Here is a 57,671-nt window from a genome sequence, read left to right as displayed (position 1 = left end):
GGATGATGAACAGATACACCGGGAAGAGCTTGAGGAACGCCGCGAAGATGCTCCCCCGGCGGGCGATGGTCTCGTTCGGAGCGCCCAGGGCTCGCTGAACGATGTACTGATCCGTGCACCAGTACCACAAGCCGATGACCGGGGCACAGATCGCCATGCCCAACCAGGGGAAGTTGGTGTTGAAGTACCAGGCCTGCTTGACCACCTCGCCGGCCGCGTTCTTCTCCAGCACCGGGGCCCAGGTGCTTTCGACCCCCGGCGGCACCATCGGCTTCCATAGATTGAACATGTCCGAACCGCACAACTCGCGGAGATTGCCCCAACCACCCAGCTTGACCAGTCCGTAGATGGTCAGAATAGCCGAGCCGGTAATCAGCACAATCACCTGGACCGCATCGTTGTAGGCCACGGCCCTCATGCCGCCCAGCATGGTGTACAGACCGGTGAGGATGATCACCGCGATCGAGCCGATCCAGAAGCTGTCGATCACCAGCCCGCCGATGTTGATCCGAATCTCGGGCAACAGCGTGGCAAAAACGACCCCGCCGGCGAAGATGCCCACGGCGATCTTGGAGACGATGAAGGTCAGCAGCGACACGACCGACAGCACATAACGCGAACGGGTACAGAACCGCCGCTCCAGAAACTCCGGCATGGTGAACACTTGCGAGCGGGCATAGAACGGCACAAACACCCAGGCCAGCACCAGCAGACACCAGGCGTGGAGCTCGTAGTGGGCCATGGTCACACCGTTCTTCGCTCCCGACCCGGCCAGGCCGACAATGTGCTCCGAGCCAATGTTCGAGGCGAAGATCGAGGCTCCAATCACCCACCAACCGAGGTTGCGGCCGGCCAGGAAGTAATCCGCCGCAGTGTCCTTGTTGCGAAGGATGACCCACCAAGCCACACCCAGCAGAACCGAGAAATACAGACCGATGACGAGCCAATCGATGGGTTGCATTGAACCTACCTCGCTCCGAACTGACCAACGCCCTCAGCTGAAGGGCCCTTGAGCCCTCATCGGGCCAAAGCGTATCCGAAAACGGACGCGGACGAAAACCGACGCCTGAGTCCACACCGATCAGGCCTTCCCGCCAGCCGGGATCTCCAGGACGCCCAGACCGTCCCCGGGCCCGACACCCCGGGGCGAACCGCGCCCTCCGCAGGGAATCCCCAACCGCGGACCTCGAGCCCAGGCCGACCTGATGCCACGGTCTGCGATCCCGGAATCGTCACGATACTAAAACAAAATTCCTAAGTAAAGACTTGGGCGAGGCCGGCGCCCCCCCCACGCCCGACTCGCGTCCGGCCAATACCCAAGGAATCCTTGACTTCGGCGCCGAGGGGCGGTAAATTAATAAGGAACCTTCTTTAAGTAAGGGATACGGCGTGGCCACCACCAGCGATCTTCGGCGCTTGAATCAGAGAAGGCTGCTCAGCGCCCTGCTCGGCCACGGGGTGGCCACGCGGGCCGACCTCGCCCGGGCGGTGGGATTGAGCCAGCCGTCCGTCGGAACCATCGTCGACGAGCTCCTGGCCGCACAAATCCTCGAGATCGTCCCCAGCGCGGAGGGACAGGGACGCGGGCTCGGTGCTAGAACAAACAGTGCGGCCGACGCCTCACCCCGAATCGGACGGCCCGGACAACTGGTGCGTCTGGACCGCACCCGCCTGCGATTCCTGGCGGTGGAGCTCGGCGTGAGGCACACCCGGCTGGCACGGCTCCCGGTCGGGTGCGAGGATCTCGCCTGGGAAATCGTGGTCCCCACGACCCGGGCCCAGGACGAGTGGCTCAGACGACTGGCCCACGCGACCAGAGCATGGGCGGGGCAGCCGATGGAGGCCGTTCTGATCAGCGTGCCCGGGGTGGTGGATGAGGGCGGCGGGAAGGTGTTCCTCTGCCCCAACATGCGCTGGGTCGAGAAGGCCCACTTGCCCGATCTGCTGAGCGCCGTCTGCGACGCCCCAGCCCTGATCGTCCAGGAAATACGGGCCCTGGCCCTCGGCCACCTGGCCGCAAACCCCACCGGCGGCGATTTCCTCCTTGTCGATATCGGAGACGGTGTCGGCGGGGCAGCCGTCATCGGCGGGCGATTGTTCGAGAGCCCCCTGCCGCTCAGCGGCGAATTGGGACACGACCCCGTCTGGGGCAACAGACGCGCCTGCGGCTGCGGAGCGGTCGGCTGCGTTGAAACCCTGGTCTCACGACGGGGCCTGCTGGCCAGCTTCGCCGCCGCGAAACGGCCAGGACCGCATACCTGGCCCGCGCTCATCCGGCGTATCGCCGAACACGGCGTGCCGTCCTGGCTGATCGACTCTCTCGACGCCCTGGCCATGGCTATCGCCGGCGCACTCAACATACTCGGCCTCCGTCGAGTCGTCGTCACCGGCATCCTGGGCGAACTCCCCACCCCCGTGATGGCCCACTTGTCGGCGGCCGTTATCGCAGGAGCCATGTGGGCTCGCTTCGGGGAGGTTACCTGCGAAGCGGCACCCCGCCGACGGATGGCCGGACTGGTTTCCGCGGCCATCGATCGGATTCTGCTTCAAAACGTTGACGGAACCGCGGGTCAGCGGTTTCGGCTGGTGAGCGATTCGGCCTAGCCACCACCGAACCGAAGCGAATAGGGACGCAGTCGGAGTCCTCCCCTGCGTCCCTATTTCAACAACCACCACATCGCCCAAGGCGAGGGCCTTCGGCGAGGCCGGCGACCCCCCCCGCGCGGAGCGATCATCGCAAGGCCGCATCCAGGGCCAAGAGACAATAGGCGGTGACGAGACACGCGTTGTCCTCCTGCCATCGGTCGGCGGTGTTGATCCAGCTTCCGTCCTCGCGCTGGCGGCAAACGAGCTGCTCGACAAGGTCGGCACGCCAATCGTGCTTCTTGCCGGCCGTGTCGACCACCGCGGGCTCGCCCCAGGCGGCCAAGGCCTTGGCGAACATGTGGTAGTAGTAGAACAGGCCCTGGATGGACTTGTCACCGGGCATGTTCGGGTTGGCGTCGAGCGTGTAGTGGCCGCGGATCCAGTTCCAGGCGGCTGTTACCCGCGGATCGTCCCGGCTGACCTTGGCGTAGAGCATGCTCTTGAAACCTGCGTAGGTCATCGAACCATAAGAGCGAAGCATCGGCTGGCCGTTGACCATGTCCGTGCCGGCCTTGCTTTCACCGCCGTTGGCCGTCGTGTAGATGAAGCCGCCGTCGCTGGCCCCGCGGGCGAAGGCCTGGTCGTTGGAACTGCACATCTGGCAGCGGGTGATGAATCTGAGAGCCCGCCCGTAGGCCGGATCACTCGCCGGCAGCCCGCTCGCATGAAGAGCCTCGACCATCATTTGCGTATTGGAGAGATCAGGCCGCCGCTCCTTGCCGTAGCCCGCCCCGCCGTAAAACGGGTGGCTCACGTCCACGCTCTTGCCCGCCGAGTCCTGCTTGTCCTCCTTCCACTGCAACCCCTTGAGGTAGCTCTGGGCGGCCTTGATGACCGAATCGAGCGACTCGTCCTCCATACTCGACAGGCACATCAGGGCGATACTCGTGTGGTAGTTGGCATAGGCCTGCTGGGGATCATAGATGCCCCCATCAGGCTGGCGATACTTGAGCACGAACCGGACGCCGCGCCTGACGATCTCGTGCTTGGGCCCGAACTCGGAATGGCGAGCCAGGGCCTCGGCCACCAGGGCGGTAATGGCCGGGTCGGAAGTCCCGGTGAAGCCCTTCCATCCGCCGTCCTCACCTTGGGCCTTGACCAGAAACCGGAGGGCCTTGCCCACCGCCGGGGCAGCTTTCGCGCGCAGGGTTTTCAACTCGGAATCGGGCCGCGTGGCGGCAGCCTTCTCTTCCGCGGCGACGGCCGGCAATGGGCAAACCAGAGCAAGAACCGTAACCAAGGCTCGAACAAAGGACAGCATGCTGAGGCTCCACTCGGATGGGGCAGTCGTTGAAGCCCGGGCCGTCCGCGCACACGTGGCCCCAGGACCCTCGAGCCCCAGACCGGCACACAAAACAGGGAATGCGGCGGCCACCCAGGCCGATGGACTCAGTGGGCCGCCTTCTGCTCCTCGCGGGCCTTCTTGGCCGCTTCAATAATCTGCTGCTGAACGTTGCCCGGCACGACCTCGTAGTGGGAAAGCTCCATCGCATAGCTGCCCTGTCCGCCGGTGATGCTCGACAGCCGGGAGTGGTAATCGGACATCTCCGAAAGCGGCACGCGACCGGAAATCACGCTCAAACCGCCAGGAAGCATCTCCTGGCCCTCGGGCCGCCCGCGACGCGACGCCAGGTCGCCCTGAATGTCGCCCACCTTGTCATTGGGCACGGTCACTTCCAGATGCACGATCGGCTCCAGCAGCACCGGCTTGCAGAGCATGAACGCCTTCTTGAAGGACTCACGCCCGGCAATCTGGAAGGCAATGTCCTTACTGTCCACCGGGTGAGTCTTGCCGTCAGTCAGCCGCACCTTGACGTCGACCACCGGGTAACCGGCGAGCACGCCTTCTTTCATCTGGGCCTGCACACCCTTGTCGACGCTCGGCCGGAAGGACAGATCGATGGCCCCGCCAAAAATGTCATCGATGAACTCGTAGCCCTTGCCGCGCTCGTTCGGCTCCAACGCGATAACCACTTTGCCGAACTGGCCGGCCCCGCCGGTCTGCTTCTTGTGGGTGTAGTCGATGTCCTTGACCGAGCCGAGGATGGTCTCGCGGTAGGGAATCTTGGGAACCTTGGTGTCAACTTCCAGCTTGAAGTACTGAACCATCCGCGAGAGGATCGATCGCAGGTGCAGGTCCCCGTTTCCGCGAATGACCAGTTCCCCCGTGCCCGGATCGCGCTCGGCAATGAAGCACGGATCCTCATCGGTAAACCGGGCCAGGGCACCGCTCACCTTGTCGGCGTCGCCGCGGCTCTTGGGCTCAATGGCCAGGGAGTACATCGGGTGCGGGAAGCGGGGCATCTCGATCGTGCCACCCTCGCCGACGTGGAGCACGTCGCCCAGCCTGGCGTCAATCTTGGCGATGGCGATGATGTCGCCGGGAATACCCTCCGGAATCTCCGGGTGATCGACGCCCTGCAGCTTGTAGAGCTGGCCGGGGCGCTGAGCCTTCCGCTCGCCACCAACGTGTACGGACGAGTCCGAGCGGATGGTCCCGGCGTGAATGCGGCAGACCGAGTACTTGATGTTGCTCTTCGGGTCGGCGAAGACCTTGAACACATGGCCGACAAACTCACCGTCAGGCTCGGGTTTGACCGGAGTCTGCTTGTCGCCACTGGCCAAAACACGCTGCTTGCCGGTCAGGGGCGACGGGCAGTAGTCGGCCACAAAATCGAGCAACTCGCGCACGCCGACCTCACCCTTGGCGTTGGTGAACAGGATGGGCACGAGCGATCCGGCGGCAATGGCCTTGCCAACCACACCGGTCAGCTTGCTCATCTCGATCTCGCCCTTCTCGAGGTACTCCTCCATCACCGCTTCGTCGGCCTCGACGATCCGCTCGATCAAAGCCGTGTGAGCGCCCCCCACCTCGCCCGTGTCGGTCTTGCCCTCGGTATGGGCGAAGCAGTCCACCAGGGCCGAGCCCTTGTTGCTCGGCAAGTTGAATGGCTGGCACTCCTGGCCAAACATCTCCTGCATACCACTGATCAAATCAGCGAGGTCCAGGTTGGCATCAATCTTGTTGATGACGATGACCCGCCCGAGACCGTAACTCTTGGCTCGCTCCATCATGCGGCGGGTATTCACTTCCACGCCCGCCGTGGCCGAGACAACACAGATCGCCGTCTCAACGCCCGCCAGAGCGCCAATCGCCGGCCCGGCGAAATCGGGTGCGCCCGGGGTGTCCACCACGTTGATCTGCTTGCCCTTGACGGCCACATGCAGCAGGGAGGAATCGATGGAACATCCGCGGGTCTTCTCCTCGTCCATGTAGTCCAGGTGGCTGGATTTGGCGTTGACGTCGCCGAGGCGGTTGGTGACTCCGGTCACGTGGAGGATGGCGTCACCGAGTGACGTTTTCCCGGCTGATTGATGTCCCACAAGGGCGATATTCCGGATGTCCGCGGTACTGTAGCTAGCCATGCATTCCTCCACAATTGACGTTCTGATCCGATCAAGACGGCCTCTGGGGCCGGTATCGCCGCCGGGGCGTGGCTGCCACCTCGCGTCGACTGCTGAATCTCGTTATTGTATTGAGTTTCGCAGAAGCCACAAGGCTGGAGGAAGTCCCCGTCAGACGTCGAGGCCCCATGCATCTTCACTGCTATCCAGTGTCTCTCGTCACCTTGGCCATGCTCTTGGCGGCCACGGGCTGTGCGCCCCCGCCGCCACCCCGTTTCCGCGTACTCATGGTGACCGACAGCGCTCGCGAGAGGGCCCGCCCGGAACCCTGGCCTTGGCAGGAATGGCGCCACCTCAAGACGCCCGCCCGGACGCAACTCCTGAACACCTCGGCATTCCGACTGGCCGACCAGCTGATGGACCGTGGCGACATGGTCATCGACGTCACCGCACACCCAGAGAACTTCAAGCCCGATAAGATCGACGGCTACAATGCCGTACTCCTCGACCTCCGACCAGGACCCTCCCCGTGGCCCAGCGGTCCGCGAGTCTTGACCCGCGCCGTGCACCACGGGGCTGGCCTCGTCGCCCTGGGCGGCTCATCCGCCGCTTTCGGAAACGACCCCGACTGGCACGCGCTCATCGGAGCGACCACCAGCCCGCCCGGTCAGGCCGGACCGGCTCTGCTGGCTGTGCTCGACCCCAGGCACCCGGCAACCTTCAATCTCGGCACCTTCTGGGAAGTGGCGGAACCACGCTGTGTCGCGGCCGCCCTGACGCCCGACGCCCGGCTCCTGATCCGTACCGCGACGGCATTGCCCGGCCGGCAATCCTTCGAACCTGTGGCTTGGACGCGACAGGTCGGCCAAGGACGAGTGTTCGTGCTCACCTTCGGCCATGAACCCGTAGTCCGCGACCGCCAGGATTTCGTGACCGTGACTCACAATGCGATTCGATGGACGGGACGACTGGTCGAGGAACGACTCAATCAGTTGACTCTCGGTGAGCGCAAAGCAGGTTTCACCCTGCTATTCGATGGTGACCGTCCGAGGAATGCCGGTCACGGCTGGTCGCTGGGCAGCGGCGAGTTCGTGGGCCGGCTCCATGAAACCAGCGAAGAATCACGCCTGGTAGGCTTCACCTCGGCCAGCCCTTCCGAACTGCGGTTCGAATTCATGCCGGTCAAGGGGCGGGTATCGCTCCACCTCGGCCATCGCACTCGAGCGACGACCACCCCCGTCGTCAGCCTGCCCCTCAACGACGGCTTGCCGGCCGAGGCGGCCAAGACGCTGTGGCCCGACGGCTGGCACGTGGCCCAGGTACGCGTCAGTGACAAGACGACGCGCCTGTGGATTGATGGGCTGCCTGCTGGCCGGCTTCCCGTCGGCTCGAAGGACCTTGCCGGACCGGCATCCCTCAGCTGGTCGCTCTGCGATGGCCCGGGATCGGAATTGCGCCTTCGCAATGTCAGGTGCCGGGAGGCGATGGAGTCCCGCCCAGAGACGATGAACGCCAGAAGCTCCCCCTCGGTGGGCTCCTGTCATCAGGAAGGTTTCTCCAGAAACAACCACGAGGACAGTGACCACACGGCAGAAACCGCGGCCACCCCTCGGCTGGTGACGGGTGATTGACACCGCCGCGAACTGTCAGCGGAGCCCAGGCCAGGCCACGACCGCGGCGGAAACACTGTCCCCCGCTAGCCCGTGAACTGAATCACTTGCTCGTCGTGAGCCAGAGCCATGCCCCGCGGCAGATCCGCATTGGTCGACTCGTGCATGAGTTCGTGGGCAATATGGGTGAACCAGGTCTGCCTGGCCCCGATCAGCCGAGCGGCCTCGATCGCCTGCTCGAGATTGAAGTGCGTTGGATGGGGACGTCGGCGCAGGCCGTCGAGCACGAGGACGTCGAGACCATCCAACATCACCCGCGAGTCGTTCGGAATACAGCTCACGTCCGTGCAGTAGGCGAACCGGCCGAACCGAAAGCCGAGGACGGGCAACTGTCCGTGCAGGAGCAGCACCGGTGTCACCGGCACGCCAAGCACCTCGAACGGCCCTTCAATGACCTGCTGGTCGAGTTGCGGCTTTGCGCTCGGATAGTCAGGATTGTGGTGAAAGGCGTAAGGGAACATCCGCCGGAGCACGCTCAGCGTGTGCTCGTTGCCGTAGCAGGTCAATGAGCCGTTCTGCAGGGCATTGAACCTGCGGAGGTCGTCAAGACCGATCACGTGGTCGGCGTGATGATGCGTGTAGAGCACCGCATCCACCCGCCGCACGCTGTTCGCCAGACATTGCAGGCGAAGCTCGGGCGTTGTGTCGATGAGGATCGATCGGCCGCCGACTTCGACCAGGATACTCGAACGGGTGCGCCGGTCGCGCCGGTCGGGCGAACTGCAGACCGGGCAATGGCAGGCGATCATGGGGATGCCGTGCGACGTCCCGGTACCCAGCATGACAACGCGCTTAGGTGTCATTCAACCGACCAGTCTATCCCGCAGGACAGCGGATGTCATGGTCTGCCGCGACGATCGATCTCCCAGCCGACGCACGGGAACAGGTCAAGGGCTTCCGATCGTGAAAGACAACCGCTGCTGGTCAGTGGTGGCACCAAGCTTGTCCTCGATGGTGACCTTGACGACGTATCCACCGGGAGGCGTGTCCGGCGGAAGCTTGACCTCCAAGGGCACAAAGAAGTCGCGTCTTGGACTCAAGGCCCGGTCCTCGATTTGCGGGAAGCCGCGCTGCCAGATGATTTTGCCGAGGTGGTCGAACACCTCGATCTTGGCTCCAAGCAGGGTGCGAAGTCGACCATCGGCACTCGGTTGCGAACGGAAGTTGGCGACCTCCGCGTAGAGATAGACATGAACCGGGTGCCCGGCAGGAAACACGGGCGGGTTGACTGCCTGATAGTTGCCGAAGCTGTCCACCCGGGTCACCAGGGCGAGCTTGGGGATGACGATCGGGGACTGTTCGCCCACGAGCCGATTCAACTCGTTGGCGGCAGCCAACGCGGAGGCCGCGCCGGCGGTGGGGTCCTTCAGGACTTCCTGTGTGGCGGCAACGGCCTTGAACAGGGCAGTCAGAATCTCGCCCTGCATCGGGTCCACATTCTTGACCAAGGCGGTGGCCTTGTCGGTCTGCCCCGTGGCCACGTACAGCATGCGCAATCGAAGCTGATCATCGAGGTGCTGGGGACTCTTGCGAACGATCTCCTCCAGCCGGGTGATCAAGGAGGAAATGTCCGCTGTCCGTATCCCGCTGTCCGGAGCGGGCGTTGGTCGGTTGGCCGAGGGCTGGCCGTGTTCGGACACAGGCGGCGAGACCGCTCCCGGCCGAATGTCCATGATCTCGACGCGTAATCCGGAGGCCAGCGCGGTCGGCGGAGGGGCATCGACCTTCTGGGGTTTCGGGCTCGCGGTCGCTTCGGCGCTGGCCGGTCGATTGGGAACTATCGCGTCTGACGCCACCTCTGTCTCGACGGACGGCCGCGACGTGGGACTGGCCGCGGGACTGATCGCCGGCTTGGTGCCTTCGACCACCATAGGATCGGGTGCGGCCATCGGATCCGGAGGCGGCGCTGTGACCGTGCGAGCCCTGGCCTTGCCCGACGCCGCTCGATGAACCGGTGCCGGCCGGGTTGCCGGCAAAGCGGCGGCGGACGGAGCAGACGGTTGATTCTCCAGGTCTCCGGCTGACGAACGATCCAGATCCGTCACTGGGAAGCGAGCGCTGAACTTCTGGATCTTCTCCGTGAGCTTGGCCACCTGGGAATCCTGTTCGTCTGCTTGCGACTCGGACTCGGCATACCGAGCCGGTGACAGCCGCTTCTCGTTCGGCGAGGGCTCATCCTGGGGCGCGGAGATCGGCTCCGGAGTGGCATCTCGCTTGGACGGGGTGCCCAACAGGGCGCATCCCGTAACCAGCAGGCTCGCCAAGGACATGACTGCCAGAGAGAGAGTAGTCCGTTCCGTCATGATCGCACCTCCCGCGGTTTCCATTCCGCGAGTCATGGGCCGTGTGCCCGGTACGTGGAGTGTGCGGGCATCCTGCCCGCGTCCGCATCCCACAAGGAGGCCTAGCCCGTCGCTCGGCGTGAGCCTCGTCGGCCGCACATTTCGACGATCAAGGCCTCAATTGACGACTGCACGCTCGCCCCTCCGCTCTTCGCCGCGACATCGGCCTCCAGAAGACGACAGAGCATCAACTCGATCTGCTCGGTGGTGAATGCAGCCAGTTCAGCCCGCAGCCGCTGGTCGTCCTTCCAGATCATCATGGCCTTGCGCAGATCCTCCATGGACGCGCCGGCTTCCTGGGCCCGCTTGGCATTGAGCAGCCGACGGACACCATAGGCCAGCCCGCCAATCGCGCGATGAGGCGCCGCCTTGTCCGTTTGCCACACCTGCTCCCACAGCGTGATGGCCCGGGCCTGGTGGCCCGAGGAGATCGAGGAGAGAAGATCCCAGATCTCCTCCTCCCGCGAACGACCGGAGAGGGCCTCGACATCGACGTGGTTGATGACTTTGCGCTCGCCAGTGTACACCGCCAGTTTCTCGAGTTCGTTGTCCAGCAGCCCAAGCTCCGGACCAATCTGATCGAGCAGCAGAGCCGCCGCCCGCGGGTCAAGTTGCTTGCCGTGGATCTCGCGACAACGCTCGGGCAACCACTGGCGAACCTGCCAGACCTTCATCTCCTCGCACTTCACGACCTCGCCGACGGCCACAATCCGCTTGTATAAACGGGTATTTGCTGGCAAAGACTTGCACTCGAGCAGAAGCGAACCCGTCGCGCTCGGCTGGGCGGCGTATTCCTCCAGCTCGGCCCGGTAACGGGTGATGAAATCATCGGCGTCGCGGACCACGACCAGTCGCCGGTCGCTCAGGAACGGCAGCGTCCTCAGATCGTCGAGCACATCGGCCAACAACGCACAGCTGCCGTCATACTCGGTCAGGGCCAGGGCCCGGTCGGCATTGCCGAGAATCCTGTTGGCCAGATCCGCGATCGCCTGCCGCTTGAGAAATGGCTCGGGACCACAAACCGCACAGACGGGGCACGAGGGCTTGGGTGGACTGGATGATCGGACAGGCATGGTCGTCGGTACAATCCTTGGAAGTCTATCGCTCCTTCGAGGCCACCGCCGGCCGCTCCGTCGACGAGGCGGATCCGTACAACTGCAGTCTCTGCTTGGCTTTACGGATGATCTCAACCGCCTTGGCATCCGCCGTGGCCGCCCGATTCCAGTGCTGCCGGGCTTCGTCGCGATCGCCCATCATGAACATCACGTCCCCCAAATCCAGCAACGCCTCGGCGTCGCCACGGTTAGCGGACACTAACTGCCTCAGCATGTCCCGCGACTTAGGATACTGTCGCATGGCCACATAGGCCAGTGCCGCCCCGCGGAGCGCCTGAGGATCACGCCGCTCGACCTTCAAGGCCCCGTCGTACAGCTCGATCGCCTTGCCGTAGTCCTTCTGCAGGTAGTAAATGCCGGCCAGGTCGTTCATGGCCACCACCATGGCGGGGTCGGCCTCCAGGGCCTCGCGAAACCGCTCGGTGGCCAGGGCATACTGCCCACGAACCAAGTGCCAGCTGCCTTGCTTGTAGAGCGCCTCGGCCCGCCGCTTCTCCACCGAGCCCACACCCGCACCGGTCACGAGCTTCTTGTCGTCAAGGAATCCGACAGGCAGGGCCGGGCGGCTTGTCGGACCACCAGGCTGGGTACCGACCGACGCGACTGCGGGCTGCGTGCCTGGAAGGGACTGCCACTTCGACACCGGCATGGGACCGAGCAGCCTCTCGACCACGTGCCCCCCCCGATCGCGAACCGTCAACCGCAAGGCGATCTGCGCGGTCGCGGTGGCGGGCACGGTCCAATCATAACGCCCGTTGTTGGGCAGATCGCGCTCGATAACCTGCCATTGCTGATCCACAGAGCACTGATAATCGAGCGAAACGGGACGGTTGGCGAGATGGTTGTCGTGGGCGGTCCACCGGAGCTGCAGGCTTCGCCGGTTGGCGAAGTCATCGTTCGGCTCCACGCCAATCCACTGGACCAGAGGCGGTGTGTAGTCAACAAACGCCCACCGTTGGGGAACCTGACCGGGCAGCGGGGGCTCCGCAGATGCCCGCTCACCTTGCTTGAGGATCAGGAAGAAGCCGTACAGACCCTCGGCCGGAGCGGTGAACTCAAGAGGACTCTGCCGATCGTGATCCGTACCGTACCGCTGCCAAGTCAGGGCTCGATCGCGCGTGTACCAGAGCTCGACCTCCGTCGCCGGCCCGGCGCCGTTGGCACGATAGTCCAGATCGACCGTCTGGGATCGGATCAGGACCGGGGCTGCCGGGGCACAGGCCGCCCCCGCCGGCTGACTCGCTGCAACTTCTTCCTGGACAAGGGTTTGTGATTGTGCGTGCGTCCCGACTGCCGATGCCGCAGCGGTGAAGAGGAACACCCACGTCTCGGCAAAACGAAGCCAACACGACCGTCTCCGGACAACCTTGGATTGGAAACCGCAGCTCAGACGTGCGTTGGCATAACGACCCCACGGCCGGGCTGTCATCCTGTGGCATGACCCCAAAGGTGGCATCCTGCCTCCCTGGCCCCGCGGGCCTGATACGAGCCATCGCCGGTCATCCTCCGACGTCGGAGCCTCTTTATCGGAAGTAAACCTGCCAAGCCTGAAGAGGAGTCACCATCCGCGACGGAGTTCCGTCCCAGCGTTAACCTTCGTTAGTACCAGTAGATAGCACTGGAGAGGCTCGCATACAAGCCCAGAAAGGTGAGTTCCCCGACCAGACCAATAGTCGTCACCGTGCTCTCGGTCTGTCCGTTCTCCTTCCGCGAGAGGGCGAAGCTGGCCAAGTACGCGATCATGAGCAGGTTCAAGGCAATGATGATGCTTCGAGCGACGTGCTCGCCACTCCCGCTGCAGTAGACGACGGTCAGCAGGGCGCAGAGCAGCCATTGACCGAAGATCACCGGGAGCGAGGAACGGTTGGCCATGTTCTTGAGCCGCCCGGAAGCGTTCGGCGCGGGCCGGCCGATCGACAAGGCAAGACTCATCGCCCAACGACCCCAGAGAGGCATGAGCACAAGCGGACGATAGATGGGTTGGGGGTAGAGGAAGCCCAGGTGACCGAAGATGCTGTCCCACTGCCAAGCTCCGGCCGGTGCACTCTGCCAGTGCCCGCGCCGCAGGGAAACCAGCAGGGCGAACTTGAGGATCGCCACCAGCACAACCGGCAGGACGGCCGGCAGGGTCAGGGCCAGCGAGCGATGATCCTCATCGGTCTGCCCGGTCACCAATCGAACCGAACCGGACAGGAGCCGGTAACCCAGCAAGCCCAGGTCGACGGCCAACACTGCGGCGGCCGGAATCCAGCGAATCCCATGGTATTCGCCGAAGTAGCGCCACGTGATGCCGAACACGCCGACGTACAGGATCCCGGTCACCAGCCCCCACAGGGGCAGCCATCGACCGGCGCGGGCCCAATTGTCATCGCCTTCGTGGAGCCGCGGACTGACGGGCAGGAGGAAGAGCGCCGCCAGACTGATCGCCGGTCTGCCGCCTGTCTTGCTTGGTGATGCCTGGTCGGCCATGACGACAAGCAGAATAGACGCAGCAGGGCGGGTATGGCAACTGAGAGCCAGACGGCGGCAGTTGCTGGAACGACCCCGCACGCTGAAGGCAACCGTCACTCAAGGTAGTTCGCGGCACCACGCGTCAGCCTGGGCGGCTCGGTAAGGACCTCGCGGAGATGGCCGGCGTCCAGGGCCAGGAGCGGACTGATTTCGAACAGACCATCGGGCTCGCCGCCGTTCCTGAAAGGAACCTCGAAACCGGCGGCGTGCAGCCACGCGGCGGCCCGGCGGTTCATGTCTCGTCTGGCTGTTGCCTCGCTGTCCACGCCGGTCGCGTTCTTGACCGGGCTGAACTCCTCGGCCCGCGAGGTCTGGAGAATCAGCGGCTTGGCCGCGTGTGGAATTGCGTCGAAGATGAACGCCTCCAGTTTGATCGCGTTCGGTTCGCGCGGCTCGATCCGCCGGCCGGTGTCATCGACATGCGCGACCTTCTTGAACGCCCGGTGCCACGGCAAGGCGAAATGAGCTTCGTCCGTGGTGAGCTGCTCGACGAATCCCCGGTCGAGGGCATGGATGGCGATGCTGCCGGCATCAAACAGCCGATGGCCCTTGTCGTCGCGAGCTCGAGCCAGCTTCTCGGGAAGGTCGGAGTACTCGATCACCATGGTCCGCCCGTCGCCGAGCACGAAGTTGCCGACCCGCTCGAGGTCATCCACCTTGGGAATGGTCTTGCTGGACATCTGCGAACCCGTCAGCGCGTGCAAGCCGATGAACAACGGGTCGATCAGCCGAACCAGCGGGTTGTCGACCTGGATGTAGCTGATCGCCTCGACGCCGGCGGCGGCCATCTCGGCGAGGGCCCCCGACCGCCGCATCGCCAGGAGGCACCCACCATGCCCATCGGCCGAGAACGCGATCCGGTGCCTCTGGTCGAGCAGAATCCGTCCGTCGCGTGCGAACGCGGGCATCACTCCCTGCTGAAAGAACCGCACCCGTTCGCTCTTGAGACCGAAGTAGCCGTTCTCGGCGAAGAAGGCCCGGGTCGCCGCATCATTCTGGGGACTGGTCATGATGTACCAGGACAGATCGGCCCCATAGCGGAGATTGGTCCCCCGGATGTGCTCGGCAAAGAGCTGAAACAGGGGCTTGTCCTTGACAGGCGAGATCTTGAAGGCCCCCTTGGGACCGTCGAAACCCAGGCGGGTCCCCTGTCCGCCGGCCACGGTGAAGGCCGCGACCTTGTTCTTGCGAATCAGGCCAATGCCCTTCTTGACCGCGTCGGCATACTTGGCCACCCGATCGATCCCCGGCTCATAGGGATAGAAGGGGGCCGGCTGGATATCCCTCGGGATCGGAAACGGGTGACCTTGCCGGACCTGGGTCTCGATCAGCTCGTCGAGGGCCCGGAAGTTGATCTGCTCAATGTCGTCGAGCAGGGTGGTCCGCTGGTCGTCGCTGAGGGTTTCCCAGTGGGCGAGCAGGTGGTCCTGCCGGTGTTGCCGCAGGATGGCACGCAAGCGGGCAAGCCGGTCGGTATTCGATTCTGACATCCCCCAATACTAGCGGAAGGGCTTGAGCTCGACAACGCCGCAGGGGATCTCATCGTCCCCCGGCCTGAGAGCCGATAAAGCGTAATGATGATGCCCAGCCCTCCTCTCGATCAGCCCGCCCGCGGCAGATCCACTCGCCGACTATTCCTCCGCCGAGCGGGGGGCGCAAGCCTGGCCCTGTTGGCGGTTCAGACGAGGGTGATCGGCCAGTCACGGCCGGCCTCACAGCCGACCGGCACCTCACCCGCTCCGGTGGTCGATCCGCCCGCCACAACCCGGGCAACCGCCAAGCCCTCCGGACCGGTCAGCAAGTCAATCGTCGCCGACCTGATCAACCCGATGATCATCTCCCAGCACAAGATCCACGAGCCCGCCCTGGCCGACATGATCCGGATAGGCGTCTGCCTGGCCACCGGCCAGGACTCCTCCGCCAGCGCATGGCGGAGCCTGCTCCGCCCGGAAGACGTGGTCGGCATCAAGTTCGATGAGGTTGGCCAGGAGGAACTGGGAACAACCGAGCTGTTTGCCGGACAGTTGATCCAGTCTCTCGAAACCGCGGGCGTTGAGCGGAAGCGCATCGTCCTGATCGACGTGCCCAACCTGCTGGTGAAGAAGTTCGGCACCCAACCGCGTCGCTTCGGCTGGCGGACCACCGAGACGCCGCTGGGCAACGACAGGGAACGACTGGCGGCGGTTCTCGACCAGGTCACCGCGATCATCAACGTGCCCTTCCTGAAGAGCCACAATCTCTGCGGAATCAGCGGTTGTCTGCTCAACGCCTCCATCCCGTTTGTTCGCAGGCAGACCCTCTACCTCCGCGACGGCGGGGCACCCCACATCGCGGACATCATCTCCCTTGCCGAGATCCTGCCCAAACTCCGCCTGCACATCGTCAACGGCTTGCGAGGTGTGTTCGACAAGGGCCCGGAAGCTCGCCCGGAAGGAATGTGGCCGCACACGGGAGTCCTCGTCAGCAAGGACCCCGTGGCAGCGGACCAGATGAGCGTCGACATCATCAACGAGCGCCGGCTCCAGGCCAGACTCCGACCCATCGGCGACTTCCTGGGTCGCGTCGCCCACATACGAGCCGCGGCCGAACGCGGCCTGGGCACCGATGACCAGGACTACATCACTCGCATTCGGCCGTCCTGATCGTGCCCCCATGGGCCGGTGATATCCCCCCCGTGCGGCGAAGTCGAACACGAGCGGCGGCACCGCTCCCATACGTTGCGGACCGAACCGGCGGCGCCCCGCCCCTCGCTCCGCCCGATAAGCGACCGGAGCGTCCGATAGGACGCTGCGAAGACCAGACCCAGGCCAACCACCACCCTGAACCTAAAGGCCCCCGCCCAGGGATTCGATACACTCGTAGAGGCTGTAGGTCTTCCGCTCAGAGGAGCGGACAGCCTGGCTTGGAGGGTCCGGGTCACGGCGAGCCCGGATCCTCACTTGAACATGAGAAGGCCGACGCAAGCACACGGGGTGGGCGTCGGCCTTCTTCTTTGGCCTCGTGCCTCCGCTCTCCTTCCCCGGGGTGATCGGCCTGGAGCCGACAGACGGTCCACCCGCTGCCGGATAGCAGCACAACGCGACGGGCCGGCCACGTCATTGGTCGACGACCGGGCCGGCCCGTTCGAATCGTGTCCCAGAAACTCCTTAGAGAAGCTATAGCTTCTGAGGCCCCTTGGATTCGCCCGGCAGGGCCTTGGGAGTCGGGCCGGCGAGATGCTCCGCCGCCGGCTGGTACTCATAGTAGCTGCGGATCTGCTCGCGGAAGTAGCCCCCCCGGAACCCGCTGGCTCCGTTCAGCACTCCGCCGAAGATGCGGATGCCGGCGCGCTCGAACTGCTCCCTGGCCCGCAGGAGCACCCCGCGGGAGGTACTGTTCGCCCGGCACACGAGGATGACGCCGTCCAGCGAACCGGCCAGGACCATCGCGTCACTGACCAGCAGGGCGGGCGGGCCGTCGAAAACCACCTGGTCGTACGTGTCGGTGGCCTGGGACAGCAACTGCCGCATGTACGTGCTGGTCATCAGCTCGGACGGATTGGGCGGGATGGGGCCACTCCCCACCACGTCCAGGTTCGGCAGGTTCGTCTTGACGACCACATCGGCCAGCTTCGATTGGCCAATGAGCACGTTGCTCAAACCCTCGGTGGGAATATTGGCGAAAAACTGCCGCAGCGCCGGGCGGTGGAAATTGGCATCAATGAGCAGCACCCGGCGATTGTTCTGGGCAATGGCAATGGCCAGATTCACGGCCACCGTGGTCTTCCCCTCCCCCGGCTGAGCACTGGTAACCAGGATGGACCTCTGGCGCTCCGCGGGCGCAGTGAGGGTGAGATTGGCCCGGACCGTCCGGAACGCCTCCGCGATCATCGAACGCGGGGCGGCATGGACGGCGAGCTCGATGGTCTCGATGGGGATCTCCTCGAAGTCCAGATCGGGGATCGTCCCGAGGATGGGGATGTGGGCATGCCGGGAGACGTCACGGCTGGTCCGCACCGAGGTGTCCATGAGCTCGAGCAGCATGGCCACGCCGAAACTCAGCAGGATGCCAAGCAGGACCCCCACCGGTACGTTGACCAGGTACTTCGGCGAACTGGGCTTCTTGGCTTCCCTCGGCCTCTGAAGGATGTTCACCTTCGCTCGCTGGTCCTCATTCTCGATGATCAGATCGAGCTGGTTGATGTGCTCGTTCAGCTTGGCGAGCTCCTCTTCCAGAGCTCTCTGCTGATCAAGCAGCCGTTGGTACTCCAGAAGGATCTTGTCAGCATCCTTGGCTTTGGCTCTTTCCTCCAGGATCTGCTCCTGAAGTGCGAGAGCCGTCTGGAAAGCGGCATTATAGGCTCTCTCGGCCTGACGAGACTGAAGCTCGAGACCCTGCTTCTGCCTCTGGGCAATCAGTACCTCCACTTCCCTCTCAAGAGACGTGAGCTGCGCGACCCGGGCCAACACCGACTTGTGGTTCGGGCCCAGTCGCCTCAAGAGCTCGTCCAGCTCCTGCCTGCCGAAGATGAGCGCTTGTTTGAGTTGGAAGATCTGGGGATCACTGTCCAGGGCGGCCATCACCTCGGGGGTAGGCTCGAGCTGGGAAGGATCGACGCCGCGGAGGAAATCCCACTGGGCCTTGACCAAAGCCTTATCCGACTCGGCACGAGCGGACTCGAGCAGCAGGCCCCTGAGCTTCTCGCTCTCGAGATTCTTGTTTTCGGCCAATCCTGCCACGCTGCCCTCTAGCGTGACGAGATTCTTTATTTCAGTCGTAACCTTGCCCAGTTCGGTCCTCAAATCGGCTTGCTGCTTTAGGAAAACACCGGTCTTCTCGTCAACGTACTTGGTCCTGGACGTGTCGGCAGCGAACCGCTCATAGGTTTCCATGAGTTGCTCAACGATGGCCACGGCGTCACTCGGCTTGCGGGTCTCGAAGATCACGTAGAATGCACTGACATCCGGGGCCTGGCGGACTTCCAGGCCCTTCTGCAAGGCCACCAGCAACTTGTCCTTGTCGTTCTCTTTCTTGTACCAGTCGGTTTGCATGACCTGGCTGGTAACGAGAACTTTGGAGAGGATATCCGGCTGTCTGATGCGAAATATCTCGTCAGCGATCCTCCGATTGATGACATCGACAGTCTCGCGGCCTTCTCCAAACTCCATCGGTTTGAGGCGCGGGACTTGCACGCCGACCACCCCCGCAGCCTCAAATCTCGGGTACTCGCCCAAGATGGGAAGCGTGGCCCCGCGAAGGAGCAAAAACGTTGCCAGGGTAAACAGGCCCGGCACGATGATCAGGATCGGGAGCATCGGCCAGAAGAACCGCTGCTTGATCACCCGCCAGATATCCGGCAGGCTCATGCCCATGGCCATGGGCACTTGGGCCGGGCGAGCAGGCACGCTCATGGGTATTGGAATCCGATCCTGAGTGGTGACCGGTACCGTGGTCATGCTGAGGAACCTCCCGTGACGAACGATCCCCTGTCGTCACCTTCATCCTCGACGAACAGGTGGTTGAGAACATATGAAATCGAGCCAAACAAAGAGAACGCGATGAAGAGCATCCCCATCCCGAGCAGCGTATGAGGAAAGCCTCGGGCCAGATCATCCCTGCCGAAGACCACCATGAAACCGGTCGTGGTCACCCGGATGATGTTGCAGAATATGGAGATGGGAATGCAGGCCAGGATCATCACCTGCCGGTGCCAGAGAGGACGATCGCTCACGAACGCCATGGCCACGCCCAGGGCCATCATGGTCATGAGCAGACGGATCCCGCTGCAGGCTTGCTCGATATCCAGCGAACCGGACTTGCCCTCGTAGGAATACTCCACCAGGGCCCCCTTGGACACCGCGTCCATGTCCTGGAGCGCCGCGTTGAGCACGGACGCCGAGACGTCGGCGGCGATATAGCGCAGGGGCATGGTCAACTGGACATAGAGTCGCTGGGGAACGGGAAGGGCGAAGAACAGAAACAGAATCGCGAACCAGCTCCACCGGGTCCACACCCAGCCGCAGACCATCAGCACGACGCCGAGGATGCTCAGCACCAGCGAGACGCTCTTGGGGTAATCGATCCGAGCCAGTGTACAACCCACATACATGGCGAAGGCAAGCACCAGAAAGGCCGCTCCCAGCAGTCTGGCCGCCACCCGCCGATCAACAAGCCCCAGCGGCATCCGATCCCGCTGCAGGTACAGGTAATACAGACTGAACAGGGGTATCAGAAAGCCGTGCGACCAGTCGCCATCGTTCTGCCACTTGTAGACCAGGCTATACAGGACGTTGCGGTAGTAGATGATCAACACGACCGCAAGCAGGCCCGCTTGAACGCTCATCACCGGCGTCCACCAGGACTTGCCTGCCAACGAGGAGCGCCGAGGCGGGAAGACGGATTGTGGTGCGGCCTCAACCATACGCTACCCTACGCCCGTCCAAGGAACAGACCCGAACAGGGATCAACCACCTCCAGGAACAGCAAGCTCTCGACACCGATATCCGGCCCTAGTTCAACAGGCCGCGCGCCGCCCGCTCCGCTCTGTGCCGATCGTTGGCGTTGACCTGCGGCGCAAACGCATCGATGTCGGCAAAGTTGCGGTCGTAGACGAATCCGAAACCGTACGTGAACCGGAACGCGTTGCGAATCGTGGCCAGCAGCGGAGCGATCGCATGGGTGCCGACGTTGATCACGTCATCCTTCTTGATGAACAGATCCGGGTCCTGGCCGTCCACGATCCGCGAGAGGTCCCACTGGGTCGTCTCTTCGCGGTCTCCGTCGATCCGCCTGCGAATCTCGCAACGGGTGGGCCATGCCAGCTGGTCAAGCCCGCCCGCAGAGGCGATCGCCTGAGTCAGAGTGATCTCGTTTCCGCTCAAGCTGTAGACACCCGGGCGATTGACATGGCCGGCCATGTAGAAGACGCCGACCGAACCCGGGTCCAGCTCGATCCAATCCTGATGACGGATCACCACATTGTAGTTGGCATCGCCGGACCGGAGCCGGTCCGCGGGAACGCGGATGACCCGCTGCTGGCCCTCGGCGGCCAGGGACTCCCAATCCACCGGCTCGGCGGCCGGAGCGGAGGCTCGCGGCGTCGTGACCTGCTCCGGGCCTGGCAGCGGCTTGGTGGCCGGCGATGTGGAAGCCGTGCTCCCCGGAGCCGGCGCGGGACCAGCCACAAAGCCGTCGTTGACATAGATAATCGTCGGCGGCGCGGCGGGAGAGGTGGTCAGCGGTTCCGACGGGCCGGCCACTTTCGGCGTGCCGACCGGAGCGGTCCCAGGGGCGAGGGCCTCCCGGAGCTCACGCTCGGCATCGGTCTGGGCTGCGGCCACGCGCATGGCCGGCCGGGCCTGACCCGCGGCAGCCGGGGGAGGAGGACTGCCCGCCGCACTCATGTCCGACATGGCCGTCGGCGTCACCGGGGGTGCGGGAGGAGTCTGTTCACGGCCATTGACCGGTCGATCCTTGGCCGGGGTCGATCCGTATCTCTTGGGTCGCGGCTCGTTTCGGAAGATGTAGACGTAGCGGATGTTCGGATCGAAGTTGCCCGCCTGGTTGATGGCCTCACGAAGCCGAAAATCGGGGCGAATGATCGGGAAAGTGCCCGGAACACCAATGGCCCCGGAGATGTTGTACAGCCGTTGCTGACGGGTCAGGGTCTGCACCACCATCGTGGGTTCGGCTTCGGCCGCATAGATGCCCTTCTCCTTGCCCTTGTGGATCAACTCCTCCTGGAGTTGCCGAAGAGTCAGACCCTCGACATGCATCCAGTCCAGCTGCGGTACGTGAATGTAACCACGCTCGTCGACAATCGGAGTCAGTTCGGTCTCCACGCCGAGTTGGAGGAAGTCCATCAGACGGATCGAGAGCATGTCCCCCGCTCCGATCATGTACTCCTCCACCGAGGCGACGAGATCCTCGGGCGTCGGATCCACGGCCCCGGCGATTCCCAGGGGCTTGTCCCTGAAACTGATCGCACGCTGGATCTCGTTCACCCGGCTGTCCCGGAAGTTGCCGAGCTCCTGTGGCGTCAGAAAACCGTTCCACCAGGGAGACACGCACCCTGTGCCCGCCGCACAGGCCGCCGACACCAGGAATGCTGCCGACAACCGATGCACCAACCTCAGTTCGTGGTATCGCATGGGTACCTGTTCTGTAAACGTCGGCTTAAGACCGACACCGGACACATTTGAATCCACACCACGCCCGAGCCGCGCCCCAGGCATCGCGCCGATTTACACCTCGGGCGCAGGGCTCGCCATTGGCGCCCCCCACCATCTGCCTTTCGCCGCCTATCCGACGGATGCCAGGCATCCTGCGCGATAGTCGCCTAGTTATCGGCATTCATCATGAAGGCGGTTGAGGTTCAGCTCGTCTGACTTGTATGCGATCCGAGACGGCTCGTCAACCGCTTCCCGTGGACCGCCACACCTTCGAAGATCGCCCGCGGTCTGATCCAACCTCTGCTCAACTAGAAGGTTACCTCAACAAGATCAAGCGATGACACCGACTGCTCGGCTTCGGCACCCGCAACCGACGGCAGATGCGCGTAGACACCCTCAGCACGACAGAGCCTCAGCGTCCGCCAACCAAGACGCCGCGGAGCGAGAAAGTCCTTCGCCGGATTGTCGGCCACATACAGCAATGATCCCTCGTGCCAACCCCAATACTCCTCCATCGCCAGAAACGCCCGAGGGTGAGGTTTCCAGTACTCCCGACCCCATTCATCGGTCAGAACGATGCGATCGATCCGGCTTGCCACACCCAGGACCTCCACCTTCCGCTGCTGGACTCCCACCGGTCCATCACTGATCAAGCCCAGCCGAAAGCGACCCGACCACCGGTCCAGGGCCGCATCAGCGTCCGGGTAAAGCGCAATCGCAGGCCTGTGCGAACGGTAGCATTCGACCATCTGAGAAACCAATGCGGCCGAAGGGGTCAGTCCTATCTCCACGAGAAGACGATCGAATACCCGTGGACGGTATTCCGTCTCATAGAGGGCTCTCATGCGCTGTTCCAGGTCAAGTGGGCAGGCATAGCGAACTTGTAGCCAATGGGCAACAGCCGCGAAGCCGCTGAAGGCATACGTCCGCTCCGGGTAGAGCGTGTCATCAAGATCGAACACGATCGCACGAATGCCGGAGAATCGGATCGGATCCATGGGCCAGAAGCCAGGGGCCACGACCTGCGAGGCCGCAGGCCGAACATCGTAACGCGAGGCTACAACCACCTCACCGACAGAACGTCGCAGATGGGGCATCGGGGTGCCGCGATCAGTCCGCGCCGCTCGTCTTCTCGAAGAACGATTGGTGATACCGCAACATCATGAGGCCGTCCTCGAACTGGTCCGCCCGGATACGTGGCCTTCGTCCCAGCCACTCGGCCAGCAGCCACCTCGGGAAATCCGCCCCTGCCCGAATGGCGAGAGGGGCCCCCCCGCCAAAACGAGGATTGACCTCGATGACACGGATGCGGCCGCTCGCAGTGAGAATCAGCTGGATGGTGATGAGTCCCACGCAGTCCGCCAACGCCTGGGCGACCTGAGTTCCAACCGCCATAATCTGGGCGTGTTTGCGGGTGCGCGACTTGGTCACTTCGCCGCCACGGACTTCGATTCGCTGCCTGGGCACGACGCAGCGCGGTCGGCCATCATATCCGGTGTAGACGTCCAGCGTGTATTCGACCCCGGGTACGTACTCCTGGATGATGGCCGCGGGCACCAGGGGCACCAGGGCTTTGAGAGCCTTCCGGTCGCGAACGATGAAGTTGCCCTTGCTCGCGCTGCCGAAACAGGGCTTGAGGAACACCGGGAAACGGATACCCCGGAGACTCGCAAGTTCCGCTCCTGCCCAGGTTTGGGGCGTGTCGATCCCCTGGCGGCTCAGGAAATGGAACATCCGGAGTTTGTCCCGACAAGTGGCGACAACGTCCGGCGACGAGATGAGGACGCCGCATCCGAGGCGGGCAAAACGCGACCTCGCCTCGGCCAGCTTCACCAGATCGCTGTCGATCAGCGGGATCAACAGATCGATCTTCTCCCGCCGGACGATCCTCAGCAAGGCCCCGACGTAGTCTGGGGACGCGATCCGGGGAACCCGGTGGGCGTGATCGGCCATGCAGGCCGCAGCGTAGTGAGTCTCGACGTCGACCACATGCCAGGACGCGGCCAGATGGAGGGCTCGTGCGGCTCGGACAAACGCCTGCATCAGCTCGATCCGCCGGCCACCGCTGGTGAACAGGACGCGAACATCGCTTCTGCCAGCCCCCCACCCAATCATCCATTCCGCACCATGTGACATGAACGACTCGCCGCTTGGGACTATCCTCGATGCGTTGATCGGGGCGACCCAGCCGTCTCAGATCCTTCTCCCCGGCCGAAACCGCCATTTCGCGGATATTATCGACACCCGACCCCAGCCACAATAGAGACACAAACGAAGGCGGCGAACATGAACAGGGTTCACGTTCGCCGCCCAGCCCTCTTGAGATCTCGCTCTCAATACCCCAGAGGGATGCCTCCCATTCCCCCACCGAACTTACCATCCGGGCCAGACGCTCTCTCCTCGCTCGGTCACCCTCAGGATCCGGCTTGCTCCTCCAGCATCTTCCGCAGGTAGCCGTTCTCCCGACGAGTCGCCTCAAGATCAAACAGCAGGTACTTGATGGACAACCGGAGAAAATCGATGCTTTCGTGCAGATTGTTGACCGTCTTCTTCAGCTCCTGGTGTCGTTGCTTGGTTTCCTCGGCCAGCAGAGCCAGCTTGTCACGATCCGGTTTCGGCAGCGCCTTGATCTCGTCCACCAATTCACCCAACCTCTTCTGAAACGCGCCTTCGTCCATCTTCTTATCCTCCGGCCGGCCTCGTCGGGAGAGCTTGCCCTCCAACGGCGTGGCCATCACCCCTGCCTCACCCCCCACCCATCCCTTCTGCACCGCGGAGAAATGAAGCCCTCAGCCAGAAGACAGCAACGACGATGCCAAGACCGGCAAGAAACCAGCACACCTCCCAGCATAACATAAAGGCATGAAGGAAAAGAAGTTACCGATATGCTGCCCAAGACCGGCGATTGGCCAGCGAGTTCCGGCTTATGCGGCACTGTTGATTTGCGGCAACATGGCCTCCCCCCTCCGCAGACCCCGGAACGTACAAACCCCTGTTTGGCAGCCTGTTACGCTTCGGTGGGGCCAGGCAACGCCAAGAATCGCCCCGCTCCGCGCCCACCCGGCGTCTGGTCGACCTCGTATGCACGAGCCGGGCGAGTACAATGACCCTGGCGCGACGGGAGAGGAACCGCATGGACCGACGCAAAGATTCTGGTCTCAGCCCACAGGAGATGGACCTCATCCGGCAGCAGGCCATGGACCTCGCTGGAATCGGCCTTCTCCGAGAGAGACTCGATGGAACCATCCTCTACTGCGACCGAGGTGCCCTGCGGATCCTTGATCTCCAGGACCGGTTCGAGGATCCGAGCGAGGTGGCCGGCCTGAACATCGCGGAGCTCATCTCCTACCTCGAGCCGCCCGAGCGTCTCCGGGCCACCATCCGCGAGCATCAACGAGTCCGGAATCTCGAATGCCCTTTCCGGACGCTCAAAGGGGAGCTGCGTTGGGCTCTCTTCGACGCATACCTGTTGAAGAACGGCGAGACCGGCGAGGAGGCCATCCAGATCCTCTGCCGGGATATCACCCAGGTCAGAGAAGTGGAAGAGCGACTCCAACGCAGCGAGCAACTCTACCGCACACTGGCCGAAGGCGCCGAAGACTTCATCTTCGTCATCGACCGGGAAGACCGCGTTCGGTATGTCAACTCCTACGCCGCGGCCAGCCTCCACTGCACCCCCCAGGAAATCATCGGCCGCAAACGCGAGGTGTTGTTCCCTCCGGATATCGCCCGCCAACAGGGTCAACACCTCCAGCAGGTGTTCCAGACTGGCCAGAAACTATCGGCGGTGGATCGACTCGTCATTCCCGGCAAAAGCATGTGGCTGGATACCACGCTGACGCCGGTGGACCGCAAGGACGGCGTGGTTGAGACGGTGATGGGCATCTCCCGCGATATCACCAGTCTCAAGCAAGCCGAAGAGAAGCTGCTGCACAGCGAATTGCGGTATCGAACGCTGTTTGAGACGTCCAAGGACGCCATTCTCCTGGCGACGCTGGAGGGGCGCGTTCTAGACTGCAACGACTCCGCTTGCCACATGTACGGCTATCTACGGGAAGACCTTCTGAAGCTGGAGGTGAGTGATCTCGCCCCGCCCGACGTGGCGGCCATGATTCCCCAGATCATCAGCGAGAACATCGGAAAGGGCGAACTCCACGTTGAACTGGTTGGCAAGCGCCGCGACGGCGCTGTCTTCCCCATCGAGGTCAATGCTCGGGCGGTCAGGATCCGCGAGGAGACGCTCGGCATCGTGTATGTCCGCGATATCACCGAGCGGGAGCGCGATGCCCGCGAGCGCCAGCAACTGGAGAACGATCTCCGCCACACCCAGAAAATGGAAGCCCTGGGCCAACTGGCCGGGGGCGTGGCCCACGATTTCAATAACCTCCTGACCGCAATCATCGGATCGGTGGACGTTGCCCTGGATCGACTCTCGAGGACTCCTGCGGTGACGGCAGCGGCAACCGTGCGCTCCTGCCTGGAGGAAATCGAGGAGGCCGGCCAGCGGGCAGCGTCACTCACCCGGCAACTGCTCACCTTCAGCCGCAAGCAGGTCCTCAAAGTCCAGGTGGCCGACCCGAACCAGATCGTGGCGGACCTGGAACGACTCCTCCGACGTCTGATCGGCGAACATATCGTCCTGAAAATCACCCTGACGCCCAGCATCGGACGAGTCCGCACCGATGTGGGCCAGATGGAGCAGGTGCTGATGAACCTCGCCCTCAACGCCCGGGATGCCATGCCACAAGGCGGCACGCTGACCATTCAGACCGGACACCTGGACCTCACTCGAGCCTACCAGCGCCGTCATGTCGGCGCTCGAACCGGCCCTCACGTGGTCTTCACCATCACCGACACCGGCACCGGAATGGACCAGCATACGCTCGACCACATCTTCGAGCCTTTCTTCACCACCAAGGCGGCTGGCAGGGGAACCGGACTCGGACTGGCTACGGTGTACGGAATCATCACCCAGGCGGGCGGCCACATCACCGTGGAAAGCACCCCGGGAGGGCCAACGACGTTCAGGATCCATGTGCCGGCCGTCTCGGAGCCCGAAGACACGGCCACCGAATTGGCGGACCGATCGGAGGCCCGAGGCAAGGAAACCGTGCTCATTTGCGAAGATGAGGGCTTGGTTCTGCGACTGGCAAGCCGAGTCCTCAAGGACGCCGGCTACACCGTCCTCGAAGCTCAGGCCGGCGACCAGGCCATTCAGGCGGCAGCCAGCCACCCCGGACCCATCCACCTCCTGGTCACCGATGTGGTCATGCCCGGCCTGAACGGTCGCCAACTCGCGGATGCCCTGCGAACCACTCACCCGACCCTCAGAGTCCTCTTCGTCTCCGGCTACACCTCGGACCTGATCAGTACCCAAGGTGTCCTCGACAAGGGATTCGAGTTCCTCCCCAAGCCGTTCGACTCCGGACAGCTCCTGCAGCGCGTTCGGGAGGTACTCGATAGCACGGGTCGCTAGCCGCCGGGCTCGGCTCGGACGGAACCCGTCTCACCACGTGGGCGGGGATCGCGGCCACGACGCCGTCCGACTCAACGTCTCTGTTGATCACCGCGTTCGCCCCGACGGCGACGAAATTCATCGCAACCATCGGCTCAGGATGATCGGAGGTTGACCCGCCGGGCGGGGCACCGTCGTCGGTCGCTCACAGCTTCCAAGCCTTGGCAAATGCCTCGAAACTGCGATCGTATGTACGTTCGGCCTCGGGCGGAAAGCAGCAGCCGGGCAGCTGCCGGCTCGCGAGGTGATACCGCAGGCAGTCGCAGCAGACCGCCCGCCTGCCGCAGGACGAGTACGTGCACTTGCAGAACTCCTCGTTCCGTTCCTTCTTGCACTCCATACGCCAGTCTCCCACGTGGGCTTGCATGCCGTCTCTCGACCCGAATCCCAGTATAATCCGGCTTGCGATCCCCCGCCAAGGAGGAGCAGCAACGTGGCCGAACAGAACCTGCGACCGCCTCGCCGCCACTGGCTTCGTCTCACCGCCCGAACCGTCGGACTCATGCTCGGTCAACCACAACGAACGGATCAGCTGATCCGGCAGAGTTACGACCGAATCGCCACCGGGTATGACCAGGCCTGGACGCATCACATGCGCGACCTGTCCGCCCATCTGCTCGACCGCCTTGCCCCGCCCGCGGGCGCCACCTGCCTCGATCTCACCTGCGGCACCGGCTACGTGACCGGCGAACTCGCCCGCCGAACCGGCGGCCGGGCAACCGGCGTGGACCGATCGGCCGGCATGCTCGAGATCGCGCAGCACCGGCACGGCCACCGTTGCACCTTCATTCAGGCCGACATTCTCAAACACTTACGCTCGCTGCCACCGGCCGGCTTCGACGTCGTCACCTGCGCCTGGGGTCTGGGCTACAGCCGACCCTTCAAGGTGGTTCGTCAGATCGCCCGCGTGCTCCGGCCGGGGGGACGGCTCGGTATCATCGACAACTCGCTGTTCTCGCTTTCCGAGATCCTCTGGGCATCCATGTGCGCTTTCGCCGAACGACCCGAAGCCCTGACCCACGCCATGCGCGTCCAGTTCCTGCCGTCGGCCGGAATGCTCGTACTCGCCATGCGAATGGCCGGATTCGCCGTCAAGGCCTCCTGGCAGGGCCGCAAGAGCTACCGGGTCCCCGATGGCTCGGCGGCCATCGCCCGACTTACCGCGACCGGGGCGGCAGCCGGTTTCGAGTTTGCCTCGAACGAACGGTATCGGGAACAGGTCTTCGAGCGCTTCGCCCAAATCCTCGAACGACAGCGCCGAACCCAGGACGGCATCACCATCACTCACCGCTATCTGGCCGCCATCGGAGTGAAACGATGATCGACCTGCTCCGCCTCTGCCGCCTCTACTACGCGGTGCCGATGGGCCTGACCTTCACGCTCACGGTCTGCTATGCCCAGGGTGCCGCGCAGGCCATGGCATCCGCGAGCACTGTCCTGGCCACGCTCGCCCTGATACTCGTCCTGGCCGGCGCCTACATCATCAACGACGTGTGCGACTTGCCCGTGGATCGCATCAACGCCCCGCATCGATCCTTGGCGTCCGACAAGGTACACCCCCGGACCGCGGCAAAGCTGGCGGTTGCCTTGCTGGCCGCCGCCATGCTCTCGGCCGCCTTCTGTCGCCCGCCGTTCATGCTCGCCCTCGGTGTCGTGGCCATCGGCCTGGTCGTCTACAACCTGTGGTCCAAGCGACTCGGCATCGGCAAGCAATTGCTGGTCGCGGCGCTCATGACCTGCATCTATCCGCTCTCGCTCGCCCAGGCAGGCGGAGCGACCAGCCGCCGGGCCTGGACACTGGCGGTGTTCCCGGTGTGGATGTTCCTTTCGAGCTTCGGCTACGAGATCCTGAAGGACCTTCGCGATCTGGAGGGCGATCTGGCCATCCACATCCCCACCTGGCTCAGCCGCCGCCCGCAACGCGCACGCCGAGTGGCCCAGATCGCCCTGCTGGCCGGTGCGGCCGTCCTGCCCGCCCCCTATGGCCTCGGCTGCGGCGGGATCTACCTCGCAGTCGTAACCCTCGCCATCGCCGCAGCGATCGCAGCCACCCAGCTTCCCGTCCGCCGGGCGATCAACGCAGTGTACCTCGAGTTCGTCATCGTGGGCATCGCGGCCACGACGGACCTGGTCGCAGGCGGATAGCAGAGGTACCCCACAACGTCACTGTGTGAGCCAGCCATCACGCCCTTCACCACATCATGGACTCGCCACCGCCGCCCGGGGCCCAAGGTCGAGCCGCTTGCCCGCCAGGAAGAGACCAACCACGTCGCAGTACTGATCGGTCCAGACCCGAATGCCCGGCCGGGTGCTCGGCGCGTGCCAGCCCGGCCTGGCAACCAACGCCCGCAGGTCTTCGGAATGGCGGGCCATCACCACGCAGTGCGAACTGAGCTTGCCCTCCGCTTGCTGCTCACGCGTCAGGATGGCATCGAATTTCGCCAGGCACGCCAGACCCAGGTCATCCGCCACCCCGGCCAGCAGCGGCTCGAAATCAAAAAAACGATTGCTGACATGAAAGGCAAGCATGCCGCGATCGGACAGCTTGGCCAGATACAACTCCACCGCTTCACGAGCCAGCAGGTGAGTGGGGACCGAGTCGGAGCTGAAGGCATCGAGCAGGAAGAGCTGGAACTCGCCCGGCCACGCCGCGGCCACGGCCAGCCGGCCGTCGCCCAGCACGATGTCGCAGCGACCGCGACAACCAGAGAGAAAGCTGAAATAGCGAGAATCACAGGCAATCCGCTCGACCGCGGGATCGATCTCGTAAAAGGTGAAATGTTGACCCGGACAGGCGTAGGCGGCCACTGCCCCCGCCCCCAGCCCGATCACGCCGACCCGCCGGCCGCACCCGCCCTCGTTCAATGCGGCAAACAGGTCGCCGATCGGCCCGCTGCGATGATAGTAGGAGCTCGGCTCACGGGCCCGCACCGGATCGACCGATTGACAGCCATGGCTGGTCGTTCCGTGAACCAGCAACCGCAGCCGGCCGCTCGGATCGAGCACCACTCTCTTCACACCGAAGAAATTGCGCTCGGCGTGCAGAGAGTCACCGGTTCTCAGATCGCCCAGCAAGCCCAATGTCACGAGCATGACCGCGTAACTCAAACCAAACCGAACCGACCGGGCTTTGAATGTGAAGCAGACCAGCACCAGAACGGCGAAGGTGATCATCAGCGTCGCTCCCGCCCGATCTAGCGAAGTCACGTGCAGAATCCCCAGCCCAAGAGCGACCAGAACGGCCAGCACCACCGGCACGGCAATGTCGCGCCGTCGCTCGCCAGGCGTATCCACACCACTCGCCGAACGCGGGAGCACAAAGCAGACCAAAACCATCATCAGGGGATACTCGATGATCCCCGAGAAAAGCCGCGGCGCCAGCATGGCGTTCAACAAACCGCCGAGCACGCCGCCGATCGACATCATCAGGTAGAACTCAGTCAACCGTTCGGCCGGCGGCCGGCGCCGCACCAGCTCGCCATGGCAGACCATCGTCGCGACAAAGAAAGTGAGAAGATGGACCGGAATGATCAGCCACTCCATCCGCTCCGGCCGGCCGAAGAAAAGGATGGCCATGGGCAACAGCAGATAGGGCAGCAGCTTGACCATCAGGCCGTGCGGCAGCCATCGCCGCCGGGCAAAAACCAGGACAAAGGTCAAGAGATAGATCGCCAGCGGCAGAACCCACATCAACGGGATGGCCGCCAGGTCGGTGGTGATGTGCGTGGTCACGCCGAGCATCAGGCTCGAGGGAATGGCCGACAACACAACCCACGTGATCCGGCCGGCACAGGGGGAACCCACTGCGGGCTCAACCGCTCGATGACGGCAACTCTGTCCCTCGTCACGGTCGGACGAGCAGGCCTGGATCTCACTCGCCATCGCATGGACCGCCGGGCCGCACAGACGGCGCGATGATCGCCACATCGCGACCGCGCACACGCCCACCAGGACAATCAGACCACCATAGCCGAAGGCCCATACGCGACTCTGATCGGCCAGCTGGAGATGCGGTTCAACCAGCAGCGGGTAGCCCACCAGGGCGAGCAGGCTGCCCGCATTGCTGGCCGCATACAGAAAGTACGGATCCCGCGATTCGCCGTGCCCCGCGACGGCGAACCACTTCTGCAGCACCGGGGCACTGCTCGACACGACGAAAAACGGCAGGCCGACCCCAAGCAGCAATTGCCACAGCAGCCAGCCGACCGGCTCATCCGTCGAGGGTGGATTCGATGCGGCCGCCACGGCAATCGGCAATACCGCCAGCGGGGCGAGCATGAGCACGAAGTGCAGCACCATCTGCCGCCGCACACTCAAAGCGGCCAACGCACCGTGCGCGTAGGCATAGCCGACGAGAAGCATGGCCTGGAAAAAGACCATGCAGGTGTTCCATACCGCCGGCGTACCCCCGAGCTTGGGCAGTACCATCTTGCCGACCATCGGCTGCACCAGAAACAACAGCAGAGCGCTGATGAAGAGCGTGCTGGCATACAGCGGGACCATTCTGCAACTCCGGTGGATTATTCGGACCCAACGCATCCGGGCCATGGCCCAGGTCGTGCATCAGAGCCGCCCAGCCAAACCCTCGACCCTGACCTGCTATCTTCAACGGTCCGAATGAGAGGAGACTTGATCGTTCACGCTCGCCCTAACGAGCCGGCCCTCGTCGAACGGCGAACCGAGGTCCGAGGCCACCCCCGCCGAGAAGACCCAGGCAGTCCCATAAGAGCCGGTCTTTCCAATGCACGGTGTCGACGGGCCCTGCTCCCGAGAACCCCGCCGGGCGACAGCAGCGCCTTGAGGAGCGGTTCGCACCCCCTAACCGATGGCCTCTGTGGGCCCACTTTCGTTTGGCACCCGCTCGAGCCTAGGGCCTCCGCGGCTCCATCAGGTCATCAACCGCTTTCGCCACCTCGACCAGATAGTCGTCGCCCCTGGGGTGCCGAGTGAGCGCCACCGGAAGGTAGTGGCGGCGTGAGAGTGATCGCCGACCGGGTCAGGATACCGCTCGTCACCCTTGCCGTAGTGCAGCCCCAACCAGAGGCCTCTGCCGCGAGCCCGATCGTAGAAGCCAGCGTCGTTGAGCACGCCCTGGATAACCTGGAGACCCAGCTGCCGCGAGTACTTGGCAGCCATCTCGTTGCTGCTGGCCTTGACCATGAGGCCTAGTTCGTGTCGCCTGACCGCGTCCAGACGGGTCGCTGCCTCGGGATGCACCTGGAAGTACGCAAGCAGGATCCCGATCTTCGGCACGCTGGCGGCGTATTCGATCCGATCCGGGTGGATCATGGCCAGCCGCAGCACCCTGAGGTCCAGCACGCCAACGGCGGTCTGCTCCGTCGTCATCCCGTACCGCCGGCGCAGCGAGGCGTCGATCTCCTCGACCTTGGCCTGAAGCGATACGTCAACCGGCGACTCGTACTTGAGGACGTATCGCTCGAAGGACCAACCCCGCAACCTGGCCGGGCAAGAACAGAGGCCGATCAGGGTCAACGCGGCAAGAGCCAGCAGAGGCCGCACCTGTCAGACTTCCTTTCGTGAGATTCACGTTTCATCCAAACAGACACACTCCGGCTCCCTGAAGATCGCGCGTCGTGGGGGCACCGACAGCCCATCCGTCACCAAGAACGGAGAACGCCGATTGCCATGAACGGAGAAGAAACGTACCGGAACACCGTCTCGTCTCGATGATCACCTCGCACCACCGACACCCCTGCGGCCACACCGCGATGCTGGAGTCAACAGCCGCCGGTACCCTTCGGGCAGAGCCGTCGAACCACAACGCGCACACAAGGACTCGCTTTGTTCGCGCGGCAAGGGAAGGTCGGCGGCGGGATCCAAACCGTCGGCTAGGACAGCCATGAGGCAGCCGCGACGCGGACAGGGAAAGAACCGCTCCATCCGCTGCCAGATGTCGGCCAGTGGCTCGGCCGTCATATCACCGAAACTCAGCGGCGTCAGATCGCACGGACACACCTGCCCGGCGGCGTCGATGTAGACATGGTGATAACCCGCACCACAGCCGAACAACTCGTCCGACTCCAGATACGCGAACGAGTTCACGGCCGGCCCGTCACCCCGGCGATTGTGCTCGACATGGAAATCAAAGAGTGTCCGCCGCTCGTTCGGTTCCAGCATCGCGCCCGCACCGCCGCGCAGCCGCCCGGTCGCCACCGGAGCGAGCAGCCGGAACTCACCCACGCCCCACCGGCGGCCGAGGTCGTACATGGCCGCCAGTTCACCACCCGCGATCCGCTCACGCGTGCCCACGGTCGAGATGGCCGTGTAAATGCCGGCGTCCTGGCAGGCCCGCACCGCTGCCTCCGCCTCGGCGAACGACCCCACCCGGCCGCGGAAACGATCGTGGGCCTCGGCGTCCGCCGATTCGATGCCGATGGTCACACAGGACACCCCCGCCGCCGCAAGCTTGCGCGCCCGCGAATCGTCAAGCCCATGCCCGGTGGTGAAAACGATCGTAGCCATCTCCGGAGCCGCCGCGGCCACCAGCTGTTCCAGGTCGCCACACAGCATCGGCTCGCCGCCCGTGAAGCCGAGCGCGCACGTGCCCAGCAACTTCACCTGCCGCACCGCATCGAGGAGTTGCCCAGGCGACATCCGGCCGTTGGCTCGCCCGGCATAGCTGCAGTGCGGACAGCGAAACGGGCAGGCTCCGGTGACGGCCAGGTAAACCGAGAACGGCACCCGCCGTCGGGCAATGACGGCCGCACAGAATCGATCGAACGCCGGGGACGGGTACGGCGGGAAGAACGTGTTGATCCGCGTCTGGCCGCCGAATCGGTGCGGCTTCTCGTTGGCCATGCGGCGGAAGAGATACCACAGGTGCCCGGCCGGCACGCGACCCGTGAGCCGGGCGAACATCCGCACCACCTGCAGGGCCGTGGCGATCCCCATGGGTCACTCCGAGGCGGGCGGCAAGACCTCTATCGGGAAGCCGTGCGAGCTCGCCCGCCTGGCCAGCCAGCCGCAAACCGCGCCGCTCAGAAGCCCAAAGATGCCCCCGGCTACCACACCGCAGGCCAGGCCGATGGCCATCAGCAACATGACGTCCACCACCGCAGGCACGAGGGCCATCACGATCAGCACCATAAGCAGCATGACATGCAGGGTCACGGTCGTCGCCACGCCCGCCAGCAGCCCCCATTTCCCACCCGCCATGATCAGCTTCCCGCCGGACACGCCGCTCAGCACCTTCCGGAACATCACCCGGCACCAGATCAGTCCCACAAGCACCCCGCCGATTCCACCCGTCCCACTGCCCGTGGCAAGCAGGATCCGCACCGAAAGACGCATGCCGGAAGTCTCACCGTGCCAGATCAGATACCCGGAGCCGGCCAGAAAGCCAAAAAACGCGCCGATCAGAAGGCTGACCAGACAAACCGCAACCCCGAAGAGGACCGGCAGTTTTACGCGACTCCCTGCGGCGGCTTCCACGTCGGCACCTCACACAACCGGCTTCTCCTCGGAGCGAGAACTCTGCTTCCGCACATCCTTGACCAGTTCCAGCGACATCTTGCTGACGAAGCGGCTCTCAAGCTCCAGCGGCTTGAGCGCAAACGACATCTCAATGACCGCGAGGATGACGCCGCCCAGCAGGAAGAGCGCCCCTACAACGAACGTCGCGAGCGAAACGTAGACCACTTCCCTGTACAACGTCGCCAGGCCCATGGACAACGAGCAAATCGTCAGGCAAGCGATGGTCATGAGCAGGCAGAGCAGGTTGCCGCGAATGAGCTGGGCCCGCCGGTAGACCCATTCCGTCTGAACCTCGAGCATCCGAATGACCTCCCGGTGACGGTGCGTGGTGATCTCGTCGGTCGGATCGGCGGCCAGGTCCTTGGTGTACTCCTCCTGCTCGGTCAGAAGCTCACGATGAAAGGACCGAAGCCGAGCGACGATGTAGGCCAGCCGGCTGTAGAACGCCAGGCACAGCAGACCGCAGGCCGAGATGATGACCACAGGAACAACCGATGCGGAAATGAAGCTGTACAGTTCCGGGGCTGGCATCGAATGAGTTTAACCAAGACGGACGCTCGACCGCAAGCAGCGCTGCCACTCGCGTCAGACCTTGCGATGCTCCGTCCGGGCGGCCTGCGTGCCGTCGGGAAGATCCACGAGTTCATAATCGCCAAACAGGTGCGGAGCCTCCTTCTGCAGGACCCTCAGTACCTGCCCGGACACCTTCCGGATCTCGACTTCCGCGTGCTCGTTGCAGCGCAGCTCGATGAAGTGCCGAAGGGCCCGGGCATTGGCCGTGATGAAGATCTTGGTCTCCGTCGCGTTGGGCAGAACCGAGCGAGCCGCCTGGCGGGCAATCTTCCGCCGCAGCGTCTTGTCCTCCATGCCTGCGTGCCGAGCGGCCAGACCGTCAACCAGCCGGCAATAGGCCTCGTGGGCGTGCCCGATGGCCGCCATCCAGACCTCATGCAGAGCCGGATCCTCGGCGATGCAGTCCGGCTCGACGAAGTCGGCCGTGGATTCGTCCACATACCGCTGCGACAGCTGGGAGTAGCCAAAGCCCGCCCGGTGCCGGATCAGCTCGTGGGTGAAGCTGCGGGACACGCCGGTGATGAGCAGGTTGAAAACCGCATGCTCCAAAACACTGCCATGCCCGACCTCGAGGATGTGGGCCAGGTAGGCCTTGTTGCCCCCCGGCCGGGGCCGGGCAAAGCTCATGTAGCACAACCGCCCGGCGATCTCGCACAGCTTCTCCCCGGTCACCTCGGTGTCAGTGCTCCATTGGGAGACGTCATGGTCGGCCAGGAAACGCTCGATCTCGGCGGCGCCAACCGACTGCCGACCGACGAGATAGACCTGCGGATCACGTACAATCTTCAAGACAAGCACTCCAACAGCGGTGCGCCCCGAGCCTGCGAAGGTCCACCGGCCGATCGCCTGTGCCGCACGGCGCTCGGGACGCGGTCTGCAACCCGCGCATTGTAGCCGTACCCGGGTTATAATGCCCCCCGCCTTCTCAGGCTTTCACGCGAGGTGAGACATGGCGGTGCAGGCAAGTGACTACGCGGACCAAGTGACCGTGGCCGACGGTGCCTGGGGTACCGAACTGGACAAGCTGGGTTGTCCGGCCGGCTTCTGCCGTGAGGAATGGAACATCACCAAGCCGGAACTGGTTGAGCAGGTGGCCGCCTCCTATGTCGCCGCCGGCTCGAAGATCATTCTGTCCAATACCTTCGGGGCCAACAGGTTCGTCCTGGGCCGCCATGGCCGCGAGGACAAGACCGCCGAGTTCAACAAGGCCGGGGCCCGGATCAGCAAGAAGGCCGCCGGCGACAAGGCCAAGGTCTTCGCCTCGATCGGGCCAAGCGGGCGAATGGTCATGACCGGCGAAGTCACCGAACAGGAGTTGTTCGATGCCTTCAAAGACCAGGCGATGGCCCTGGCCGAGGGCGGCGCCGACGCCCTGGTGGTCGAGACCATGACCGAGCTGGCCGAGATCACCGCCGCAGTCCGGGCCGCCAAAACCACCGGCCTGGTCGTCGCCGCCTGCATGACCTACGACTCCGGACGCGACCGGACCCGCACCATGATGGGCGTCTCACCGGAACAGGCCGCCAAGGCCCTGACCGAGACCGGAGCCGACATCATCGGCTGCAACTGCGGCATCGGCATCGAGAACTACATCAAGGTGGCCGCCATGCTCAAGGCCGCCTGCGACAAGCCCATCTGGGTCAAGGCCAACGCCGGCATGCCCGAAATCGAGAACGGCAAGGTCGTCTACCGGATGCAACCCGACGAGTTCGCCAAGCAGGTCAAACATCTGGTCATCGCCGGGGCGAATATCATCGGCGGCTGCTGCGGCACCAGCCCTGAGTTCATCGCCGCCATCTGCAATGCGCCCAGGTAGACTTCCGCCGGAGGCGAGAGCCACGGTCGGCTTTGCCCCGCACCATGCCCCCCGGACCCGGCGAACCTACGCAACCCCCACCGTCAGCAGCAGCGGGAACCAGAAGTTGAACTTCCGGCGCCGGATCTGGCTGAAGCCCGCCTCTTCGAAATAACCGTGAATCGTCGACCACGGGGCATGAAACACGTGCTTCTCGACCGCGGCAATGATCACGTCGAAAACCACCCAGCCGATCACGTTGTCGCGAAAGCCGTCAATGAGCAGGAGCCGTCCGCCCGGACGAAGCACGCGATGCATGTCCCGGATAACCGCCTGCTGGCGCGGATAGTGGTGGAAAGAGTTGCTGCAGGTCAACAGGTCGAACGAGTGATCGGCAAACGGAAGATGCTCACTGTCGCCGGTGACGAATCCCATCCGGTCGGACACCCCGGCATGGGCGGCTTTGCGCCCGGCCACCTTGCACATCCCATGAGCGTAATCCAGCCCGGTCACCCGGGCCGATGAAAACGAAACCGCCAGCATCGCCCCGAACTGGCCGGTGCCGCAGCCGATGTCCAGCACGTCGAACCGCTCGCGGCTTGATCCCCGCCAGGCATAAACCTCCTCAAGGAATATGCGGTAGGCCGGCTGAAACATGAACCGGTGGAGCCTGGACTCGTCATACGTCTCCGCCCAGGCCTCGAATTCGTTCTTGGCCTGGGCCTTCATGGTCTGCAGCGCGGGCATCGCGTCTCTTCCAGCACTCTGCCGTCGGCAACCGGCAGGAAACCATCGGTCTCACCCGCCTCTGACCATACTCGATTCTCGGCCCGCCCTCCATCCCACCCAGAGACTGCACGCGCCCGAATTGACATCCCGAACCGACAGGGCGACAATACCCCCCTTACGCCACCGGACCGGGAGTACGCGCGCGACATGCCCAAACGCAACATTGTCTGGATCATCATCGCCGTCACCGTGGCCGTGCTGCTCTGGAAGGGACCGGAAAGCCGCATCCGGCGAGACGCACTCTACAACCAGTTCAGCCCCCTGCTCGACGTCCGCCTCCAGATCCAGAAACACTACGTCGAGCAGGTCAGAGAGGACGACCTGCTGCACGGGGCCATCGACGGCATGCTCAGCCGGCTCGACCCCTACAGCACCTTCTACACCGAGAGCGAATACGCGGAATTCCAGAAACGAACCGAGGGCCAGTTCCCAGGCATCGGCGTTCATGTCGGAACCCACACCGACGGCGGACTGCTGGTCGTGAGTCCGATCGAGGGTAGCCCCGCCTTCCGCGCCCGCATCCGGTCCGGCGACCGCATCACCCACATCGACGGCGAGGAAACCCGCGGCAAATCGGTGGAACAGTGCGTCAAGCTCATCTCCGGCGAGGCCGGCACCCGCGTGACCTTGACCATCGAACGCACCGGCATCCGCGAGCCCTTCAAGATCACCATCACCCGGGCAATCGTCAACGTGCCCACCGTGCGCGGATGGGCCCGCACCGAGGACTGGAAGTGGGAATACGTGATCGATCAGGCCGCGGGAATCGGTTACGTCCGTATCCTCAGCTTCGAAGGCCACACCGACGAACAGTTCCGCCAGATCGTCGACGACCTCTTCAGCCGCGAGCAGATCCGCGGCCTGATCATCGACGTGCGCGACAATCCCGGCGGCCTGCTCGACGTCGTCGTCGCGATCGCCAACTACTTCATCCCCGAAGGAGTCATCGTCAGCACCAAGAGCCGCCTCGCACCGCCCAAACCCTACGTCGCCACCCGCGACGGTACCTATCCGCCCATTCCCCTGGCCATCCTGGTCAACGGCGGATCCGCCAGCGCCTCAGAAATACTCGCCGGGGCCCTCAAGGACCACCAACGCGCCGCCGTGATCGGCGAGAACACCTTCGGCAAAGGCTCGGTCCAGACCATCCTTCAGGTCGAGAACGATAACGGCTGGGTCAAGCTGACCACCGCATACTACTACTTGCCCAACGGCGAACGCATCCACGGCAAGGGCGTCCAGCCCGATCGGGCCGTCATCCTCACCTCGGACGAACGCGCCCAGCTGCTCGATTCGTGGCTCTCGGTCTACGCGGCCGGCGATTACCCGACCACCACCCAGGCAACCACCACCCCGACCACCACCACTCCAGCCCCCAGTCAACCGGCTTCTGCTCAGGCAACCACCGCCGCAGCCGCGTCCGCACCGGCCACGGCCACCGCCCCCGCCGGCGAACGCAAACCACGACGGTTCGAGATCATCATCGATCGGCAACTGCGCGCCGCCATCGATACCATTCGCACCCAACTCGCCGAAAAGAGCTGACCATGGAGAAAAACCCGGAAATCGTGGCTCGCCTGGCCCGCGAGCGAGCAGACGAAAACTGGGGCTTCCGCGCATTCCTCAAGGCGTACTCGATACTCCCCGAACGCCGAGTGGATAACCTGGCCGAGCGGTTCGCTCGCCAGGCCGAAGCCCAGGTCAACTGCACGACCTGCGCCGCCTGCTGCCGAGACAACTACATCCCGGTCAACAAGGAGGAAATCGCACGCCTCGCCCGGCGCCTCAACCTCACCCCCGGCGAGTTCGCCAGCCGCTATGTCCAACCCAAGACCCGCGAGCACGACGCCGGTATCGACGCCCGGCCATGCCCGTTCCTCCAGGACAACCTCTGCTCGGTCTACGAGGACCGACCCGAGGTCTGCCAGGGTTACCCGTACATCGGCAGCAACGTCGCGTCGCGGACCATCGGGATCATCGAACGGGCCGGAACCTGCCCGATCATCTTCGACATGCTCGAACGTCTGAAAGACAAACTCGGATACAACTACTACCGAAGAGGCCGGCGACGACGATGAAACGCATCACACTGCATGCCCACAAGGCGACGCCCGAATCCATGGCAGATCTGGAGAAACGCGGAGGGCTCCGCAGGCTTGTACCCTCGGAGAAGGCCCGCACGGTCAGGGAAAACGACCAGGTCGTTGAGCGGGTCGAGCTGGCGGCCGAAGGTACCGGCCCCTGGCAGATGCTCGTCGTGGCCTGCAACCGGACGAAGTTGGATCACCTCGCCGCCCATGGCGACGCCGAGAGCTGGCTGTTCTTCGCCGATCCGGCCAGCAAGCCGCTGCTCTATGTGCTCGGCACTTGCCCGGTCGCCGAGTTCCAGGCCAAGACTGCAGAAGGCCGCCTGACCGCCGACGATCTGTTCATCCTCGAATTGCAGCCCAACGATCCTGAGACCAGCTACTTCACCGTGCCCGGCGGCGTGCTGCACGATGAACTGACCTACCCCGGTCCCGGCCTCGGACCGATCTTCTACGTCCCCGAGCCCAGCCGGATGGAGCATACCCGCATCCCGCTCGATGCGTATGACTTCGAGATCCTCCCGCCCTGACGACGATGCTCACCCAGGGTGATGTCCTCTCGCAACAGGAACTTCGCCCGGGCCTTGCGGCACCGGCTTTCAGACTCCGCCACCGTGGTCGGTTCCTGAGCCCGCGACCGCCACGGCGTAAGCGCCCACCAGCACCATAAGCGGCATAGCGGAGTCGGGTATCGCGCGGAGCCGGAACTCAGCGGGAGGACATTGAGCGGAAACGCCGGCGGGTGGCCCGTCGGAGTTGCTTGCGGTCGGCGCGGTCGCGACGTTCGGCCACTCGGTACTCGCGGATGGCTTCCGGATGAGCCTATCACCGACCCTGGGCACGCGGACGGTCAGCCGCGGTCTCGAACTCGTCCGGGATCTCGATCAACATGGGATCCATGATCGCTTTCGAGGACAACAAGGCCCTTTCGAAACCTCAACCACACTTGCGCACGCATTCCAGCAGGAATCGGTACGAATCGAGCGAGACGGTCGGCGGCACGGAGTGGTCAATGTGGTAGATGTACCCACCGCCTTGGGCGGCCACCGGGATCTTCTCGACCACTTCACGCTCGATCGCGACCCGGTCGCCAGAGGCCACGATATCAGCATTGATGTTGCCGATCAGGCAGATCCGGTCGCCGAACTGCCGCTTGTACTCGCGCACATCGTTGCCCGCCCGGGCCTCGAGCGGATGAATCGCATCGCAGCCGGCTTCAATCAGTAGCGGAATGAACTGCCCGACATGACCGTCGCAATGGAAGATGAACGGCATCCCACGAGCGTGAGCCCATCGGCCGAGCCGCTTCCAGTGATCGAGTACCAGCCGCCGGGCGGCCACGGGCGAGAAGAGCATACCCCCCCGGTAACACAGATCACTCCAGAACCACAGGGCATCGAAGCGATACCCGCGCTCCCAGGACAACTCCATCATGCCCAGCAGGTAGTCGGTATACGTGCCCACCATGTCCGCGATCAGCTCGGGCTGCTCGGCAATGGCCAGCAGACCCTGCTCATAGCCCATGACCGATTGGATCGCGAACCACATCGGCTCGGCCGGCGTCATCGACAGGAAATGACCGCCCGCTCGACCGTCCCGGTAAAGCCGCTCGGCTTGAGGGTTGTTGAACTTGTCTTCAGAGGCCTTGAGAGCCGGCTTCAGCCGCCGCCATCCGTCCCAGGTGGTCAGGGCGGGTTCGAGAATACTCGGCGTGTGGGAGGAATGCAGCCAGGCCTTGACCGTCTTGCCGTAACCGTCGCGATAAACGCGGTACTCGTCGGTCTGCTCCAACGTCCGCTCCGGAAGCCCGAACGCAGGCTCGAACAGATCGTTGGCGAAGGCCATGCGATCAAGACCAAAGTAGTCGACCGGATCACCATCGGCGGGAAACCCCTCACCTCGCCATCGATCGAGCGTCTCCGGCCAGAAGCCGGTCTCACACAGCGCCAGCCGATCGGTCGGCCGTCGCTGAAGGGCCTCCAGGATGCGTTCCCGCGAAGTCATGGCTGGTCCAGTTTCTGCCACCCGAAATCCAGAGTCGACGCCCCGTCCTCCTGGCAGTAGTGCACGATGAACTCATGCACCCCCTCGGCTACATCGACCTCGGCCGCATCCGGCGTGGTCCCGTGATGGTTCCAGCGCGAGATCACTTCCTTGCCATCCAAGAACACGCGAATGCCGTCGTCGGACAAGGTGGACAGTCGGTACCGGCCGGCCGGCATCCGAACCTGGGTCGTGGCCAGGATGGCGAAGTCATGGTGCGGAACGCCCGGCGGAAAGCCCTCCCGCCAGAGCCTGGTACTGAGCTCGCGGGTGCGTTGCTCATGGAGCGGCACAGATGCAAACAGCCTGGCCCACCCCGCGGTGTCGTCGTAGGCGAGCTTGGTCGGCTTGCCCCAGCCAAACCAGCGGGTATTCCACTCCGCCGAGTCCACCAGCAACAAGCCGTTCTGCGTCCCCGTACCCCGGCACCGGCTGACGCTGCTGGCCCTGCACGATTCAAGCCACAGGCCCGCCCCGTAACTCCGCCAGGCATCAAGGGAACGAAGAACAAGCCAGATCTCGATCGGCCGGCCACCCGCCGCGATCCGCTGGGCCTTGGCGTAACTGACATCGCAACCTTCAAGCTCGAGCCCCGGCGAGTCCACCGCCCGGATGTTGAAGGCAAAGCCGTGCACCTTGGCATTGCGAATGGTAACGTTCTTGGCCCCGCTGACCGAGAGACCAATACCCTCAGCCTTGCTCAGATCGGTGCCTTCGATGCCCATGCCCGCCAGCACCGCGCCCCGAAAATCCACCACCACGTCGTCGGCCTTGACCTGAAGAACGCCGTTGCCGTCCGCATCTTGCACCCGATACCGCCCGGGCTTGATGCTCACCGACCGGCTGATGACCAGATTGTCCCGGTCAATCGCCAGCTCCTCGTCAGCCCGGGCAGGATTCGCACCCGCCCCAGGCACACCGAACATCAGCAAGACACCCGTCAATCGGCAGGCCGCACCACCCGTCATCACACTCCTCCCGAAGAATGACCCCGGTCCGAAACACGATCATTGTAACGGAACCATGCCGACGCAAAAGCCCGCGAAGCCGCAAGCCGAGAATGTGAGAAGTACCCCCAGGACCGAACGCAATCCCGCCGGCCAGATCGATCAGGGCGGAGAATCCGCCCGATATGGCCGATCGGCCGGATCATCGCAGCATGACACATCCTGAGATGGAGATCCACGGAAGACCCGACTCGGACACCTCCGTCGGAAGGAGACCACGCCGCGGACTGAGCCGCCATCCTGCTGAGAAACCGGGATCGTCGATACGCGGGGGAGAAACCCGACCGTCGGGCCGCTGGGCAGAAGAAGCCCACACACCACAGGTCCGACCAGGCCGGGCGACCACTGGACCGGGCAACACAATCAGTTCGATATCCGACGGAGCAGCGGATCCCAATACTGGAGGAACTCGTTGGAGAGCTTCTTCTTCGGATTAATCGTGCCGGCCCTTCGCGTCTCGCAGTGACCGTCGTTGAACACGATATTGCCCATCTTCAGGTGCCTGGTGACATTCACACCTTCCCCCGTCCCACCCGTCGACTTCTCCGTGGCATCGCCCTCGATGTAGGGCCACCAGAGCTGCCCGCCAAACTGCATGTCAATCTTGGGATTGGCGTCGGCGAAGAGAATGTTGGACGACGGCCGCTTCACTCGGCTTTCCGGGAACCACGGCGTACTCTTGATCACGCCATAGTCCTCGGTGGTGTGATTCCACAAACCAAGGAACCACGCATTGTAGCCGTAGCCGATCTCCAGCCGGCTGTACTCCCAATTCCAGGTCACCCCGGCATCATGCTGGGTCGACGTGCCCAGCGTCGGACAATGCGGCACCTCCGGCGACTTGGTGTACTTCTCCAGCAGCCTGAACCACGCCCACTCACCCAGATCGTCGCGACCCTTGGTGCCCACGACGACCGCCGTGCGGTGGGGCGGAAAAATGCCCTTGAAGTCCGATTGATAGAAGACCGTCCCCTTCTGCAGCTGGGTGAGATTGCTCTCGCAAACCACACGACGAGCATTCTCCCGAGCCCGTGTCAGCGATGGAAGCAGAACCGCAATCAGCAGCGCGATGATCGCTACCACCACCAGAACCTCGATCAGCGTGAACCCCGAACGGCAACACCCAGCCTTCGACCGACGCGCATGGGCCAGTCCGGCTTCCCGAGAGTACACGCCTGCGGTCATGCCTGTCGGACACATGGTTGAGACCTCCGTCTCGATCTGACGACCAAACGCCCCTCAGCCACGGCGACTATTCTACCATCGAGGATGCGGCGAGGTGGACCATCACCTACCTGAGTATATCGGCCATATTACCACCGGGCCCGCTTCCCATGACAACGCCCCATTGCGTAAATGACTTGTCCTTTTGCGACAAGAGCCCCCCCCCGGCACCCCCGCAATCAGCACCGGCCTCAACCCGGACCACCCCATCTAGCCGCGCGGGCCGTGGGCCAGCTCCCGGAGACACCACTCAATCAGCCTCTTCTCCCGTTCGCTCGACACCCCCTGCAGGGCAGCCTCAACCTGGCTTCGGGCAGCATCGGCCGATGGACCCATAAAACCCAGAGCCACCACCGCACGCTCACGCATCACCTTGTCGCGGTCGGACAGCAGCGGAAGGAAAACGCCAAGAGCTTCGTCCCGGCCGCAGGACAGGATCTTGTATCCCCAGTCGGGAATGTCCCCCGCCGTCCCGTCCGCGATCTTCTGGGCAAGCAGCCGGGCCGCCGGACGAAGCCGATCACCCAGTTCGACCACGTAGGCTTCGTAGATGTAAACCGCAAAGTCAGGCCCTCCTCCGCCACCACCCATGCCCGGAGGACCGCCCGGGCCGCCGGGACCACCACGCCCCCCGCCCAACCATGGGAAACTCCTGTCCGACTCGATCGCCCAGCAGGTCGCCGACGGGAGCACCGGATTCTTGATCCGAACGCTGCGAATCGTCGGAATCGCATCCTTGGCCACCGGCCCCAGCAGAGCCAGGTAGATCATCATGTTGTAGCCTTCTACCTCGGTCGCACTGGGCAACTTCTTGACCATGAAGTCGACGGCCGGATGAGCCTCCTCGCCGCCGATCTGCGACATCGCCCGCACAGCCGCCCACTGAACCGCCGGTTGATCGCTGGTCAGCATCTGAGCCAGGCGCCTGAGCGACGGGCGAGCCGCGGCACCGATCCGGCCCAGCGCGTCCGCGGCATCAATCATCAACTCCGGGTCGTCCAGCAGGCGGGTGACCACCCCAACTTGAGCCGCCGCCACCGGGCCCAGCATCGAGATGGCCTGAAGAGCCGCAATCCGCGTCGGTTCGTCTCCCTCTTTCAGCAAGCCGCCCAACACATCAATGAGGGGAGCGGCCGCTGAACCCACCAGGCCAACGCCCTTCACCGCCTGGAGACGCGTGGCGTGGTCGGAGCTCACCAACGCTTGCCTCAGGACGACCAGGGCGTCCGCATTCTTCGGGACAATACGCAGCAGCGCCGTCGCCGCCGATACCCGTACACGCGACGCAGAATCCGCCAGCAGAGCCGTCAGCGGTTTCTCCGCCGTGGCAGCCTTGGCGGCCAACCACCCGAGATCGTCGGCCGAGTCGGCCCGCACCACGGCGTCGGCCGCTTTGAGCTTCTCCATCAGCGCCGGCAGATCCGCTTCGTCCACCGGCCCCTGCCCAATCAGATAGGCAGGATTGGCCGAGGCGGCCAACACCATCGGCGGCATCTTCAGATTCGCCCGGATGCGCTCGACCTTGACCAGTCCCGGCAGGCTGGCACGGTTGAGCGCCAAGTCAAAACTGGCCGCAATCTCGTCAGCACCGTGGGCCACCGTCGAAAGCACCGCATCCTTGCCGGCAAGCATGCTCTCGATGCCGTCAGCCAGGCGGGACACCGGACCATAATAGGCCAACGGCAGATCCGGTCGCTCGACTCCCAGTTTCCATGCATCCGTTCCAGCCAACCGAACCTGATACCACCCCTGGCCGACGCAGACCAGCCCGGTGTTGCGGGACACGAACAGAACGGCCTGAGAACCGGGATCCGCCCACTGCATGATATGCCGCGGAATGGCTGCGCCTTGGGAAACGGCCACCTCATGCTTGACCACCCCGGCGATCGCATCCCCCTTCAGCTTGCGCACCGGTTTCAATGTCACCGTGCGCTTCTCGCGATGGAACCCGACAACCTCTACCACCGCAATCTGCTTCGAATCGCCGACCACCTTCGAAAGCGTGGGGGCCAGATCCACGTATCCCTGCACCGGCATCGCCAGACACAGAAGCAGGAACGGCAGAACCACAAACGAGCCCTTCAGGAACGTGCGTTTCATGCACCACATCGCGAACACTCCAAAGAACACGGCAGCCGACCGGCATCCAGCGCCACCCCGGGTACGCCATCAGTCCAGGTAACCCTGCTCCGTCAGCACTGCCACTTGATCAAGAGTCAGCAGCAGAAAAAGGTCCTTCTCCGCCTCCTCCAGCTCAAGCCGAGCCTTGCGGCGGGCCTCGCGAACAGCCGTTACCTTCTCCTCGACCTGCTCCGCAGTCGACTTCGAGTCCGCCAGCACCGTCTGCAGTTCGAACAGGGCCTGCATCACCACCATGTTGCGCGCACCGAAGCCCGGAGGTCCGCCGCCCGGCGGCCCACCCGGTCCGCCACCCCCGGGACCACCGCCCGGGCCAAACCGACCAAAGCCGCGACCGCCACGACCGCCGAACGCCGGTTGGCTCGCGGCTCCGGGTTGTGTCGCCGCCGCATCACCCCGACCTCGCTCCTCCGGCGGGCCAAAACCGCCTGGACCGCGACCGCCCGGAGCGAAACCAGCCGCAGGCCCAAAACCATCAGGCGGACCAAAAACGCCCGGAGGCCCAAAACCACCAGGCGGGCCAAATCCGCCCGGAGGCCCGAAACCACCAGGCCCCGGACCTCCCGGTCCAAAACCCCCAGAACCACGACCGCCAGGCCCACGGCCACCAGGACCACCGGGACCACCAGGACCCCCCGGACCGAAACCGCCAGGACCCTGAAAGCTGCTGTCGTCACCGAAACCCGGCCCACCCGGCGGGCCAAAACCGCCACCACCCCGCCCCCCTCGGCCCATCGGGCCACCCAACAGGCCACTACTCTCGTCCGGGCCCGCTGGCAGCAGCATCGCCTCCGTCGCCTGTCGCGCGGACATCACCCGCCGCAGCTTGGGGCCAATCACTCTCCACTCCTCGTCCGAAGCTCGTATCTGCGTCTTGATCTCCCCAAACGCCATCACCTCCCCGAAGCCCGGGAAGAAGGGCAAGAAACCACCCCCAAACGGCCCGCGATCAGGCGCGGGCTGCGACCCCGGCACCCCTGTGTTGCTCCGCGGCGCCTGGGCAACGCCAACAATCGGGACCCCCAGCACCATGACGATACCTAAAAACCCTGTGCTGCTCTGGAACAAGACTCGACCCTCTCGGCAGGCTCTCCCGCCCGTCACCCTCATCTCCGAAGTGACGCGGGCGGATCCGATCCTGACATGACTCAACATAGCCGGGTGAACCTTAAGGTGGCGTGAAGACAGGCCTTCGACCGGCGGGAAGATCCCTCAAAGCGGCGAGCACCCGCTTCGATAACGCCTCTCGGGCTTCACGAAGACGGACCTCCACGGTCGCCTGCGGAACCTGCAGGGTGCAGGCCATCTCCTCGTACGTCATCCCTGCCAGCTCCCGCAGAACAACGACGATGCGATGCTCCATCGCCAGGTCACGAAGGACCGCCGACAAACCCGGCCGAGACTCGGCAACGACGGTCCCGGCACACTCCGCGGCCTGACCCACGGGAACACGGGTCACCCCCTTCGCCAGACCGGTTGACGATATGCAACGCGATGGAGCCGGGCGAGTCCCGCACGCCTCACGCACCAGCGCGGCCAGCAGCGATGTCCGAATCGCAACCCCCGGGCGAAAACCGCTTTCCAGGCAACAGGCCAGCGCCCCCCGCACCAGCTCCTCAGCATCCGCGGCATCAACGGCTAACGCCCGGGCGATGCCAAACAGATAGTCGGCGTGAAACTCGATCAGAGCGCGAATCGTCGCTCGCCCGCCTCGACCAAGCATGCGTGTTGTGTCGGCCCAGTCAGCCATCAACCCGTCTCGCAAGACAAGCGGCGCACACCCCACACTCCCCAAGCCGCGCTCCGGAACGCGGCTTGCCTTCAAACCACCCCGCCGAACGTCGGCTTACTCCAGAACGCCCATCAGCACGAGAACGGCTTCCTGACGCTGCGTCACAAGCTCCTTCAGGCTCTTCTGGGCGGCTTGTACTTCCGTGCGAGCCTTCTCGCGGGCTTCGCGATAGGCGGCCAGCTTGCCGGCAATGTCCGTCGCGCCGGCATCCTTCTTGTCCAGCAGGGCCCGCAGGTCTGTCTGAGCCTGGGCCACCTTGCTGAGCTGCTGGTTGCCCATGCCACCAGGCCCACCGGGGCCCCCACCAGGGCCGCCTGGGCCGCCGCCAGGACGGCGACCGAAACCCATCATCCCAAAACCACCAAAAGACTCTCGCTGGGTCGTCTGAACCTTCTCAATCTTGGGATACAACACTTTCCACTCGTCGTCGCTGGCCCCCAGCTGGTCCTGCATCATCTTCGACATCCGCTCACGCCACTGCGCAGGATCAAAACCCCCGAAAGCCGGCGGCTGACCCGGACCGGGAGCCGCTCCAGCACCAGGACCAGGGCCACCTCGCCCGGGATCCTGGGCCAGAGCCAACGAGAAAACCATCAACGCTCCCACCGGAATCGCCAACAACCATTTTCGACTCAACATCGGCCTTCTCCTTTCGTGATCAGGCAGACCATGGCCCTCATCGAACGCCACGCGAGCCGCCGCCCTCTCACCAAAACCAGCCTGGCAGCCGGCCAGGCCAACCGCCCCGTGACTGACCCTTCACCATCGGCAACCGAGGGGCAAAATCCAAGATCAGACATCACCCTCCTTCAGGTTAACAACCCCCACCTGAAGATAAGATGAAGAAGATGACTCCGCCAGTTCAGGCTACGCGCCCCGCTACCCACATGCCGGCGGACCGTTTTCCGTCGAAAGGGAGTCCGCAGGACATCCGCCTTCCGCCCCCTTCCGGGGCAGCCGTACCAGGAAAACCGCTCCCTTGCCCGCCTCGCTGCGAAAGGTGATCGTGCCCCCGTGAGCCTCGGCAATGCTCTTGCAGATCGCTAGGCCCAGACCACTGCCCCCCTCCTCCCGGTTGCGGGCCGCATCCACCCGGTAAAACCGCTCGAACAGGTGCGCCTGGCTCTCGGCCGGAATGCCCACCCCCGTATCCGTGACGCTGAGCACCGCATCAGTGCCACTGGTACCAACGCGGACCTGCACCCGCCCCCCCTCGCGGTTGTAGCGAATCGCGTTGGTCAACAGGTTGGTCGCTACCTGGGCAACCCGGGTCCCGTCCGCGAGCAGCGCCACAGACTCCAGATCCAATTCTACCGTCACCCCTTTCTTGGCAGCCAGGGGAAACACCATCTCGACACACTCCTCGACGATATCACGCAGGTCCAGCTCGGTACGGTTGAGCGAGAGCCGACCGGCATCCGCCCGAGCCAACAGAAGCAGCGAGTCCACCAGATTCTTCATCCGGTCGGAGGCTCTCAGGCACGTCTCGAACATCCGACGATACTCCTCCGCCGATCGCTGCCGCGACAAGGCCAGTTGGGCGTGGGTGTGAATCACCGCCAACGGAGTACGCAACTCGTGCGATGCGTCCGCGGTGAATCGAACCTGCTGCTGGAACGCCGCTTCCAGCCGAGCGAAGGTGTCATTCAATACGGCCGCCAGCGTCCCCAGCTCGCTCTGGGTCCCGGCCAGATCGATCCGCCTGGACAGATTCGAGGCCGAGATCTCCTGAGCCACCGCCGTGATCGCTTCGATCGGCCGAACCGCTCGCAAGGATACGAGCCACCCACCCGCCAGGCCGATCACCAGGACACCGGCCCCAACCGCGACCAGCAGAAACGCCAGCCGGTGCAGGGCCGCTTGATCCGGACGCATCGAACGACCAACCAGGCCACGCAAACCAAATGGCCCAAAAACGTAAGCTTCTCGCACCTCACCTCGCTGACGTATCTGCGGCGGCTCCGGCTTCGGAGGACCCGACAACGTCGAACCGGGATCAGGAACTTCCCCGGCGCTCGCCGAGGACTTGAGCACACGACCATCGAAACCCCAGATCACGTAGTAGAGCTCGCCGGTCGCCGCCCGTCGATCCAGTTCCACGGGCACTTCGAACTCCAGCCAGGGCGGAAACGACCGCTCCCGGCCACGCGGCCCGTCCGGCGGCCGGCCCACCGATCGGTCCAACGGGCCCGGGCCACGCCAGTCAGGCGGCTCCGGCTTCGGCCCAGCATCACCATCCGGCCAGCTCGGACCTGGGTCCATCGGAGAACCACCCGACGGCACTTCGCTAGGTGGCCGCCCCGGCATCTTCGGTCGGAAACCCACCACCAGCCCCTGCACCGATCGCTCTAAATCGGTGTCCACCTCCTGGTACCGCATCCGACTAATGCCCACGTACGACATCGAGCCAAACGCCATCAGCACCACCGCGAGCAGACCGGCATGCCACAGTTGCAGCGTCCAGCGAATCGACTTGAAACCAACTCCCAAAGAGCCCTGACCACGCGGTGCGGCAAGCGGGCAACCCCGATCTGGCAACCGGCTCTCAGCCATGGACCTGGTACCCCTCGCCGCGCCGGGTCAGGATGAAATCCTTGCCCAGCTTCTTCCGGACGTTGGCAACGTGAACATCCACCAGGTTCGACAGGCTGTCGTCGGCCTCGTCGAACAGATGATCGTAGATCATCGTCCGGGTCACCAGCTTCCCTTTGTGCAGGGCAAGCAACTCGACAAGGGCATACTCCCTCGGCGTGAGAGCAACCGGCTGCCCCGCCTTGCGCACGGTACGCTCGGCCGTGTCAATCTCGACGTCGTCTACCTCGAGCGTGGCCTTGGCCTGACCCGCCGATCGGCGAATCAGAGCCCGCAGCCGAGCCTGCAGCTCCGGCAACTCGAACGGCTTGGTCAGGTAGTCATCGCCCCCGGCATCGAGACCCTTCACTCGATCGGGGATAGTATCGCGTGCGGTCAGAATGAGAACCGGCGTTGCCTTCGTCTTCCTCAGTTCACGGAGCAGATCCCACCCGCTCATGCCCGGCAACATCAGATCGAGAACGACCGCATCGTAGTCCGCGCCCGCCGCCTTGTACAAACCGGTCGGCCCGTCGGACGCCTCGTCCACCGCATATCCGGCCTCGCGGAGCGATTGAGCCAACACCTCCAGCAGATCCGGCTCGTCCTCAATCACCAGCAGCCTCATCGGACACCCCTCAACAGCATCATCCGTATCCGTTCGAACACCAGTGTACCGCCTCGGGGCCGCCATGACCCGCCATCACGCGACCTTCATCACCCCCCGAGCCGTCAGCAACGTCGGCAGATAGACCATGATGTACAACCATAGCCAACCAACGTCGACCGCCGCCAGCCTCCCGACAACCGCCCGGCTGCCCTCACCCGCCACGGCAGCATCCCGCGACCGAGACCCAAACGCCGCGAAAGGCCGCCAGAAACAGGGCGCTTGCTTGGACCGCGGGTAGACCACACGCAGCTCCCGCACCGGCGAGCCCCGGTGACCCGTCACCCGCGAGGGAGCGGGGGCACACCGGTCGCCAACCACCGCGTGGATCGTCACCGGACGATGACCCCCGGTCGCCACCGTCACCGGGAATCGACCGTCCAGGTCCGCCGGCGGGCGAATCATCCAGGTCATGCCTCGCGGCGGCAGGCCCGCCTCGAGATAAGCCTGCAGGTCCTTGGCCGCCTGCGCAGGCGCTACATCCGGCCCCACCTTCAGTTCCCACGGCTCCGCGGACTCATCCTGCCGCTGGCGGTACAGGGTCAGCAGTCGCTCCAACGTCTCGCGCAGCGGCGGCAGAGTCCGCGTCGACGGCGTGCGGTCGTCCACCTGAATCGCCGGCGGCGTCTCGATCCGAACCGGATCCAACCAGTCCCCGTCAACCATCGCAACCACCTGCACCGGCGAACCCGCTGGCGGATTGCCGGCCGCCGGATCCACGCGATCCTTGAACCAGATGAACGGCATGACCATGGGGCCCAGCAAGACGCCTACCGGAACCAGCGCGGCCGTCAGCGTGCGATACTGGACCCCCGCCGCCAACCGGGTCAGTGTTCGGCGCCTCGGCGAGCCCTCGGGCAGATCGTCAGCCTGACTCCTCAGAACCGCGGCTCGACGCTTTGCCTCCAAAAGACGTTCGTTGTCGGTTAAATACTTCTGGAGTAGGAGCGTCAGCAACGCCAGGCCGACAGCAACCACCACCACGACCGCGGGCTTGCCCAAGGACCGGACAATCGGCCACAACACCCAATCCATGGCCGCCAACGATGGCTGATGAACCCAGGCCTCGGGCAGAAGGAAAAAACCCAGCAGAAAAACCATCCACGCGAGGGCCAGGACGTTTCGCATCCTCGCCGCCCTGCGGTCCTTCCTGCCAGACGGCGGCGGAACCGCGTCCGCCAAGACGCACACGTCGTCCGGGCCGGGCGACCCTCGATCGCACCCGCCCGAACCGTCAGACAAATCGCAGCTCGCCGACACCGACACCCCAGACGGCGTCTCCCCCTCCCGGACAACCCGCCCGCGGCGGCCGTCCACGCGAAGTACCTCGCCCTCCGCAAACAACCGCGTGGCATCAGGCAGGACAACGGCCGGCAACCCCATCTCACGAGCCACCACCGCCCCGTGCGACAAGGTGCCGCCACGTTCCAGCACCAGTCCCGCGGCGTTGATGAACAGCGGCGTCCAGGACGGATCCGTGCTCGGGCAAACCAGGACGTAGCCGCGACCGAGATCCGACCTCTCCCCAGGCGACTGGAGAATCCTCGCCGGCCCCACAGCCTCGCCCGACGAAATCCCAAAGGCCTGGTAGCCGCCGGGGTGCGCCTCCGTTACCGCCGTCTCACCCAGGACCTCGATCATCGCACCCTCGATCACCCGCGGCAGGTCGATCCGGATCTCAGCCTCGTACTCGGCCTTCCGTTGATCGATCACTCGACGCGGTGCGGATCCGACACCCAGCGCGTCGAAGAGCTCCTCCCGCGTCAGGTAAAAGACATCCTCGCCGACGTTCAGCCGTCGCCCCGCCTCGAGAGCCAGGTCACGCAGCAAATCGTAGCCCAGCATCAGGAAATCCTTGCCGTCCTCGCGAAAGGCCATGTACCGGCGGACAAGATCCAGACGACGATCGAACTCCCTGCGATCGCGGCCCGACAGCCGGGCACGGAGCGACTCGATCCGGCACTCCACCTCCCCAACGGTGCGACGGTGTCGATCCAGCGGTCCAACGCCGGCGGCCAAGCGGGCCGCCAGATCGCTGACGGCCGTCGGCTGCTCTCGCCGGCGCGGAGCCGCCAGATCGAATTCCCCTACCGCCCGATGACCGTGATCAGCCATCCACCTCTCCAACGGGCGGAAACCCCTCCCCACTTCATACAACTCGAGGTCAGCAGTCAGCGTCCGGTTCAGCGAACCACCGGCCGAGATGACCCCGGCCAGATCATCAGCGTCCTCCTCCCAGAAGCACTCCTGGAGAAACTCCCGAAGCTCCGCCATGGCCATCTCGCAGATCAGACTCGGCATCAGCGAGTGCGGACCGAAAGTATCCAGAACCTGTCTCTCGTGCTCCTGCCATAGACCGATCAGACGATCGGCGGAGACCAGCCGCAAGTCGATCTGCTTGGCCAGGTCGACATAGCACGCCAGACGCGGACACATGTTGCGGCAAAGCTGACGATCGAAATCCGCGGACAGGGCATACAGATTCCTCTGCACCGCCGCCAGGCGCCGCCGGGCAACCATACGTGATGAGAACGAACCTCGCGGCAAGGTCGGCGGCGTCTGCGATGCATCCGGGCTTCGGCGGAGCGCTTCCAGGTCGTATGCGAAAGGAAACCCCTCAAAGAACATCTCCGGGGCACGCGATACGTCCATGTACACTCGACCGGCAATAAGTTCCAGAAACCCTTCGCGATCCACGACCGGCGAAGGCCGAAAGCCAGCCTGCCGGTACATGGCACCAAAACCGCCGGACCCGGACATGAATCGCCGGATGACGCTCCAGGTCAACGGCGTCGGATGGGGCAACGTCTCAGCCAGATTGTGCAGCACCCACGGACCACGCCCCGCCGACAGCTCCTGGTTCAACCGCTGACGCACCACCATCAGCACCGCTTCATGCCCCTCGGCAGCCCGCAGCGTCGTGATCGGGCGAGCCTGCAGCACATACAGCTCGCCACCATGGATCGCCCATTCCACATCCTGGGGCGAGCCAAGATGCTCCGCCAGACGCCTGCCCAACCGCCACAGCCGCTGAATGTCCCGCCCATTCAGGCAGGCCGTCTTGCGCCGCGCCTCGTCGACCGGCTGTTCGCCACTCCCCCCGGCGGCAAGGTACACCTGTTTGTCGGAAATCGTCGCGCCCAGAACATGTCCCGATTCATACTCCAGTCGGAGAACATCCGGCTGCACCCGTCCGGAAACAACCGACTCGCCCAGCCCCCAGCTCGCCTCAACCAGCATCTCGCGGTTGCCGTTAAAGTGGGGATTGGCGGTAAAAAGCACCCCCGCCGCGTCTGCGGGAATCAGACGCTGAACGATGATCGCCATCGACACGTGCGCAGGATCGATACCCTGCTCGTATAGATAGGCCCGAACCCGGGGAGTATCCAGACCCGCCCAGCACTCCCGCACCGCCTGGAGTAGTTGAGCCTCACCCTCCACGTTCAGGAAGGTCTCGTACTGCCCGGCCATGGAGGCGGTCGGCGTATCCTCCGCCGTGGCCGACGATCGGACCGCCACCAGCCCGCTACCCATCCCCCGGTACCCCTGTCGTATCTCCTCCGCGACCTCGTCCGGCAACCCGGCCGGCACGCCCGCCGGCAGCGATCGGCCTCTGGCAACCTCAAACGCCCGGGTGTTGATGACGAACCCGCCGGGAACCGGGAACCCCGCTCGGACCAGCCGACCAAGACTCGCCGCCTTGCCTCCCACCTGCGACGCGTCGCGGCATTCGGATAAGTCCTCAACGTAGGCCGATGCCGAGTTCATTCATTGCCCTCCGAGCCAACCAGGCAATGCAGCCCCCCAGTCTCGCTTCCCGCAATCACCCGCCCTCCGGAAACCTGCGGCGAACACATCGCCAGGCCGGTGCCCGGTCTGGCCTGGTCGTTCAAGTAGACTCGCTCCAGAACCTGCCCATCCTGGGAATCCACAACCGCCAGGTATCCGTCACTGCTCACCGCGTAAACCCGCTGCCCGGTGAACGCGCACGCCGCAATCACCGGGGCCTGCCTGCTGATCGCCGTACGCCACAGAACCCGACCATCCTGCAGCGACAGCGCCGCCACCTCGCCTGTACGGACCGGACACACCAGCCGGTCCTCACGACAGGCAGAACCCCCCAGTACCGAGTCCTCAAACAACGTCTGCCAGCGAATCCGGCCCGTCTTCCGGTCCAACGCAACCACCATGCCCTCCGCATTCCGGTTCGAATGAACCGCGTCGCTGTTGCCCCCGCCCGCAATCACCAGGTCGCCGGCCAGGGCAATGGCACTCACGACCGGATGAGCAACCGCCGTACGCCACAGAATCCGATCAAACTTGCCGGCCCGCAACTGCTCCTCCGGCTCGCTACGCAGCGCCACCACGGCCGAGCCGTTGAATCCGCTCCCGATGTACACCGCGCCGTTCTCATCGATCGCCGGCGCACTCTCGGGATCGTTGACCACTTGACGCCACAGCTCTCTGCCGTCGGAGATACGCACCGCTAACACAAAACCAGGGTCACCCGTGGGCTGGCCGTCACGACCCTCGATCGCCCCGGCTCCCACCACGGCCATGTCACCATGAATCGCGGGGGAAGACTCAATGTGAAGCGCGGTCTTCACTTCCCAGTGGAGCTTCCCGGTCACAGCTTCAAAGCAAAGCAGCGAGCACTCGCGATCCGCGTGCAGACCCTGCCCAATCACCAGGTACCTGCCATCCTGAGTCAATGCCGGCGAACTGAAGAACGGCCGCAACACGTCATCGCCCTTCCGCGTCACCTCCCAGATCGGCTTGCCGGTCTCGGCGTCCAGGCACGCGAGCAGACCGGTGTACCCGCCCAGGTCACTCTGGCACCCGGCAGTGAAGACCCGATTGCCCACCACCAGGGGCGCGGAAAGGAACATCGTCTCCTCTGGCACATAACGCCAGAACGTGCTCAGCCGCACAGGCGACGGACCCGTCCCGTAGCTGCATCGCGAGGCATCACGCCCCAAAATCAGAGGAATACCCGCGCTCCCATGGCTCGACAGGGAAACGGCACCCACCGAGGAGCCGCCCCCTCCTTGCGAAACCCCCGTTGCTTGGACGGCAACCGCCGTCGGCGACCCGGCGACCGCGCGAGCCGTGAGTGCCCCGGCGGCGCCCTCCCTCGCGATGATGTCCTCCGCAACACGGGCCCAGTCATAATGCCCCGCCCGAGTCTCCCCGCGCCCCGATGTGGCAGCCCGCGTGTCGGACGTCCGCCACCAGCTGGCGGCCACCACCCCCAACGCAATCACACCCAACGACGCCCCGACGGCCGCCGGCCGCCGCCGACAGAGCCGCAGCAACTCACGCGGCCTCACCGCGATGGCCACCACGCTCGTCACCGCCGCAACGACCGCGGGCATGACCGCGGCACCAGCACTCATGAAAATCGGAACGACCGCCAGGGTTCCCATGCTACGATCTCGCCTCAACCGCCGGCACTGCCCCTCATCCTCAAGACCCCAGGGACACCGCAGACACCCTCGCCATCGACTACGACCACCAGGCCTCCCGCAAGGCTTGCCGCGGGAGACTCCGCTGAGCATAGGGCAGCGTACCTTAAGGGAATGTGAAGAATCGTCAGCAGAAAGGCGGACAAAAGCCGGTAAACACCCTACAGGTAGGAGTCCGTTCCCTCGGGCCACGACAAGGAGCGAGACGAGTCTCTATTCCTTGTCCAGCTTCCGGTAGTTCCAGTCCAAGACATCCAGCCGCTTCAGATCCTCAGCCAGGCGGACCAGAAACGCGGCGTAGCCCTTCCGCTGAGCCGGTGACCACAACACCTCCGACATCGCCGCCGCCCTTGGGAAGGCCATGTACTCGACCTGCCGCGTGGTCGGCAGGTACTCCGCCCACAGCTGGCACTGGGCCCCGAGAATGTGCTTGGCCTCCTCCGGCTTCATATCCTTCGGGATCGGCTCGTACTCGTACACCTTCTTCAGCGGAAGGTTGCCTCCGATAGCCAGCGGCTCCTTCTCTGGGGGACCCTGGTAGTAGTCTAGCCTTGATTCCCACGGACCTTCTGCCAACTAACATTTTGGTGTTTTTCAACCGAACGTAAAGGCCAGTCGTTTGTTGGCGAGCCAGGGGATGGGGAGGTTGGTGCTGGCGAATCCGGCGGCGG

The 57,671-nt window shown here is 64.3% G+C and carries 46 protein-coding genes (1 of these 46 running past the window's edge); 10 read left to right on the top strand and 36 right to left on the bottom strand.

The window, feature by feature from the left end; all coding sequences use genetic code 11:
- On the bottom strand, window positions 1-961 hold the 5' portion of the coding sequence (locus KA354_07170; GenBank protein ID MBP7934415.1) for a sodium:solute symporter. 794 nt of this gene lie to the left of the window's left edge; the window shows 961 of its 1,755 coding nt (coding positions 1-961); the start codon lies at window positions 959-961; its stop codon lies beyond the left edge, outside the window.
- Window positions 962-1,416: 455 nt separating this feature from the next.
- Here KA354_07170 and KA354_07165 point away from each other — a divergent pair, with 455 nt between their 5' ends.
- Entirely contained in the window at window positions 1,417-2,604 is a 1,188-nt protein-coding gene (locus KA354_07165; GenBank protein ID MBP7934414.1) for an ROK family transcriptional regulator, read from the top strand.
- A 127-nt stretch (window positions 2,605-2,731) separates the two neighbouring features.
- Here the strand turns inward: KA354_07165 and KA354_07160 are convergent, their stop codons facing one another.
- Both KA354_07160 and KA354_07155 read right to left on the bottom strand, forming a co-directional pair.
- Window positions 2,732-3,907, bottom strand: coding sequence for a terpene cyclase/mutase family protein (locus KA354_07160; protein MBP7934413.1), 1,176 nt, complete (start codon window positions 3,905-3,907; stop codon window positions 2,732-2,734).
- A gap of 128 nt (window positions 3,908-4,035) precedes the next feature.
- The gene (locus KA354_07155) at window positions 4,036-6,072 is read right to left on the bottom strand and encodes an elongation factor G (protein ID MBP7934412.1); all 2,037 of its coding nucleotides are present in this window, start codon (window positions 6,070-6,072) and stop codon (window positions 4,036-4,038) included.
- Window positions 6,073-6,239: 167 nt separating this feature from the next.
- Here KA354_07155 and KA354_07150 point away from each other — a divergent pair, with 167 nt between their 5' ends.
- Window positions 6,240-7,682, top strand: a complete 1,443-nt coding sequence (locus KA354_07150; GenBank protein ID MBP7934411.1) for a ThuA domain-containing protein — start codon at window positions 6,240-6,242, stop codon at window positions 7,680-7,682.
- A gap of 65 nt (window positions 7,683-7,747) precedes the next feature.
- Here KA354_07150 and KA354_07145 read toward each other — a convergent pair whose 3' ends face one another.
- From KA354_07145 to KA354_07120, 6 genes are all read right to left on the bottom strand, one after another.
- On the bottom strand, window positions 7,748-8,524 hold the full coding sequence (locus KA354_07145) for an MBL fold metallo-hydrolase (GenBank protein ID MBP7934410.1): 777 nt from the start codon (window positions 8,522-8,524) through the stop codon (window positions 7,748-7,750).
- Between the two features lie 84 nt (window positions 8,525-8,608).
- Window positions 8,609-10,024, bottom strand: a complete 1,416-nt coding sequence (locus tag KA354_07140) for a hypothetical protein (GenBank protein MBP7934409.1) — start codon at window positions 10,022-10,024, stop codon at window positions 8,609-8,611.
- A 101-nt stretch (window positions 10,025-10,125) separates the two neighbouring features.
- On the bottom strand, window positions 10,126-11,136 hold the full coding sequence (gene holA / locus KA354_07135; GenBank protein ID MBP7934408.1) for a DNA polymerase III subunit delta: 1,011 nt from the start codon (window positions 11,134-11,136) through the stop codon (window positions 10,126-10,128).
- 25 nt (window positions 11,137-11,161) lie between these two features.
- Window positions 11,162-12,499, bottom strand: a complete 1,338-nt coding sequence (locus tag KA354_07130) for a tetratricopeptide repeat protein (GenBank protein MBP7934407.1) — start codon at window positions 12,497-12,499, stop codon at window positions 11,162-11,164.
- Window positions 12,500-12,777: 278 nt separating this feature from the next.
- Window positions 12,778-13,647, bottom strand: a complete 870-nt coding sequence (locus KA354_07125) for an adenosylcobinamide-GDP ribazoletransferase (GenBank protein ID MBP7934406.1) — start codon at window positions 13,645-13,647, stop codon at window positions 12,778-12,780.
- A gap of 95 nt (window positions 13,648-13,742) precedes the next feature.
- Window positions 13,743-15,179, bottom strand: a complete 1,437-nt coding sequence (locus KA354_07120; protein MBP7934405.1) for a UDPGP type 1 family protein — start codon at window positions 15,177-15,179, stop codon at window positions 13,743-13,745.
- 84 nt (window positions 15,180-15,263) lie between these two features.
- Between KA354_07120 and KA354_07115 the strand changes: the two genes are divergently transcribed.
- A complete protein-coding gene (locus KA354_07115; protein ID MBP7934404.1) occupies window positions 15,264-16,331 on the top strand; it encodes a DUF362 domain-containing protein in 1,068 nt (355 codons plus the stop codon).
- Window positions 16,332-16,844: 513 nt separating this feature from the next.
- On the opposite strand, the gene KA354_07110 is transcribed toward KA354_07115, so the two are convergent.
- From KA354_07110 to KA354_07085, 6 genes are all read right to left on the bottom strand, one after another.
- The gene (locus tag KA354_07110) at window positions 16,845-19,124 is read right to left on the bottom strand and encodes a polysaccharide biosynthesis tyrosine autokinase (protein MBP7934403.1); all 2,280 of its coding nucleotides are present in this window, start codon (window positions 19,122-19,124) and stop codon (window positions 16,845-16,847) included.
- Window positions 19,121-20,011 carry an exosortase/archaeosortase family protein gene (locus tag KA354_07105; GenBank protein ID MBP7934402.1) on the bottom strand — a complete coding sequence of 297 codons (891 nt, stop codon included), beginning with the start codon at window positions 20,009-20,011 and terminating at the stop codon, window positions 19,121-19,123. Before KA354_07105 ends, KA354_07110 begins: the two co-directional genes overlap by 4 nt.
- A 166-nt stretch (window positions 20,012-20,177) precedes the next feature.
- The gene (locus tag KA354_07100) at window positions 20,178-21,818 is read right to left on the bottom strand and encodes an SLBB domain-containing protein (GenBank protein MBP7934401.1); all 1,641 of its coding nucleotides are present in this window, start codon (window positions 21,816-21,818) and stop codon (window positions 20,178-20,180) included.
- A gap of 329 nt (window positions 21,819-22,147) precedes the next feature.
- On the bottom strand, window positions 22,148-22,837 hold the full coding sequence (locus KA354_07095; protein MBP7934400.1) for an HAD family hydrolase: 690 nt from the start codon (window positions 22,835-22,837) through the stop codon (window positions 22,148-22,150).
- Window positions 22,838-22,949: 112 nt separating this feature from the next.
- Window positions 22,950-23,975 carry an ATP-grasp domain-containing protein gene (locus KA354_07090; GenBank protein MBP7934399.1) on the bottom strand — a complete coding sequence of 342 codons (1,026 nt, stop codon included), beginning with the start codon at window positions 23,973-23,975 and terminating at the stop codon, window positions 22,950-22,952.
- A 278-nt stretch (window positions 23,976-24,253) separates the two neighbouring features.
- Window positions 24,254-24,574 carry a hypothetical protein gene (locus tag KA354_07085; GenBank protein ID MBP7934398.1) on the bottom strand — a complete coding sequence of 107 codons (321 nt, stop codon included), beginning with the start codon at window positions 24,572-24,574 and terminating at the stop codon, window positions 24,254-24,256.
- 398 nt (window positions 24,575-24,972) lie between these two features.
- Between KA354_07085 and KA354_07080 the strand changes: the two genes are divergently transcribed.
- Window positions 24,973-27,315: a PAS domain S-box protein gene (locus KA354_07080; protein MBP7934397.1), complete on the top strand. Its 2,343-nt coding sequence runs from the start codon at window positions 24,973-24,975 to the stop codon at window positions 27,313-27,315.
- A 184-nt stretch (window positions 27,316-27,499) separates the two neighbouring features.
- Here the strand turns inward: KA354_07080 and KA354_07075 are convergent, their stop codons facing one another.
- Entirely contained in the window at window positions 27,500-27,694 is a 195-nt protein-coding gene (locus KA354_07075; GenBank protein ID MBP7934396.1) for a cytosolic protein, read from the bottom strand.
- Window positions 27,695-27,787: 93 nt separating this feature from the next.
- Here KA354_07075 and KA354_07070 point away from each other — a divergent pair, with 93 nt between their 5' ends.
- Window positions 27,788-28,675, top strand: a complete 888-nt coding sequence (locus KA354_07070; GenBank protein MBP7934395.1) for a methyltransferase domain-containing protein — start codon at window positions 27,788-27,790, stop codon at window positions 28,673-28,675.
- Complete coding sequence (locus tag KA354_07065) at window positions 28,672-29,499, top strand: UbiA family prenyltransferase (GenBank protein MBP7934394.1); 828 nt, start codon at window positions 28,672-28,674, stop codon at window positions 29,497-29,499. The genes KA354_07070 and KA354_07065 overlap by 4 nt, the downstream gene beginning before the upstream one ends.
- Before the next feature lie 54 nt (window positions 29,500-29,553).
- On the opposite strand, the gene KA354_07060 is transcribed toward KA354_07065, so the two are convergent.
- The 6 genes from KA354_07060 to thyX all read right to left on the bottom strand — a co-directional run bounded on the left by KA354_07060 (window position 29,554) and on the right by thyX (window position 36,210).
- A complete protein-coding gene (locus KA354_07060; protein MBP7934393.1) occupies window positions 29,554-31,857 on the bottom strand; it encodes a fused MFS/spermidine synthase in 2,304 nt (767 codons plus the stop codon).
- Between the two features lie 384 nt (window positions 31,858-32,241).
- Entirely contained in the window at window positions 32,242-32,874 is a 633-nt protein-coding gene (locus KA354_07055) for a hypothetical protein (protein ID MBP7934392.1), read from the bottom strand.
- 171 nt (window positions 32,875-33,045) lie between these two features.
- Entirely contained in the window at window positions 33,046-34,266 is a 1,221-nt protein-coding gene (locus tag KA354_07050) for a radical SAM protein (protein ID MBP7934391.1), read from the bottom strand.
- A gap of 3 nt (window positions 34,267-34,269) precedes the next feature.
- Entirely contained in the window at window positions 34,270-34,806 is a 537-nt protein-coding gene (locus KA354_07045) for a hypothetical protein (GenBank protein MBP7934390.1), read from the bottom strand.
- 9 nt (window positions 34,807-34,815) lie between these two features.
- Complete coding sequence (locus KA354_07040; protein MBP7934389.1) at window positions 34,816-35,379, bottom strand: DUF2721 domain-containing protein; 564 nt, start codon at window positions 35,377-35,379, stop codon at window positions 34,816-34,818.
- Window positions 35,380-35,433: 54 nt separating this feature from the next.
- Entirely contained in the window at window positions 35,434-36,210 is a 777-nt protein-coding gene (gene thyX / locus KA354_07035; protein ID MBP7934388.1) for an FAD-dependent thymidylate synthase, read from the bottom strand.
- 160 nt (window positions 36,211-36,370) lie between these two features.
- Between thyX and KA354_07030 the strand changes: the two genes are divergently transcribed.
- Complete coding sequence (locus KA354_07030) at window positions 36,371-37,237, top strand: homocysteine S-methyltransferase family protein (protein ID MBP7934387.1); 867 nt, start codon at window positions 36,371-36,373, stop codon at window positions 37,235-37,237.
- 66 nt (window positions 37,238-37,303) lie between these two features.
- Here the strand turns inward: KA354_07030 and KA354_07025 are convergent, their stop codons facing one another.
- Window positions 37,304-37,963, bottom strand: a complete 660-nt coding sequence (locus KA354_07025; GenBank protein ID MBP7934386.1) for a class I SAM-dependent methyltransferase — start codon at window positions 37,961-37,963, stop codon at window positions 37,304-37,306.
- A 189-nt stretch (window positions 37,964-38,152) separates the two neighbouring features.
- Between KA354_07025 and KA354_07020 the strand changes: the two genes are divergently transcribed.
- From KA354_07020 to KA354_07010, 3 genes are read left to right on the top strand one after another with little or no spacing between them, the layout of a single operon-like run.
- Window positions 38,153-39,550: a S41 family peptidase gene (locus KA354_07020; protein MBP7934385.1), complete on the top strand. Its 1,398-nt coding sequence runs from the start codon at window positions 38,153-38,155 to the stop codon at window positions 39,548-39,550.
- A 2-nt stretch (window positions 39,551-39,552) separates the two neighbouring features.
- Entirely contained in the window at window positions 39,553-40,083 is a 531-nt protein-coding gene (locus tag KA354_07015) for a YkgJ family cysteine cluster protein (GenBank protein MBP7934384.1), read from the top strand.
- Complete coding sequence (locus KA354_07010; protein MBP7934383.1) at window positions 40,080-40,622, top strand: hypothetical protein; 543 nt, start codon at window positions 40,080-40,082, stop codon at window positions 40,620-40,622. Before KA354_07015 ends, KA354_07010 begins: the two co-directional genes overlap by 4 nt.
- A gap of 406 nt (window positions 40,623-41,028) precedes the next feature.
- Here KA354_07010 and KA354_07005 read toward each other — a convergent pair whose 3' ends face one another.
- From KA354_07005 to KA354_06945, 13 genes are all read right to left on the bottom strand, one after another.
- On the bottom strand, window positions 41,029-42,096 hold the full coding sequence (locus tag KA354_07005) for a hypothetical protein (protein ID MBP7934382.1): 1,068 nt from the start codon (window positions 42,094-42,096) through the stop codon (window positions 41,029-41,031).
- Complete coding sequence (locus KA354_07000; protein MBP7934381.1) at window positions 42,093-43,103, bottom strand: hypothetical protein; 1,011 nt, start codon at window positions 43,101-43,103, stop codon at window positions 42,093-42,095. Before KA354_07000 ends, KA354_07005 begins: the two co-directional genes overlap by 4 nt.
- A 402-nt stretch (window positions 43,104-43,505) precedes the next feature.
- Window positions 43,506-44,342 (bottom strand): prepilin-type N-terminal cleavage/methylation domain-containing protein, encoded by an 837-nt coding sequence (locus tag KA354_06995; protein ID MBP7934380.1) that lies wholly within the window; start codon window positions 44,340-44,342, stop codon window positions 43,506-43,508.
- 234 nt (window positions 44,343-44,576) lie between these two features.
- Window positions 44,577-46,475 (bottom strand): HEAT repeat domain-containing protein, encoded by a 1,899-nt coding sequence (locus KA354_06990; GenBank protein MBP7934379.1) that lies wholly within the window; start codon window positions 46,473-46,475, stop codon window positions 44,577-44,579.
- A gap of 60 nt (window positions 46,476-46,535) precedes the next feature.
- The gene (locus KA354_06985) at window positions 46,536-46,742 is read right to left on the bottom strand and encodes a hypothetical protein (protein ID MBP7934378.1); all 207 of its coding nucleotides are present in this window, start codon (window positions 46,740-46,742) and stop codon (window positions 46,536-46,538) included.
- Window positions 46,733-47,260 carry a hypothetical protein gene (locus KA354_06980; GenBank protein MBP7934377.1) on the bottom strand — a complete coding sequence of 176 codons (528 nt, stop codon included), beginning with the start codon at window positions 47,258-47,260 and terminating at the stop codon, window positions 46,733-46,735. The genes KA354_06985 and KA354_06980 overlap by 10 nt, the downstream gene beginning before the upstream one ends.
- 413 nt (window positions 47,261-47,673) lie before the next feature.
- Complete coding sequence (locus KA354_06975; protein ID MBP7934376.1) at window positions 47,674-48,255, bottom strand: RNA polymerase sigma factor; 582 nt, start codon at window positions 48,253-48,255, stop codon at window positions 47,674-47,676.
- Window positions 48,256-48,351: 96 nt separating this feature from the next.
- Window positions 48,352-48,936 carry a hypothetical protein gene (locus KA354_06970; GenBank protein MBP7934375.1) on the bottom strand — a complete coding sequence of 195 codons (585 nt, stop codon included), beginning with the start codon at window positions 48,934-48,936 and terminating at the stop codon, window positions 48,352-48,354.
- 240 nt (window positions 48,937-49,176) lie between these two features.
- Window positions 49,177-50,787: a HAMP domain-containing protein gene (locus KA354_06965; GenBank protein ID MBP7934374.1), complete on the bottom strand. Its 1,611-nt coding sequence runs from the start codon at window positions 50,785-50,787 to the stop codon at window positions 49,177-49,179.
- Between the two features lie 55 nt (window positions 50,788-50,842).
- A complete protein-coding gene (locus tag KA354_06960) occupies window positions 50,843-51,496 on the bottom strand; it encodes a response regulator transcription factor (GenBank protein ID MBP7934373.1) in 654 nt (217 codons plus the stop codon).
- A 75-nt stretch (window positions 51,497-51,571) separates the two neighbouring features.
- Entirely contained in the window at window positions 51,572-55,303 is a 3,732-nt protein-coding gene (locus KA354_06955; protein ID MBP7934372.1) for a hypothetical protein, read from the bottom strand.
- Entirely contained in the window at window positions 55,300-56,961 is a 1,662-nt protein-coding gene (locus KA354_06950) for a PQQ-binding-like beta-propeller repeat protein (protein ID MBP7934371.1), read from the bottom strand. Before KA354_06950 ends, KA354_06955 begins: the two co-directional genes overlap by 4 nt.
- Before the next feature lie 252 nt (window positions 56,962-57,213).
- On the bottom strand, window positions 57,214-57,576 hold the full coding sequence (locus KA354_06945; GenBank protein MBP7934370.1) for a family 20 glycosylhydrolase: 363 nt from the start codon (window positions 57,574-57,576) through the stop codon (window positions 57,214-57,216).
- Window positions 57,577-57,671: the final 95 nt, after the last annotated feature.

The sequence above is a fragment of the Phycisphaerae bacterium genome, from assembly GCA_018003015.1.
GTDB lineage: Bacteria > Planctomycetota > Phycisphaerae > UBA1845 > PWPN01 > JAGNEZ01.
Note: the sequence above shows the minus strand (reverse complement) of the source record. Positions and strands in the feature narration are given on the sequence as shown.

Bases quoted from the DNA above. Each gene is read 5' to 3' on its own strand.
- KA354_07160 (MBP7934413.1), bottom strand. From the start codon at position 3,907: ATGCTGTCCTTTGTTCGAGCCTTGGTTACGGTTCTTGCTCTGGTTTGC.
- KA354_07155 (MBP7934412.1), bottom strand. From the start codon at position 6,072: ATGGCTAGCTACAGTACCGCGGACATCCGGAATATCGCCCTTGTGGGA.
- KA354_07150 (MBP7934411.1), top strand. From the start codon at position 6,240: ATGCATCTTCACTGCTATCCAGTGTCTCTCGTCACCTTGGCCATGCTC.
- KA354_07145 (MBP7934410.1), bottom strand. From the start codon at position 8,524: ATGACACCTAAGCGCGTTGTCATGCTGGGTACCGGGACGTCGCACGGC.
- KA354_07140 (MBP7934409.1), bottom strand. From the start codon at position 10,024: ATGACGGAACGGACTACTCTCTCTCTGGCAGTCATGTCCTTGGCGAGC.
- holA (MBP7934408.1), bottom strand. From the start codon at position 11,136: ATGCCTGTCCGATCATCCAGTCCACCCAAGCCCTCGTGCCCCGTCTGT.
- KA354_07125 (MBP7934406.1), bottom strand. From the start codon at position 13,647: ATGGCCGACCAGGCATCACCAAGCAAGACAGGCGGCAGACCGGCGATC.
- KA354_07120 (MBP7934405.1), bottom strand. From the start codon at position 15,179: ATGTCAGAATCGAATACCGACCGGCTTGCCCGCTTGCGTGCCATCCTG.
- KA354_07115 (MBP7934404.1), top strand. From the start codon at position 15,264: ATGATGATGCCCAGCCCTCCTCTCGATCAGCCCGCCCGCGGCAGATCC.
- KA354_07110 (MBP7934403.1), bottom strand. From the start codon at position 19,124: ATGACCACGGTACCGGTCACCACTCAGGATCGGATTCCAATACCCATG.
- KA354_07105 (MBP7934402.1), bottom strand. From the start codon at position 20,011: ATGAGCGTTCAAGCGGGCCTGCTTGCGGTCGTGTTGATCATCTACTAC.
- KA354_07100 (MBP7934401.1), bottom strand. From the start codon at position 21,818: ATGCGATACCACGAACTGAGGTTGGTGCATCGGTTGTCGGCAGCATTC.
- KA354_07095 (MBP7934400.1), bottom strand. From the start codon at position 22,837: ATGGATCCGATCCGATTCTCCGGCATTCGTGCGATCGTGTTCGATCTT.
- KA354_07090 (MBP7934399.1), bottom strand. From the start codon at position 23,975: ATGTCACATGGTGCGGAATGGATGATTGGGTGGGGGGCTGGCAGAAGC.
- KA354_07085 (MBP7934398.1), bottom strand. From the start codon at position 24,574: ATGGCCACGCCGTTGGAGGGCAAGCTCTCCCGACGAGGCCGGCCGGAG.
- KA354_07080 (MBP7934397.1), top strand. From the start codon at position 24,973: ATGGACCGACGCAAAGATTCTGGTCTCAGCCCACAGGAGATGGACCTC.
- KA354_07075 (MBP7934396.1), bottom strand. From the start codon at position 27,694: ATGGAGTGCAAGAAGGAACGGAACGAGGAGTTCTGCAAGTGCACGTAC.
- KA354_07065 (MBP7934394.1), top strand. From the start codon at position 28,672: ATGATCGACCTGCTCCGCCTCTGCCGCCTCTACTACGCGGTGCCGATG.
- KA354_07060 (MBP7934393.1), bottom strand. From the start codon at position 31,857: ATGGTCCCGCTGTATGCCAGCACGCTCTTCATCAGCGCTCTGCTGTTG.
- KA354_07050 (MBP7934391.1), bottom strand. From the start codon at position 34,266: ATGGGGATCGCCACGGCCCTGCAGGTGGTGCGGATGTTCGCCCGGCTC.
- KA354_07040 (MBP7934389.1), bottom strand. From the start codon at position 35,379: ATGCCAGCCCCGGAACTGTACAGCTTCATTTCCGCATCGGTTGTTCCT.
- KA354_07030 (MBP7934387.1), top strand. From the start codon at position 36,371: ATGGCGGTGCAGGCAAGTGACTACGCGGACCAAGTGACCGTGGCCGAC.
- KA354_07025 (MBP7934386.1), bottom strand. From the start codon at position 37,963: ATGCCCGCGCTGCAGACCATGAAGGCCCAGGCCAAGAACGAATTCGAG.
- KA354_07020 (MBP7934385.1), top strand. From the start codon at position 38,153: ATGCCCAAACGCAACATTGTCTGGATCATCATCGCCGTCACCGTGGCC.
- KA354_07015 (MBP7934384.1), top strand. From the start codon at position 39,553: ATGGAGAAAAACCCGGAAATCGTGGCTCGCCTGGCCCGCGAGCGAGCA.
- KA354_07010 (MBP7934383.1), top strand. From the start codon at position 40,080: ATGAAACGCATCACACTGCATGCCCACAAGGCGACGCCCGAATCCATG.
- KA354_07005 (MBP7934382.1), bottom strand. From the start codon at position 42,096: ATGACTTCGCGGGAACGCATCCTGGAGGCCCTTCAGCGACGGCCGACC.
- KA354_07000 (MBP7934381.1), bottom strand. From the start codon at position 43,103: ATGACGGGTGGTGCGGCCTGCCGATTGACGGGTGTCTTGCTGATGTTC.
- KA354_06995 (MBP7934380.1), bottom strand. From the start codon at position 44,342: ATGTGTCCGACAGGCATGACCGCAGGCGTGTACTCTCGGGAAGCCGGA.
- KA354_06990 (MBP7934379.1), bottom strand. From the start codon at position 46,475: ATGTGGTGCATGAAACGCACGTTCCTGAAGGGCTCGTTTGTGGTTCTG.
- KA354_06985 (MBP7934378.1), bottom strand. From the start codon at position 46,742: ATGGTGGTGATGCAGGCCCTGTTCGAACTGCAGACGGTGCTGGCGGAC.
- KA354_06975 (MBP7934376.1), bottom strand. From the start codon at position 48,255: ATGGCTGACTGGGCCGACACAACACGCATGCTTGGTCGAGGCGGGCGA.
- KA354_06970 (MBP7934375.1), bottom strand. From the start codon at position 48,936: ATGTTGAGTCGAAAATGGTTGTTGGCGATTCCGGTGGGAGCGTTGATG.
- KA354_06960 (MBP7934373.1), bottom strand. From the start codon at position 51,496: ATGAGGCTGCTGGTGATTGAGGACGAGCCGGATCTGCTGGAGGTGTTG.
- KA354_06955 (MBP7934372.1), bottom strand. From the start codon at position 55,303: ATGAACTCGGCATCGGCCTACGTTGAGGACTTATCCGAATGCCGCGAC.
- KA354_06950 (MBP7934371.1), bottom strand. From the start codon at position 56,961: ATGGGAACCCTGGCGGTCGTTCCGATTTTCATGAGTGCTGGTGCCGCG.